We start from the raw sequence: 57,671 nt of genomic DNA on the forward strand, positions 1-57,671 counted from the left end.
AGGCTTGAACAAGAAGCAAGACATGGTCTTGTCAGCCGGAGCCAGATGCCGGTCCGTTTCGCACTCAAAACCAGCGAGCGTGAAAGAGGCGTCAAGCGTCAGAGTAGCCTTCGTACCGTCAACATATACCCAATGGGCAACATACATGCCCTTCACCGACTGGATGGAGGCCAGCGTCCAGCAGTCCTCAACCGAAGGATCATCAAGAAATACGCATTCACGAGGCTCACCCGTATACTCAGAAATGGTATGGCGCAGATCATCCGTGTGAAACCAGCCCTCCCCGTGAAAGCGGTTTGCCACCAGAGCGATTGCCAACCAGTTGATCGGCTGAAGCTCGGCGAAGGCATCAATATCCTCCCGCGAGAAATCACCGTCATACTGAAATGTTGCCACTGCGGCCTGCATCATGCCCGAGACATAACGAGGGTTGAGAGAACCCTTACGACACACCATCACAAACAGCGTCAGCCACTGCTCCTCGGTAAGCTTAGGCATATGCTGACCGACCGCCCACACGCAGGTATCCAGCAGCCCCAAAAGGCGGGTATCCCCCGTTTCAGGGGGGCTGTAGTACGGGAAATATTCATCATGATAGGCGCCCTTGGCCGACAGACCCGTAAGATTCATGATCCTGTCATGGGCTGCGGTAGAAACCTTGCAATCAAAATTGCGCGACAACGTAAGAGTGGTGTCCATAAGACGATCTCCTGGATATGCTGCCCTTTCTCAGAAGGGCATAATGAAAAGACAAAAGCCGCGCGATAAATGCTTGGCTCTCAAAGATCTCTTCTCGTTATGGCCGCATACCCGGAGAAGCGTTCGAAGCTCTTCAATGTCTGACGACACCGCTTCGGCGTATAAAGTTCACGATAACCTTGCCAGCCTGCACCTGTGTGCTTGCGCGGTGTACAGCGCCGGGAAGAGGATGCGCCCCTCCTTGGTCATTAAGAGGTTATGCGCCAAAATACCGCCTACAAGGCTGGGGCAAGGAATTTGCTGAATTTTCTTCCGGGTGAATTTATGAAGTTGCTTAAAGTCTCATCAGCCGGCCCGCCAATGAATGCGCGTGATCCCCCATACTTTATGCAGCCATTCGCTGGAGAGCGCGCGCAAAGCCGAAGGGCGGCAAAGGCAAGGGCGCTCGCAAGGCGGGCAATACAACGAGGGTGTGATTTCTTGATATCACGTCCCCTCTGGAGTTAGGATACCCTGGATAAAACCATCGAACGATGCCCCGGATCAGCACGTACCCCGTTCCCTCAGGCCTCACATTGGATGATCTTAGTTGCCGTTCAACGCCTTTTTGATCTCATCGCCTAGCGTCAAAGGATCGAACGGCTTTTTGAGAACCGCTATGGCTCCTGCCGCCAGCAGCTCGGTCTCCTTGCCGTCATGCTGAGACGCCGTCAGAAAGATCGCAGGAACATCTGCCAATCCCGGCACCTCTCGCAAAGCCGCCAATGTTTGGGGCCCGGTCATGCCGGGCATCATGACATCCAGCAAGAAGACATCTGGAGCGCCCTGCTTTGCGGCCACAAGAGCCCTCTCGCCAGAGAGACAACTCACCACTTCGACCCCCCCGGAAATCTCGAGCGCCATCCGGGCGATCTCCAGGATGTCGGCCTCATCATCGACATGTAGCAGTTTGATCATGGAGCCATCCGGGGCGTTCGTTTCATCATTCCTGCCACCCTATGCTCGGCAACCTGAAGTAGAAAGTGCATATTTGCCACAGAACAACCGAATACCTAAGATCTCAAGGCACAAACAGCGGCCGAGAAGCACGGCGCGCCAAGGCGCCAAGCCACCCGTCTTCTATCCTCCCAAAACCCCACCTATGCCCTCTTCAGGAACGCTTTGACCTGTGCCGCCAAGGTCATAGGGTCGAATGGTTTGTCGATTACCCCGTTCGCCCCCAAACCCTGCAACGCCAACTTGGAAGCCTCATCGACCTGAGCCGTCAAGAAGATGGCAGGCACCTGTTCCAGGCCTTTGATCTTGCGCAGCCTATCCAGCACCTCGGTCCCGCGCATCTGGGGCATTCTATAGTCCAGCAGCACCACCTCCGGGAGGAGATCTCGCGCACGGTCGATCGCTTCGGCGCCTGAGGCGCAGGCGATAATATCGAACTCCCCACTCATCGTCAGGGCAAGCTCGGCAACTTCCAGAATGTCGGGCTCGTCATCCACCAACAGCAACTTGATCATAATGTTCTTTCAAAAATATCCAGGGCCTACTGCCGCTACATAAGGCACGAACCAATGGCCTCCAGCACCAAAGCGGATCAGTAGAATCTCACGATGTACCAAACAGTTCTCGCGCAAAGCCCCAACGATGGAAGCCCCCGGGCATCGAACGCCCTCCGGGCGGTCGGCGCGCGCCAAGACAGGTTTGCGCAGGGGGCCGTCATCACCGTAATCGGGCCCGGACTTGGATCATATGATTTCTTGATATCAATTCGGCCAGCAGGGCGATACCAATCCCTCACGCGCGATCAGAGGAGACCCTCCCCTGCCCCCGTATCTCAAGCCCACCAAAACACCCTTGGGACATCACAAGAAAGTCGTGGACGGTTTCTTGATATCACCGCCACCTTCTGGCGCAACTCATGTGCCAGAAGGCCCGTCTCGGTTTCCAAACCATCTCCAGCCCCGCCGGGCAGCCGCCAAAATCCAGCGCGCCCCCTCACGCTGCCTCGGACATCAGGACGCGCAGAATACGCGTAAATCTTTATGCGATCTTTCGCGAGGCAGGTCCCGCCCCCCTTCCCCGGACAGAGTTTCTGGATTGCTGCAAGTTGGGCCCTCAGGCCCCTGCAAAGCCCCGCAGACCCTTGTGTCATTGGCCGCATCCCCCACTCTCTATTTGCTTCGAGAAGGCCCCAAGCCCGCGGCCCTTCGTCCAGAAGGGTTTCCAAGGCCCCCCCTTCCCCCTGATTATTCTAAAGGTGAGAGGCGCGGGCCTCGGCAGAAGAGCGAGGCCCCCGGGACGGGCCCGCGACAGGAGGACAGGATCAATGGGCCACAGGACCACGAGAGATGACAAGACCGCGCCTCGGCGCATCCACGCCACCCCTGATGAATGGGCCCGTATGCGCGCGGCAGCAGACCGTGCCGGCAAATCGATCTCAGCCTTTGCGGTCGATACCTGCCTGCGCCGCGCGGCGTCCCGACCCCGTCCGGAGACCGTAGAGGCCATTCGCCTCTTGACCGCATCACATGCCGCCCTCATGCAACTGGCCGATCTGCAGGCCAGCAGCCCCCCTGCCCTCTGCGCTTTTGGCGCATTGGCACAGCTGGCAAGGATCGAAGATCAGCTGTGTCAAGTCACGGCACTCATCGACAAAGATGCTCCCTCCGGGGCGCCCGTCGGATGATCCTGCTTTGGTCCAAACATCAGACCGGTCCTGCCACGCAGGTGATCCGCTATCTGCTGGAGACGGAGGTCACAAAGACCGCACAACGGCAGACCTGCGTGACACGACGGCACCCTGCCCCCGAAGTGCTACTCGGAGATCCCGCCCTCGTGGGGTTGATGATCGACAGCCTGCCCTTTCGATGTCGGTACCGCTGCGCCACCCTCAGCTGGGCCGAAGATGAGCTCGACGTGGCGCGTTTCAACAACCGCGAGCCCACTCTGCGTCAGGCCATCGACGGCACGGTTCGGCTGTTTCTGGAACTCGCCTGCGCCGGCATTCCCGAAGATGCCCGCCCACCGATCTTGGTCGGAACCCATACTCATCTCGGCAGGCTCGAGGTCAACATTCTGATGCCCCGCGCGGTGGGATTTCCCGGCGCGCCATTGCGCAGTTGGAACCCTCGTCCCCCCATGATCTCAAGTCGTGCGGATTGGGACGCCTATACCGATCTCATCAATGATCATTATGGTTGGTTTGACCCGCGCGATCCAAAGAGACGGCGTGCCATCACCCCACCCTCCTGGATGGCCAAAGAGGTCGCAGAAATGATGCGCCGCGCAGCCAAAGGGGCGAAGCTCGGCGTCGATCCCATGGACCCCAGGTTCCGCGCATGGGCTCTCGCGCGCCGAGCCCTGCAACAGGACACGACGGACCGCGACGCACTCCGGCAAAAGGTCCACCAAGGTCTCGCCCCCTACCGCTGGGGGGTCACCAGCGAAAGCACCACGAGCATTACCTGTGGACCCCTGCAAGAGCCAGGCCCACGCATCACGCTCAAGGGCGCCGCTCTCGGCGACGGCGCGGAAGATGCCATCGATCCTTACGACGCCCAGCTTGCCCGCTGGATCGCGATCAAGCGCGCGCCTCAGCGCCTGCAGAACGCGTTGGAACGTCGGGCAAAAAACAACTTAGGGTTGATTTATCCCATGTCTGGCTTGCCGCCCGCTAAGCCCCAAGAAACCCTCGCACGCCCCCACCCCATGGGCGGCCTCAAGACCCAGTTGATCTCTCTTCTGGCAGGTCTTGGTCAGAAGCTAACCGCCGCGCTCAACGCGGCCCTCTTGCACCGCGCCTTCCGCCGCCTCGACCTCACGGGGTTCTACCGAACGGCCCAAATTCTGGAGACCATCTATGACACAAACCACCGAAGCTCGGCTGATCCAACTGATCGATCTGCTGGAAGCGCTTCTGGCGCGCGAGGCCGCGCCCCCGATAACGGACAGGCTCGACCAGTTCGTGGAGCAGCTTACGAGGATCGACAAGAACCTGAACACCGCGGCCCTGGCCATGCGCGATATCGCGCAGCGCAGCCCTACGCACCCCACGTTGCAGGATCTGCAGCGCTTGCACATCCAAACACTCGAAGGTCTCGTCGAAATGATCGAGGAACAGTCCCAAATGCAGGCGCAGCTCCAAAATCTCGCAGACCTTCTCGGGATGCCGCCAGATGGTCACGTGCAGACTGGCTAATCCATCTCCGAACACTCTTGAGAAAAGTTACCGATTCTCCCTGTACCGTCACGCTCCAAAGAACCGGCGCAGGCGAAGCAATTGTCATCCGGCAAGAAGATAAAACCGCGGTACTACGGATCACCACAGAACCACCAGATGAAGCGTGGGATGGCAATGCAAGGAAGGTCATAACGAAAGGACTAAAACCCGAGGGACAAAGCCCCACGCCGGGGCCAGACTGACGCCTCAACGGGTCGGGTCACGGTAGAAGTTCGCCGCGAAACGCCGTAATGAGGCTTGAATGAATGTGTCCTCCGACGAGTTCCCTCCGAGCCGGAGTTTAATCTATAAAACGAATCACATATCATAGATCGTAGTGCATACTGCGGACATAAGGACGAGACGCAACCTAACGTAGGTCGCCGTTCTAGGTATTGGCCTGAATATGCCCCGCTTACTTGTTTTCACAAATAGATTTCAACCCGAGTGCCACATACTCAGGTTCTTTTCGCGATCCGGGAATGTCGTAGTGCGTACTGGCTACGCCGTTTCGACATGGCATGTTCGTATCGGTAGGCTCGGTTAGTTCCGCCCCATAACCAAGGTTCTATTGACTTTAGCGTATATCTAATTCATACAAACCACTATCTAACTGTTTTAAGAGTGAAAAAAAATTATCACCGCGGTGATAATGACAGTTCGAAGCTCGTCCAATCACAGATTGGAACTTACCTTCCTTTTCGAGGGAACCGATAAGAAGGCGAGTTAACAACTTAAAACGCTGATCTAAGTTTTCTGTGCTATCACTAATGCGCTACAGACAACACATGGCCGAGTATTTCGCCTTGCTGAAATCACCAACTGGCGGCTCAAGCCAGCGGAGACGAACCAATGGGTCATTGTGTCCTGCGTTCCACCGCAGTCGGTGTTGATTTGCGGTTCGGTGAAGTCGATATCGTCACTATCTATCCCGCGGTTTTACGCAAGCAGAGACATCAAGTCCTGAGATCACATACATTCTTCTCGGTAATCTTGGCCATCGTAGTGAAGTCTTCCCTAATAAGAATTAAGAACTTCAAACTAGTCGCTACATTCCTTAATATAGGTGTCTCAATAGTCCGGTGAAGCCATGCGGGAAAGCCCGCAAGCCCGCCAGGGGTAAGGCGGCTTCCCGCATGGCTTTGCGGAACGACATGATACTTCGTTCTGCTAAACTGGTTGGGGCCCATATCGATCTTACCTAAATTTAGGATGTACGCGTAAGTAATGACCTGTAGGCCCATTTGGCTCCACGCTACGGCGTTCTATGGCGAAGTTAACTAGGCCATCCGCGTCGGTTCTTCATCACCATGGTTCGTATTCGCACGAACCTATGTTCCGCGGTCTCCTCTTTGTGTGTGACCTGTAATATCCCACGGAACATAAGTAGGGCAGGGAGCGAGACTGACTCTAACCTCCGAATTTGCTAATGCGCTAAAGCACCTACCCGTATGCGGCCCGCGGCAACGGATTCTCCCTTCTGATAGCAGCAGATCATCGTCGTGAGATAGCCATTTGGGTATTTCAGCTTGTCTACGCGCTCAGCCAGATAATCTAGCACAAGAATCAGATTTGCCCACCCGAAGGCGGACAGAGCTTTGACCACAACTTGCTGTCCAAGTCCAAGATAGGAAGAAAATTCGAATAATATCGTTGCGAGCTCATTCGCTCGTCTAGGAGGGTCTGGGTAAAAGCACTGTAGCGTATTCGTCTGACGCCAAAAAGCCGAGACTTTAGACCCATCAATTGCTAGGGCTTCCTCTTTGTATTTTTCTTTTAGTTCTGACTCTACGTGCCGGACAGTTTGACAGGCATCGACCCCGGATTTGGTAGGTTCCGACTGGCTTCCGAGATGGCCGATTTCTGTCGTATCCTGTTCAGTCGAAACCGCGGAGTTCGGTTCAACTGCAAGGAAAGTTGAAGTTTCGTTGGCGCTAGGGCAGGGGCTCTCTTCGAGGGCACAGACTTCGGTCTCGAGAACCTCGAGTTCTTCAAAGGAGAGGCTTTTGCGGCGCAGGGTATTGCGCAGCCTATCCTTCAGCTGCGTAATATGGACCGGCAGTTCTACGCCAATCCCATAGAGTTTCCGAATTACGCATTGAAAGCGGGCCGAGACTAGGTTGCGCTTTTGGCGCAGAGCACGTTTCTCCGTTTCGATTTTTGTCCGTAATTGGCTAAGTTCTTGGAGTTGCGCCATCAAAGGGTTCAAGTCGATGCCATAGCCCCCGATGATCTTGTCAGCTGCATTGCGTTCGGGAAAGCGTCTGCCGTTTGCGCTGAGTTTACGATGGATCAGTCCGAGCTCTTCTAGCCGAACCTCTCCGCGGTTAAAACGGCGCTCGTCCATTGCGCATGCCCGTTTTAAGATCTCGCTAACCTTCATGAAGGAAAGGTTAAGCTGCCCGGGGTACAACGGGCCTGCAGGGAGAACCGATAGATGGGCGCGCAGGACCATGATATCACGATCCTTCAATCCAAGCACCTTCCTCAGGTCTTGGACTAAGTTGAGGACCTCCCAGCGGTCCCATGCCTGAGGTGAGATCGGTTCGTTAAGGCAAACGTTATCCGTTTGCCCACACGAATATACTGTGGACATTCCTGTAGTCATTAAATTTCAGACGGCAATATTTGACCATTCACCGAAATGCGGTGTTGAAAGAGATTCGGAGATAAGCTATGAAGGCTTTGCTACAAGACCTTAATGGCCTCTCCGGAATTCGCGTTTCGGGGGGCCTTTTTTATGCCACGTGTCTGCTCCTCATTTTGTATACCAGTTGGTCGAGCGCGAATTATCACCGCGGTGATAATATTTTTAATCTTTTATATCAGATACTTATCTAGTCATCATTCCTTCCTTTGAGCTTCTGATAGTTGGATATAAGGTCTGAAATATTCTCCGATATGTAATCTAAGAGATCGTCAGAGAGATCCTTCTCAGCCTTAATCACCAGTTGTCTTGGTTTCCGCACCATCGCGTAACGCCCTTCCAAGAGGGCAGTACGCCGGACCGGAACCGATTTCGCTCGGGATTTGCTGGGGGATACTGCCTTGGAAAGCTTCGCTTGAAGGTTTTCAAACCGCGCAACGCTATCTTCAAGCGTGCTGTCGACAAGTTTGACCACATCCTGCTTCGCCAGTTGCTTTGTAGAAATCAATTTAGCCAGTTTCTCCCAGTTGCGGCGTCCTACACCGCGGGCAGGGCCAATCGCGAGGACCACCTCATCCCCAATCATTTCGTAAATCCGGGACATCGTTGAAACCAGTGATTGAACAATACCAAGGAACTCTGCGATATTCTCTTGTGTGAAACCGGCTTCTTTGGCCTTTACGATTGTTCGCGCGCGCTCTATGAAGCTGGTCTCCAGCCGCGCCGAGTTCTCGATGCCTTGCGCGACAAAGGCTTCCTCATCAGACATCCGCGTGATGAAACCGCGGATTGTAGCCTTGCCAAGCCGCCGCATGGCCGCGAGGCGCCTCCGACCCGCGACGATCTCGTAAGGCCGTTCTTTGTTTACGATCCGGACAATAATCGGGATTTGTTGGCCATTTCTGGAGATCGATTCGACGAGTTCGTTGAGCCCTTCGGTGATGTCGATCCGATCTTCGATCAGACTATCTTGGATCTGATCGACTGGAATGTCTTCGTGGGTGCGTTCAGTCGCAGACTGCACCGAGCCTTCAATGTACTTTGGCGCGGCAGCACCGCCACGGATAAGTGGCGCACGCCGCTTTACAGGTTGAGCAGAGGCCTTTTCGGCCACTTCGTCTTTCTCTACGTCGTTGAAAAGTTTCCGGGCCATCAGTTATCCCTCTGAGATTTTTGCTCGCGGCCCCAGCTTTTCATAACCTCGGCCTCAACCTCATGGGCGATCTTCTGCAAGCTGTCGAAGATGCGGTCATAGGTCTTTCGCGTCACGCCCGCGGGGCCTACCTCCAGCAAAGGTTGCATGGTATTTGTACCATCCCCGATTGCAGTAGATTGAAGGAAGTCGGCTTGCAGCATCGCGTCGCCCAATTGCGCGCGCAGGAAAGAGCTCAGTTGAAGCTGCGCCTGATCATTGGGATTGTAGCGTGTCAAAACGAAGCGTATGAAATCATAGCGCTTATCTTTCTCGACACTTTCCACTACTTCAAGCGTGCCCGCACCAAGGTCGAGAAATTTTTCCAAACTCACGACATCGAGCATGCCAGCCGATACTGGCACCAGAAGCCCGGTTGCTGAGGCCACTGCGGCAATCACCGCGAAGCTCATATGGGGCGGCGTGTCGAAGAGGATAATGTCATAGTACTCTTCGACTAGCCGCAACGCGTTTGAAATCTTGCGGTGCCAAGGCTGAGATTGTTGTGTTCCATTCATGTAGGACGCCGACGTCTCATACTCGAACTCAGTCATGTTCATTGAGCCCGGAACGATATCGATGTTCGGGAAATATGTCGCTTGGATCACGTCGGTGATCGGAACAGGGTCATCGTATTTAAGGATATCATAGATGGAATGAACTGCTTCATCGCCATCGTCCAACTGAGCATCTGCGCGAACATCAAACAAATCTGACAGGCTGGCTTGGGGGTCCAAATCAATAATTAGGCAGCGAAACCCGCGCAAGCCAAGGAATTCCGCGAGATTGGCGGACAGTGAAGTTTTCGCAACACCGCCTTTCAGGTTATAGACGGCAAGCTTTGCGGTTACGTCTCCGGGCTCCTTTCTGGGATACATAGACAGCGGGATCTTTCTTGCCTGAAAAAGCAAGTCCTGTATCGCATGCACCTCTTCCCCGGAAAATGTCCGCCGGTTGCCAGCTTCTAGTTTTCCCGATGGAAACCCCTCGATAATCTTGGCGTAGTGTCGCAGGGATGAGTAGTTAACCCGTAGTGCTTCAGCGGTTTCCTTAACTGAAAAACGGCGCATCGGTTTGTCCGACTTACGGGTATCTGGCGACAGATGCTTGGCCGTATGCCGCGAGAGAGCGTCACGTATAGTGGTGCTATAAGCTCTAAGTTGGTCCGACCCGATAATGCCTGTCATACTGCCTCTCATTGTTTTTTTGAGTCTTACACCAAGATTAGGATGGAATGCTAGAAAAAGATGCGCAACGGAATAAGTTCGACAAACAACGTTTCGTTGACGAGCGCGGGAACCTATGATTTTCTTAATAGACACTGTTTATAAGAGGCTATCCGTGATCGAGATATTGAAAGTAGGGTTCTTGCAGGTAGCTCGTGATGAGAGTGATCACGTTCCAGAAGCGCATTCTGAGGCGATAGATCCATCTGAATTCTACGTGGTTGAAGCCCATTCGTGCCTTTTTATCTGTTTCAGGCGGTGAAAAGGGCGAGCACCTGCCTAAAGGGTGCCCGCGCTCGCCGGTAACGATTCGAAATCACGCGCCCGGGCAGCCCTCGCGGTTCATCAGGCCAAAAACAGAAACCGCTTAGTGATGGTGTAGATGTCCCGGCCAACAGCATAGATATGTCCCAAAGTGACAATTTCCATGTCGCCAAGTATGGAGGCGGCATCAAGAACTCGACAGGAGGCCGCGGAGCCAACTGAAATCAGTCACGTGCAAACCCAGAGCGTTACATTCTACCTGTGTGCGAAGTCAGTATCGGCTCGTTAGATCGCTTCGCTATTGCCAAACAGCATATCATAGGCTTCCGGTTCATAATGCTTCAGCAGCTTTTTCATGAACGTCTTCGGGTTCTGATCAAGGGCTTTGGCCCAGTCATTATACCGAGCACTTGGGATCTTCCCCCGGCCGGTTTCTAACTGGGAAATAAAGGTATAGTAGTCTAGTGACAGCTGTTTAGCCAAAGCGCGTTGAGAAAGACCCTGCTCTTCGCGCAAAGATTTCAACCAAACGCCGAGTTCGACACGGGGATCGACACTGTCAGAAACCACAGGCTTAGAGGTTGTCGAATTGGACATCAGAGCACACTCTCAAGTTTATACTTCACCAGCCTGCATCCGCCGGCAAGTGAAGTGGCATTCTAGCCAGAAACGAACGGGAAAAGGCACTAAGTCATGCACCCAACCACTGTCCATTCTTTGATAACACAGGATCGAAGCAGATGGTATATTTTTTACTGCACATTTTTCCTTGCGCCAATTTTCTAGGTTTGGTAGCCATGTATTAGCGGTCGTTAGGTGATCCGATTCAGCGCTCCAAAGGTTGCACTGGATCGAATCTAGAATCGCCCAAATGAGCCCTATCGTGAATGTTCACAAAGCAGGAATTAAACATGGCAACTCTTGAGCAAAAGCAAGATCTCGCAGCCCTCTACATTGGGTATTTTGATCGCGCCCCCGACCCAGATGGTCTGCAGTTTTGGATTGATCAAATCGACAACGGTCGTGAGTTCAACACTATCGCAGCTGACTTCGCTTCTTCCGACGAAGCCGAAGCACTCTACCCTTTCTTGACGACACCTGGTGTTTCTACACCTAACGCTTTCGTCACAAGCATCTACGTTAACCTTTTCGGCCGTGTTCCTGAGCAAGAAGGCCTGGATTTCTGGACCGGCGTTCTCGCAGATGGCAGCGTTTCCGCCGGCGATATGGTCGAAAAGATCATCATGGGCGCTCGTGATGATGTCGACTTGGGTACATCTGATAAATCCGTTCTCGACAACAAGATCGAAGTCGGTCTGGATTGGGCGGAATCAGTTGCTAACGTTCCTGGCTTCGAGTTTGATGCCGCAGCGAAAGCCGCAGCTGTAGCTTCCGTTAACGGCGTGACTGAAGACGAAGCAACCGTTGAAGCCGCTAAACAGGCGACTGATGATTTCGTTGGTGGGGCAGCTAACCCAGGCGACACCTTCACGCTCACTACAGGTTCTGATAATTTCGTCGGCACATCGGATAACGACAAATTCAACGCAGGCGTTGAGCAAGATGGTGCTGGGAACCTGGTTCAAACTCTTCAAGGCGTAGATCAGCTAGATGGCGGCTTGGGTATTGACACCTTGAACGTCACTTTGAATGGCACCAATGTTGCTCCTTCGCTCACAAGCATTGAAGTAGTGAACGTGCGTGCCGCAGCTGGTACAACTCTGAACTTGGGTTCTTCGACTGGCGTTACTAATGTCAATGTTGCTGGTAGTACTGCCGTAGCACGTTTGGCAAACATCGGTGCAGCAGAACTGGGCGTCTCCAACCAGACGCAATCTGTGACTGTCAGCGGCTCTACCGCAACTGAACTTAAACTGAACCTTGATACAGTTGGCACAGCAGCGACCGATATCAACTTGAACCTCGCAGCTCTCAGTGCAAACGCAGCCACGAGCTATGACATCGCAGCAAAAGACGCGCATGTTACCATCCTGGAGAGCGTAGCAAGTGCAGCGACCACTTCCGCTTCTATAGCTGCAACTGGTGCCAACGAACTGACCTTTAGTGCTGCCGACCTCGCGTCCCTGACGTCGTTGACAGTTACTGGTGACGGTTCTTTGGATCTGGGTGCTGGCGCATTCACAGCTGTAACAACAGTTGCTGCTGCTGATCATGCTGGCGGCCTGACTGTAACTGTTGATGATACTGCTACCGCAGTTAATACCGGCGCTGGCGAAGACGCCGTAACAGTTTCTGGCAATCTCGGTGCTACTCAGAAGATCAACACTGGCGCTGGCGATGACATGGTTTCCGTAACCGGCAACCTCACAGCTGGTGCTTTGATTGATGGTGGCGAGGGCGTTGATACAATCGGTTTGACTTCGACAGTCGCTTCGGGAGCTACAAACGACGTTGAAGAGAAGACCTTCAGCAACTTTGAAGCTCTTGCGATCACCGACGCTCTTGCCGGTAGCATCAACTTGGCCAACCTTGACGACCTTCAGACTGTCAACCTCCGTGCAGGTGTAAATGGTAACAACACCATTTCTGGTTTGAATACGGGTGCAACAGTTAACTTCGGCGCAGCTGCAACTGCCACAACCGATGTTACTACTATTGCGGTAACAGGTGCTGGCGTTCAAACAACCGACGTCTTGAATGTTCAATTGGCGGAAGCTGATGCGGCACAAGATTTCGGCGTTCTGTCGGCGGCTGGCGTTGAAACCCTGAACCTGGAACTTGATAACACAGGTGCAACTCCAACAGCAGCAAATGCATTCACCGTTGGTCTTGGTGCGGCTGATCATACCACTGTCAACATCTCCGGTGATGCATCTGCTGTTATCGACACAGCACTGACTTCGGTTAAGACTGTTGATGCATCTGCATCCACAGGCAACGTGACCGTTGATGTTACTGGCAACGCGAACGACGTGACCATGACTGGTGGCGCTGGCGTAAACACCTTCACTGGTGGTGCTGGCAAAGACACCATCGACGGTGGTGAAGGTAACGACGTTCTCGTTGGCGGCGCTGGTGCGGACGTTCTCATCGGCGGTGCCGGTGATGACAACCTCTCCGGCGGTGCTGGTGCAGACATGCTGACCGGTGGTGATGGTGCAGACACCTTCACGTTCGCAGTCGCGACGGACAGCAACGGCGTTAACGTAGATACCATCACTGACTTCCTGTCTGGTACAGACAAGTTGGCGATCACCACAGCCAACGGTAACGGTAAATATGTCGGCGAAGCCAATGGCTACGGCGCTGTCCTTACTGCGTTCACAGGTGTCACAGATGAAGCGGTGCTGGATACGTCCACAAACACACTTTATGTCGATGTAAATGGCGACCAGGCGCTTGATGCTGCGGATATTGCGATCAACCTGACTGGTGTAACTGATCTGTCCACTTCGGACTTCATCTTCAGCTAAGCCAACCGGCTTACAGATTACAGATTGGGGCTGCCTTTGGGTGGCCCCTTTCCACATCTAAACCTCAAGAGACTTTAGGAGTGCAGACATGGCTGAAGGCCAAACAATCGACATCGACGGTAAGTCATATGAAGTCGACAAACTGTCAGACGAAGCCAAAGCACAGCTGGGCAACATTCAGGTTGTAGATGCTGAAATCCAGCGTCTTGAGCAGCGGAAAGCAATCGCTCAGACTGCACGGAATGCATATGCCCGTGCATTGCAAGAAGAGCTGGCTAAGCTGGAGCCTGCGCAGTAAATAGCTGCTGTGAACCTAGCTGCCGGTTTACCTGCGGGAAGGCCTCTGCTGGAAACGGTTGAGGTCTTTCGGTTCTGGTAGGGCAGGGGGGCAAGTGCCACCCGGGGGTATAGGCGTTATCGTATATGGCTCCGCTCACGGATAGGGCCTGTGAGTTTGTCACCTTACTTTAGCGACATCCAACAGTGGTGGGTCCTGCGGCGCGTAGCAATATAGCCTTTGGCGGACCCAGAGTTGACTCTCAGGGGACATATGCGGGGCAACAGAGTCGGTCAGGAGAAATGGAGAGGTGAGCTACCCCCCGAAATTCGGACACTGACATAAGCTACAATATGCAGTCTGCTGATCTTCAACACGAAGGAGATTAGAGATGTCTAAACGCAAGCAGCATGCGCCGGAGTTCAAGGCGAAGGTCGCGCTGGAGGCCTTAAAGGGCGAGGAGACCGCAGCCGAACTGGCGAGCCGGTTTGGGGTGCATCCGACGATGATCCACCAATGGAAACGCGCTTTGCTCGAGGGCGCATCCGGTGTGTTCGAACGCGGCGGCCGAAAAAAGCCCGAGATCGACGAAGAGCAAGTGAAGGAGCTCCATGCCAAGATCGGGGAGCTGGCGGTAGCCAACTCTTTTTTGGAACGAAAGCTCAAGCCCTGGGGCGGGAAGTGAGGCGCGGCATGATTGAGCCTGGTCACCCCCGGCTGTCTGTCGTCCAGCAGTGCAGGCTGCTGTCGATCTCACGCTCGTCATTCTATTACACGCCGAAGGGCGAGACCGCGCAGAACCTCGATCTGATGCGGCGGATCGACGAGCAGTTCTTGGAGACCCCGTTCTTCGGTGTCCGGCAAATGACCTGGCACCTGCGCAACGACGGCCATCTGGTGAATGAGAAACGGATACGCCGACTGATGCGCCTGATGGGATTGATGCCGATCTACCAGAAGCCCAATACCAGCAGGCCAGCGAAGGGGCACAAGATCTATCCCTATCTGCTGAAGGGGTTGAGGGTCGAGCGGCCCAACCAGGTCTGGTGTTCGGACATCACCTATCTGCCGATGCGACGTGGGTTTCTCTATCTGGTGGCGATCATGGATTGGCACACCCGCAAGGTTTTGGCTTGGCGCATCTCAAACACGCTGGAGGCGGACTTCTGCGTCGAGGCGCTGAACGAAGCCATCCACAAGTTCGGCCCGCCCGAGATTATGAACACCGACCAAGGCAGCCAATTCACGTCCTTTGCATGGACCGACCGACTGCGGCGGTCCGGCATCCGCATATCTATGGACGGAAAAGGCCGGTTCCTCGACAACATCTTTATCGAGCGGCTATGGCGGACGTTGAAATACGAATGCGTCTATCTGCATGCTTGGGAGAGCGGATCAGAAGCCAAGGCGGGAATTCGAAAATGGATGGCCTTCTACAACCACCAACGCCCTCACTCAGCCCTTGGCGGCAGACCGCCCGCCATGCTTTATTGGCTGAGAAAAGACGGAACCCAACCCGATCAGCAGGTGCAACGAGTAGCTTAATTTATGCCAGATCCTGTCCAATGATCGGGGAGTAGCTCATACCTCTGGGTTGTCTTGATCTGGGTGTGTCCCAGGAGCTTCTGTACCTCGTATATGCCCCGACCCTCGTTGATGTTCAAGGAACTCTCCGGAGGCCAGATCGCGCACCAGGGTTTCGTTGACCGGCGTGTTCTCGAAGCTGAACTCATCGACCTCCTTGGCCAGTGGTAGTTTAGCAATCCTCATCTGGTATCTGATCGAACGCGCCTGCTTTTCGCTGATCTCGGCGTGCAGGAGGTCGCCGACGATCTGTTGCGGTTTGGCCTCAGATATTGTCGTCGGAACTACTAAGCAAAGAATGCTGATCCCGTCTGCGGCTAGACATGTGGATAACTCTTCGACCAGGGTTGTAACGCGCGGATTGCCGCATAGTCTGTGAGCACAACGTAAATGAGCTGGGCGATCACCGGCAGCTTAGGAGACACCTATGAGCGAAGAGCGGTCCAAGAAGAAGCGTCACTATTATGCACGGTATTGCGATTGGGGGATCAATGTCGTTTTCGAACGCGACGGCGCCATCGATCGTTTTCCGGGCGAGATTTTGCGTTTCAAGACGCGGCAGGCCCGTGATGCTTGGGTGGCTGACGAGGTCTGGGACGGGACGTGTCGGCGTGAGGGATTGAGTGCGCGCGACCTGAAGCGGGCTTGTGGCTCGGCAGAGCGGTTTTGGTATCCTTCTGTGCGGGGGGAGGGGGACGAACAGGAGACCCATTATGAGGTGCTTGGTTAGTTGCGCGCTTCTTGTGCATGTGTCGGTGCAGGCACAGCCTGCACCGGAGCCGGGTTGAGTGCTGCGATATTGCGGTTTGGGTGGAATTTATCACATAATTCACATTACCGGTGTAGGACTTTTAGCCGGGGCACATTCTAAACTGGGTTGCGACAAATCCCCTATCTTGCTGGAAAGCAAGGAGAACGGACATGGCCCACACAGAGTTAGGATTGCGTGAAAGACGCGCGATTGAAGACATGTTGAACGCGAAGATGTCAGTGGACAAGATTGCAGCTGAGATTGGGAGACATCGTTCGACCGTGTTTCGCGAGATCAAGCGAAACAGATACATTGATAATGAGCTCCCCAATCTTAGCGGTTACTACGGTGTGACTGCACAGAGGTCCGCCGTCGACCGGCGCGCGTGTCGACGCAAGCTGGTACGGTTTATTGAATTGCGAGATGCCGTGATCAAACAGCTCAAAGTTGGCTGGTCTCCGGAACAGATCGCGGGTCGACTTCAGTTGGACGGCCAGGAACTTCGTGTCAGCCACGAGACAATCTATGCCTACATTTACGGACCCGATGGCCAGTCCGAAGAATTGGCGCGGTATCTACCGCATCGCCGTAAGAAGCGGCAACCAAGACGCAGGCGAACGCCTCGAGGCCTTGCTTTCCCACCAGATCGGTCGATTCACCAGCGGCCTGACTATGTTAAAACCCGCGAAACATTTGGTGAATGGGAAGGCGACCTCATGATTTTTGAGAGAGCGCAGGGTAAAACCAATGTTGCTTCTCTGGTGGAACGCAAAACGCGCTTTGCCGTTCTGTTCCGCAACAACGACCGCAGTACGACGCACCTGATGAACAAGCTGATGAGTGTGATGGAACCCCTGCCCCAGTCGGCGCGAAAATCGATCACCTTTGATCGAGGGATCGAATTCCGCGACTGGCGCAAGCTGAAGCCCGGTATCGGAACCGAGGCGTGGTTCTGCGATCCGCAGGCTCCGTGGCAAAAGGGTGCAGTCGAGAATCTGAATAAGCGCGCACGGCGGTATCTACCACGCGATGCACCCGTGGCCGCGCTCTCAAATCGAGACATGAAATCGATTTGCGATCGCTTGAACGGCACGCCAAGAAAGTGCCTGGGCTGGCGCACGCCAACGGAAGCCTTCAGAGAAGAACTGATGAAAATGAGATAGAGGAACGCGTCGCAACGGGTCTTGAAATTCTACGGGTGAATTCACGAACGAAGTGCAAATTCTGTACGAATACAGAGCGTTGCATGGAGTATGAAGAATGGGAATCCACTACTGTCACCTGAAGCTGGTCGAACGTCGCAAGCTTGCAAAATGGCTTGAAGCCGAAATGCCGATCGCGGATCGCTTGGATCGCGACCCTTCCACGATCTACAAAGACATCAAGCGGAACCGGTACACGGACGACGAACTGCCCAAGTTGAACGGCTACTACGCCTTAAACGCTCAAGGCATGTACGAGAAGCGCCGCGCCATCCATCGAACAATGATCGTTCTCCCTGAACTCAAGGCTGCCATTGAAGGACGCCTGAAAGCTGGCTGATCGCCCGAACAGATCGCGGGCCTTCCTGCACCCTGTTCGTTTTCATCGACGATGCCATCAGCACATCGATACAGCTGCGGTTTGTCGATTCCGAGAGCACATTCAGCTACTTTGAAGCACTGGAGCTTTACTTGGGGCAACACGCTCGTCCGGTGGCGTTCTATTCTGACAAACACACGGTGTTCCGGGTTGCCAATCAACAACAGACCTTCGGTGTTGGCAGGGTCCGACTTGTTGAGCCATGCCGACAATCTTATGTGCGCCTTACGGGCATCAATGCAGGTCGCTGGCAGAACGAAACCAGCCGGCCGCGCGCTACGGTCTCGCCGTCCCTGTCTACAACGCAGATCGAAATCTCTTTCAGCGGCACGTCCAAACCGCCATAGTATTCCATAGGTCGTTCTCCTCTACAGAATGGGCGTCTGCTTTACCGCTTTGCTTGCGCTGTTTTGAGGTCAATCATACTTTGGTTCAACAAAGCCCCGGCTCTTCTAAGATCGCTGATAATAGGTCATACACTCCGGCTGAAAATGCCTCATTACGGCGATAGAATGCCACGATATAGATTTCAGTGATGTCGCGTATTGGAAGCCAATGTAGGGTTTGATCGGCGGCTCCCCGCGCGGTCATCTCGTCAACGATGCCGATGCCACCACAATCACGCACCAAAGAACAAACGTCAGCACAGAAGGGCGTGGTGCAGGCAGGTTCGTAGTCAACATTGCAAACGCGAAAAGCGCTGCGGATGTGCGCTCCCATTGGAGACCAGTCGGGATCATAGCAGACCAGAGAAAATTTCGCGATTTCCTTACACATAAGTTCGCGCGCTCGTGCGAGGGGGTGATCGGTCCGCATCACTGCAACGAGAGAGGTCTTGCCTACTATGTGGGCTTTAAATTCTGCCTTTGGCGGGACTGCCATCTGCAAGCCGATATCCGCAACTTGATTTCGCAAATCTTCTTCCGGCGCATGTATCAGCAGTTTAAGCGATTTCCTCCAGTCGCGGTAGCCGGCGCGCCTTAAGATGGGCCCTAGAAACCCGTCTACCAAAGCTGGTGTGACAGATAACACAGGAGGTTTCGTTCGCTGGTTTCGTAGGGCTGGTAGACGTCCGCGTATTTTCGCATGAGCGTCAAATATGGGCTTGGAGAGGGCGTAAATTTCTTCAGCCTCTTTGGTGGGTGTAAGCCGTTTACCGTTTCGGTGAAACAAAACGACGCCTACTCTTTCTTCGAGGCGTTTAAGTTGGGCGCTTACACCTGGCTGCGAGATACGCAATAGGTGCGCGGTTTCGGTCGTTGTACCGACGCGCATCAGCGTTCCTAAAAGTTGAATTTCGCGCAATTCCATATATCAGCCCATTAATAAGAAGCCCTCTATTTATTATTATCCTTACAGGGTTACGCTGTCTAATATGATGTTCAAGCCAAGATCTGGTTTATCGAATGCTCGCTATGGGTGCCAAAATGTTCTATACTTTCGACCCTTTATGGAGCGGCACCTGTGACAAGGCTGTTGCTCAAATTTTGGATCATCCCGGCGCATTCGGGCTGACGAAAGAAACCTTCGGGCTCGTCGCTCTGCGCGAAGATACAAAGCGACCAGCAGGATATGTACTGAATGGGAGCTGGCAGTGCTATCCGTGTAGCGTGGTAAAGGCTTTTCATCTTGTGCATGCGTTGCACCGCCTAGAAGAGGGGACGATTTGCGCCCCCGACGATTTAGATCAAGCAATCATCGATATGATCCGCTGGTCCTCTAATACCGCCACAAACTACGTTATCGATTTTCTGACGGGTACCACTGGTGACACGGTGTTAGGCCAAGCAGAATTAGAGGCTTATAGGAGGAAACGACAGGGCCTCAACCGCTATTTCGCTGCGTTAGGCTGGCCAGAATGGGATGGATGCAATATCGCAATGAAGCTGAGCGGTGACACACGTTATGGACGCGAAGCGCAGTTGGCTGGCGCGAATGGAGAGAACCTGAACAGACTAACTCCGCTGGTCGGGGCCCGACTATTTTTTGACCTTTTCGCGGGCAATCTTCCCTTAAGCCGAGCAAGCGCTAAAAAAGCAAAACAGATATTACTGCGGGATCGAACAAGCTTAGACGCTGACAATCCATTATTCCAGGTTGCAGATTTCTTGGGGGGTGGGATGCCCAGTGACGCGAAAATTTGGAGCAAAGCAGGCCATACGGGCTGGACCGGTGATCCGCGCACTTCGTATTTCCGGCATGATCTGATCCGCGTTGCTGTGCCAGATGCAAAGCCCATCATCCTATCTATGATGACCCAGGGTCCCCTGATGGCTGAATATGGTAACGAACTCTTCCCCCAAATAGGGCGCATTCTCTTGTCAAACCTTCTCGATGCTAGCGATGCGCACTGAGTTAGCGCCGCGCTCTACACCTCACAAAATAGGAGAGACCCAATGCCACTAAAAAGATATCTCAGCTCAGCCGCGTTTATAGCCGCATTTGCGACGTCCCCGCTGGCCGCTAAATCGCTGGTATTCTGTTCGGACGCTTCCCCTGAAGGGTTCGACCCGGCGCTATATACCTCGATCACGACCTTCGATGCTTCATCTCGGACCATTTTCAACCGTATTGTGGAATTTGAAACAGGCACTACTAATGTTGTGCCCGGCCTCGCGGAAAGCTGGGAAGTGTCTGACGACAAGCTGGAATATACGTTTCACCTGCGCAAAGGAGTGAAATTTCATTCCAATTCGAGCTTCACGCCAACCCGTGATTTCAATGCGGATGATATTCTCTTCAGTTTCAACCGTCAGCGTCTAGCAGATCATCCCTATCATAGCGTAGCTGAGAGCAACTGGAGCTACTTCGAAGCCATGGGGATGAGCGAACGGATCGCCGATATCATTAAGGTGGACGATTATACCGTTAAGCTGGTTCTCAATCGCCCCGAGGCACCGATGATGTCGAACCTTGCAATGGATTTTGCGTCGATCCAGTCTAAAGAATATGCTGACCAGATGCTCGCGGCCGGCACGCCGGAGAAACTGAACCAGGCGCCGATCGGGACGGGACCGTTTGTTTTTGTGAACTATCAGAAAGATGCGGTCATTCGGTACGAGGCCAACCCAGATTATTGGGAAGGCGCCTCTCCGCTAGACACGCTGATCTTCGCCATCACGCCCGACGCTTCCGTACGCTATCAGCGATTGAAAGCAGGTGAGTGTCAAATTATGCCTTATCCCAATCCTGCTGATATTCAGGCTATGCAGGATGATCCTGAGATAAAGGTTCTGACGCAGGAAGGCCTAAATGTCGGATATCTCGCTTATAATACATTGATGAAGCCCTTCGACGACCCGCGGGTACGCAAGGCGCTCAACATGGCAGTAGACAAAGCCGCGATTGTCGATGTTGTCTATCAAAGGTCCGGCCAAATCGCGAAAAATCCGCTTCCGCCGACGATCTGGTCCTATAATGATGCCGTTACAGACGAGCCTTATGATCCGGAAGCCGCCAAAGCGCTTTTGAAAGCTGCTGGTGTCGAAGATTTGACAATGAAGCTCTGGGCTATGCCTGTTTCGCGTGCGTATAACCCGAATGCGCGGCGCATGGCTGAAATGATGCAGTCTGACTTTGAAAAGGTTGGCGTTACCGCAGAAATCATTTCCTACGAATGGGGGGAGTATCTTAGTCGGTCAAAATCAAAAGACCGGGACGGCGCAGCTCTTCTTGGGTGGATAGGCGATAATGGCGATCCGGATAACTTTCTGTCAGTTTTGCTGGGTTGCGATGCAGTCGGTGGCTCGAATGCTGCAAATTGGTGCTTTGAGCCCTACGACGAGCTGATCCAAAAAGCCAAAACAACTTCCGATAAGGCAGAGCGTACAAGGCTTTATAAGGAGGCCCAGATCATTGCAAAAGAGCAGGCTCCCATGTTGAATATTGCCCATTCGGTAGACTTCATGCCAATGTCACAGAAAGTAGATGGATATAAGATCCATCCGATGGGCACACATATTTTCTACGGCGTCGACATTCAGGATTAAGCAACTTGGGCGGTGCCGCATTTTGGTGCCGCCCGCCACAAGGCAAGATACCACGCGACTTTCAAAGCCGCGTGGGAATGATCATCAGCACAAATGATTGGTTATTATTCTACGCTGTCATAAATACTTGTCTTAGGCTTTGAGCCCTTGCAAACCATCCCGCGATACATTCCCTGGGAGTTGAACGGCATTGCAATATTACCTGCCGCATCCACCGCGATGATCCCACCTGAACCGTCGTTGTCGGCGAGATCCTGCATCACCACATGATCGGCAGCAGTGGCAAGGTCTTCGCCCGCGTGTCGCATCCGCGCTGCGATTTCTCCGGCCGCGTTCCAGCGGATGAATATCTCTCCGTGCCCCGTCCCAGAGACCGCGCAGGTTGCGTTATCCGCAAAGGTGCCCGCTCCGATCATCGGCGTGTCGCCCACGCGGCCTGGCGCCTTGGCGGTCATCCCTCCGGTCGAGGTGGCGGCGGCGATATTGCCGTCCTCATCCCGCGCCACCGCGCCAACGGTGCCATGGCGGCGCGCCGGGTCGTCAGACACCTCGCCACGTGCGCGCATCTCCAGCGTCTCCTGAAGCGCGTCCCAGCGGGACTGGGTGAAAAAATAGTCCCGGTCGCCAAACTCGAGCTCTGCCTGCCGCGCGACCTCAAGCGCATTGGGGCCGATAAGGGTAACATGCTCGGTCTGATCCATCACTGCGCGGGCCAGTTTCACCGGGTTCTTCGGCCCGAATACGCCAGCGACGGAACCCGCACGACGGTCTTTGCCATCCATCACGGCAGCGTCCATCTCTTGTTTGCCCTCAGAGGTATAAACTGCCCCGCGCCCTGCGTTGAACAAGGGCTCATCCTCCAAGGCGCAGACCGAAGCGATCACCGCGTCCAAGGCACTGCCCCCGTTGCGCAGCACTCCCTCGCCCGCTTCGAGCGCGCGGGCGAGGCCAGCGTGATAGGCGGCCTCTTTCGCGGGCGTCATGTTCTCTTTCAAAATGGTTCCGGCACCGCCGTGGATAGCAAGGGAATAGGTCATTTTGGTCCTTTCAGTCCGGCCTGCTCGGCGCAATAGGCCGCGATTTCGGCATGAGTGGCGATCCAGCAGTCGCCTTTGGATTTGATGTGGTCGATCAGCTCGTCGAGGATGAAGATGCGCGAGCGGTAGCCGGTGATATGCGGGTGCATGGTCAGCAAGAACAGCGCGCCTTCGTCGTAGGCCCCGTCGAATTCGCGGCGGAAGATGTCGAGCACATCAGTAGGCGGCGTATAGGGCCGCTGCGCGCCGAAACGGTTCATCATGAAATAGACGGCATCATCGCGGATCCATTCGACGGGCAGTTCGACGATCCCGGTCGGTTCGCCTTTTTCTATGATCTCATAGGGGTCATCGTCCGAGAACAGTGAACTGTCGTACAAGAGCCCCATCTCGCGGGCGATCGACAGGGTGCTGGGGCTGTAATCCCAAGACGGGGTGCGCATGCCGACAGGGCGGGCGCCGGTGATCTTTTCCAGCGTGTCAGCAGAGCGTAGCATCAAGTCGCGTTCTGCCGCGCCCGAGACCTGTGTGTTACGTTCGTGAATCCAGCCGTGCAGGCCGATCTCATGTCCCTCGCCGGCGAGGCTACGCTGCTCTTCGGGGTGTAGGAGAGCGGAGACGGCGGGCACAAAAAAACTGGCCTTCACCCCGTGCTGGTCAAGCACCTTGCGAATGCGCGGAATGCCTCGACGGGCGCCATATTCGCCCCAGCCGAGGCGGGCGATGCTTTCGCCGCCGTCGCGCAACTCATTAGTTTCATGGTCACTGTCAAAGCTCAGCGCCACGGCACAGCGCGCGCCGCCGGGCCAGGTTTGGGGCAGAAGATTCTGCCCCGCGCGCACTTGTTCGACCAGCCCGCGCCAATGCGCTTCGTCCCATTCATGCGGCTCGCTCATACGTGACCTCCATCGACGGATAGAATTTGTCCAGTGATCCAACCCGCACGGTCGGAACAGAGGAATGTGACCGCGTCCGCGATATCCTGCGCACGTCCCAATCGGCGCATATGGATGCCGCCAATGATCTGCTTTTGCCGCTCTGTTCCAAAGGCGTCCCACTGCTTTTCAGTCGAAGGGTTCGACAGAACGAAGCCGGGAGCGACGGAATTGACGGTGATCCCCTGCGGCCCCAGTTCCAGCGCCAGTTGTTTGGTGAGACCGACGAGCGCGTGTTTGGCAGCTGCATAGGCCTGGATACCCGTAAGGCTAGGCCGCAAACCCGCGCCGGAAGAGATTGTTACAATCCGCCCACTGCCCGCTTGTTTCATCGCCGGGGCAAATCCTTGGGCGCACCATATAGCAGCATCGACGTTGGCCTGAAAAATGGCGTGCCAATCGGCTTCACTAATTTCTTCGAGCGGGCGGCCTACCTGACCACGAACGCCGCCGGCAGAGGTGATCAGCCCATCAACGCGCCCATGGTGTTCAGTGATCTCGCGACAAAGGGCCAAAGTTTGGGCCCGGTCGCCCAAATCGCCCTGATGCAGCGTGACGCCTTCTGCCTCGAGCGGGGCGAGCCCGGCTGCGTCGATGTCCATCGCTGCCACAGTAGCACCTGCGGCGTGCAGCTCAGTCAGGATCGCTGCACCGATGCCCTGAGCAGCACCGGTGACGACAAAGACCTTACCTGTCAGATCAATCTTCATGCGGGCAGCAATAGGTTGACGAGGTCGGCGGATTGTTCGCGCTTTCCGTCCTCAATGTCATGAATGAGATCAACCATCCGAGCCAAGGTCGGCACGGAAATACCCGCTGTCCGGCCCAGATCGACCATGACGCCGATTTGCGCATCCACCTCGGTCTTGCGCTTGCGCACAGCAAGATCGCGCCAGATGCCGGAATGGGTTTTGGCCGTTTTGCGGTTATGCGCGACCATCCTGTCCATCGCCACTTCGATCGCGGCAATATCATTCGCGAGGAACGCTTCGGGATCGAAGCCGTTGAACCCCAGCGGTGCGACACCTTCATGTGCTGCGAGGGTCATCACCTCATGCCCGAGCGCCCTATAAGCGGCGCGATGTTCAGGACGGGCCATGGCGTCGGACATGCTGTCCGGCGTGAGAGCAGTGCAGAAGAGCAGAGAGCCATAGCCCATTTTGCCCCAGAGATAGCCCCAAATATTATCGGTTGCTACGGCATCCGGCTCGACCAACTTTAACAGCGTGTGAACCTCGGCGACGCGGTCGGTCATGCTGCCGTCCAGCTCGCCCACCGCCACTGCCGCGCGATTGCCGAAGAGGATACGCCCTGGCTCCAGCCAATCCGCCCCATAGTTGACGAAACAGCCCACCGTGTTTTCTGCGCCGATCCGTGCCGCGATGACTTTTTCATTTAGCCCGTTCTGTGCCGAGACGACGTAACCCCCGGGGGCTAGATGAGGGACGAGCATTTCCAACGCGGCGGTGGTGTGATGCGCTTTCACGCAGAGATAGATGCGCTCGTATTGTCCGGCCAGTTCGCTCGGTGTGCTGGCTGGCAAGACCTGAGAGAACTCCTCCACCGGACCTTCGATACGCAAACCGGTGGTGCGCATGGCCTCGACGTGCTTGTCGACAACATCGACCATGTGAACAGCATGGCCAGCGCGTGCGAAGTAGGCGCCGAGAATGCCGCCGATGGCCCCGGCGCCCCAGATCAGAATGGGTGTGTCGCTCATGCCCAATCTCCTTCCAACTGCGCGCGGGTCTCGCGCACGGCGATCTCCCATAGACGGTCCGTATCGGCCTCTGGCTTTTGATAGACCCCGCCATAGTTGCCATCACCAATCAGCTCGCGCACACCCGCGGCATTCCGATCGCGGAGCTTGTCGAAGGGAACAAAAGGCTTTTGCTTATCCGGCAATTCACGGCCCGGTAGGCGGGTCCAGGGAAAGTTTTCCATCCAGGAAGCGTGGCTTGCGATTGGATCGATCTCCTGCACACAGCTCCACGTTTCGGGTGCGCGCCACCAGTCATGGAAGCGGCAGCGGGCGCCTTCGTTAGCTTCCATCCACTCCATTGTAACCGGCTGCACCGGGCTGTTGCCGCCGTGTCCGTTTACGATCAGCACGCGACGGAAACCAGTCGCATAAAGACTGTCGAGGATGTCGCGCAGGAGCGCCGCATAGGTGCTGAGTTTCAGCGATACCGAGCCAGGGAACCCCATGAAATATGGTGTGAGGCCGTATGCAACCGCTGGAAAGACCGGCACGCCGAGCGGTTCAGCAGCATCGGCCGCGACTTTCTCGGATAAGATGGAATCGACCGAAAGGCTGAGATATGCATGCTGTTCGGTGCTGCCGAGCGGTAGCACACAGCGGTCATCGGTTTTCAGGTAATCTTCGATCTCGAACCAGTTGCTTTCAGATATCTTCATTCTGTGGCGGCCTTTGTATCTTTGGTGGTGGCCCGGCATCGTTCGATGGCAGGCAGGATTTCTGTGCGAATGGCGTGAATGTCGGGGGTGTGGCGGTATTCGAATGCAGTTTGCTCCGCGCGCAGCGCACCGCGCAGATAGTCCGCCCCGGTGGCATAGATAACGACGTCTGCGTTGCGCATGGCTGCGGAAAGGCCTTCTTCGTCGCGTACCTTCATGGTCAGCTGTGTCACATGCGGCGCGAACCGCAGAATGCCTGCTTTCATGATTGTGACGAAGCCTGGGAAATAAGAATAGGCCAGCGTTATAGCGTCGGGCGGAATGGAGGCGAGCGCTACGCGGGTTGCTTCATTTGGGATTAGCGTAAGGCCGATGACTTCCACATCGGGCAGAATCTCTCGCGCTTTGGCGAGCAGGGTTTTTGGCGCGATCACCAGATCGACGTCGCTGGGTGGAGCGGCGGCGATGTCTTCCAGCACAGCGGCTTCGATCTGATCGCCTTCGGGCAAATAGGCGTGCAATTCGTCCGCATAGGCGCGGGTGGCATCGATAAAGTTGCCGACCATCAAAATGCGGATCGGACGGGGCCGCGCGGTGCTTGCCATCGATATGCGCACCGCCAGTTCCGAGGCGTTGACGCCACAGGCCCTGGCAAGAGTGAGCAACTCGGCAATTTGTTGATCAAGTTGGCGAAAGCGCCCGTCCGTCGCGCGGCTACCGCCTCCGCTGACGAAGGTGCCTGAACCGACCCGCCCTTCGACCAGCCCTGAGGCTTGTAGTGCCGCATAGACATTGCTGACGGTGACGGGCGAGATCTTCAGCCGCGCGGCCAGCGTGCGCACCGACGGTAGCCGCGCGGCGGCGGGCAGTTCACCCGAGGCGATTCCAAACTCCAGCGCGCCGCGCAATTGCACCGAAAGCGAGACTGAAGACTTGCGGTCCATCGCCTGGATAATGCGGTCCATCGCCCGTTCAAAAATATCTTGCTCTCGCATCATGGTGTTACAGTGACCGAAAACAGTTCATTCGACAAGATAATTATATACGTCATATTAAGAGGTTTTGCGGGGGTATCCCGCAATATTGTTACATTTAAATGTTGACCGCTCTAAAAATAGCGGTCTAGTGTGACTGCAAGATATAACACATGGAGGATGACCAATGACTAAACTTACCTTGAAATCAGCCGTAGCGGCCTTAGCGCTGGCGTCGGCTGCCCCGGCGGTTATGGCGGCTGACCTCGTGGTCGGGCTGCGTGCAGGTCCAGATTCCATTGATCCGCATTGGTCAACTCTGGGGTCGCAGGCAGAGGCGCTGCGCCATGTGTTTGATACGCTTGTGGACGTTGACGAAAAACTGCAGCTCAAGCCTGGCCTCGCCGTGAGCTGGGAGCCGATCGACGACACCACATGGGAATTCAAGATGCGCGAAGGCGTGAAATTTCATGACGGTACCGACTTCACAGCCGAAGATGCGAAGTTCTCGATTGAGCGTATCCCCGAGGTTACCGGCCCGATGCCAATGACCCTCTACACCAAATATGTAGACAGTGTTGAAGTGGTCGACGACTATACATTGCATGTAAAGACCAAAGGCATGGCCCCCTCGTTGCCGAATGACTTTACTCGATTGTTCGTTGTGCCTTCTGAGACCGGCATGGAGGCTGGCAACGAAGAATTCAACTCCGGCGAGAAGGCCATCGGTACCGGCCCTTACACATTCGTATCCTGGCAGCCCAAAGGCGATCTAGTCCTTAAGCGCAACGATGATTACTGGGGCGGAGAAACCGCTTGGGAAACAGTCACACGACGCGAGATCCCAGAAGATACTTCGCGTGTTGCGGCTCTGCGCTCCGGCGAAGTTGATCTGATCAACTACGTCCCCGCGTCCGATTATCTCGCGATGAAAAACGACGACGAAATTGATACTTTCGTTTCTGATTCCATTTACATTCTGAACATCGCGCCTTCTGTGAAGGACGAAGAACCTCAGCCGATCAAAGTCAACGGCGAAGAGGTTGAGGGCAACCCGCTGCAAGACCTGCGTGTGCGGAAAGCGCTCGATCTAGCGATCAACCGTGACGTGCTGGTGAACGTGGTGCTTGAAGGTCTCGGCACCCCGGCCAATCAATTGATGCCGGAAGGCTTCTTCGGCTACAGCCCGGAGCTGGGCAAGCGTGAGTATGACATTGAGAAAGCCAAGGAGCTGCTGGCCGAGGCCGGCTACCCGGACGGTTTCGAGATTGATTTCACTTGCACCAACAATCGCGTGCCTGGCGATGCCGTGGTCTGCGAGGCCCTGGCGCAGATGTGGTCGCGTCTCGGTCTGACCGTGAACGCGCAGGCGCTTAACGGTACCGTGTTCTTCCCCGCTGCCGCGCGAGAGGAATACACGATGACCATGTCCGCCTGGGGCACGCTGACCGGTGAGGCAGCCTATACCTATGGTGCGCTGGTTCACACAAAGGACGCCGAGAAAGGGTTTGGTAACTTCAACCGTTCGGGCTACTCCAACCCTGAGTTTGACAAAGTGTTTGGCGAAGGCTCTCAGACCCTCGAACCAGAAGCGCGTAAGAAGCTCTACGAAGAGGCGTCTTTCATTGCGATGGATGACCGCGCGCTGATCCCAACGGTGATCTTGCAGACTGTATGGGCGGCGAATGCCGATACCATCGACATGACCGCACGGGTGGACCAAGAAACCCGCACTTACGCGATCAAACCGGTCGAATAAGGCCTCACCAACCCGGACGCCCGCAGCTTTGCTGGCGGGCGCCTTCCCTTTTTGCTCTCATGGGCGAGGTCGAATGCTCAGCTACTTTATCACCCGAATTGCACAGGCCATTGTCGTGGTTTTTGCCATGTCGGTCATTGTCTTCGTCGGGGTCTTCGCCATCGGCAATCCGATCGACGTGATGATCGACCCTGGTGCCACGCAGGCGATCCGCGAAAAGCTGATCGCGCAATACGGCCTCGATCAGCCCTTGGTCGTGCAATACTGGACCTTCCTGCGCAATGTCTTCGCGGGCGATCTGGGCACTTCGATGGTCTATAACATACCGGTCGTCGATCTGGTCTTCTCCCGCTTTCCAGCTACGCTTGAGCTTGTCGCCGTCTCGGTCCTGATCGCCGTGGGCGTGGGCATTCCTGCTGGTCTCTGGGCCGGGTATCGCCCCGACAGCTTTGGTGCGAAACTCGTCATGGCGCTTTCGGTGCTTGGTTTTTCGGTCCCGACCTTCTGGATCGGCATGCTACTGATTATGGGCTTTGCCGTTGAGCTAGGCTGGTTGCCATCGGGAGGACGAGGAGATGAGGCGACCTTCCTTGGCGTGTCCTCCTCGCTCTTCACCCTGGATGGCTGGAGCCATGTGATCATGCCCGCGATTAACCTGTCTCTGTTCAAGATGGGCCTGATGATCCGCCTCACACGCGCTGGAATGGTTGAGGCGATGGGCACCGACTACGTCAAATTCGCCCGCGCCCAAGGACTGCCGGACCGGCAGATCGTTTTCAGCCACATTTTGCGCAACATCTCGATTCCGATCGTGACGGTGCTGGGGCTTGAGCTTGGCTCGACGCTGGCCTTCGCCGTGGTAACTGAAAGCGTGTTCAACTGGCCTGGTGTCGGCAAGCTGATCATTGATTCGATCCTGCAACTCGACCGCCCGGTGATGGTCTCTTACCTCATCATGGTCGTGATCCTCTTTGTCCTCATCAACCTTGTGGTTGATCTCGTCTATGCTCGTCTGGACCCGCGCGTCCGTCTGAAAGGAGGCGCATGATGTCCGAGATTATCGCTGAAAATATCGCCGCCGTGCCCTCGGCCCCCCCTGTGGAAACCCGCGCCAAGCGGCTGCGCAACTTTTGGTCCGACTTTCGCGAGTCTTGGGTGGCTGTGGGCGCCTTAACCGTCATCGCTGTTCTGCTATTTCTGTCTTTCGGCGCGCCGCTGGTGTCGCCACAAGATCCCTATGATATGGCGATGCTTGATTGGCTCGACGCTTTCCTGCGCCCCGGCACCGAAGGGTCGGGGGGCTATACCCATCTGCTAGGCACCGACAACGCAGGCCGCGATATGCTTTCGGCGATCTTTTACGGGCTGCGCACAAGCTTTGTGATCGGTCTCTCCGCGGGCGCCTGTGCGCTGCTGGTTGGCATCGTTGTGGGGCTGACGGCGGCCTATTTCGGAGGGCGGATCGAAGCTTTGCTAATGCGGATCGTTGATCTGCAACTCTCGATGCCCGCAATTCTGCTGGCGCTGGTTCTGGTGGCGATGCTGGGTCAGGGGATTGGCCAGATCATTCTCGCACTCGTCGTCGCCCAATATGCCTATTTCGCCCGCACCACTCATGGCGCCGCGAAGGTCGAACGCGGCAAGGACTATATTGAGGCCGCCCGCTCCACACCTTTGCCGACGCACCGTGTGCTGTTTAAACACCTCCTGCCCAATGTGCTGCCCCCGCTGATCGTTGTGGCTACGGTGCAGGTGGCAAGCGCCATCGCGCTGGAGGCAACGCTGTCCTTCCTTGGCGTGGGGCTGCCGCTGACCGAACCCTCGCTGGGATCGTTGATCTCTAACGGATTCAAATACATCCATTCGGACCGCTACTGGCTGTCTATCTATCCCGGATTGGCTCTGATGGTGACCGTAGTTGCAATCAATCTTGTGGGCGATCAAGTCCGCAAAGTACTCGATCCGAGGAACAGCCGATGAGTGCCGCACTAGAGGTCAAGGGACTGACCACGCAATTCAGCACTCGCAAGGGCGCGGTGACAGCCGTGAACGACGTGAGCTTTTCGGTCCAGCCAGGGCGGATTCTCGGCCTGGTAGGCGAAAGCGGCTCGGGTAAGAGCGTTACAGGCTTTTCCATCATGGGACTGATTGACGAGCCGGGCAGAATCATCGGCGGGCAAGTCATGGTACAGGGTGCCGACATGCGCAAGATGAGTACCGAAGAGCAGCGCAAGATGCGCGGCCGCGCCGTATCGATGGTGTTTCAAGACCCGATGATGACCCTGAACCCCGTGCTGCGCGTTGGCGATCAGATGGCGATGGCAGTGCGGGTGCATGATAAGGTCAACAAAGCCGCCGCATGGGAACGCGCCCGCGAAGCTTTGGAGATCGTCGGCATCCCAGCACCTCGGGAACGATTGCAGGCCTATCCGCATCAGCTGTCAGGCGGCATGCGCCAGCGGGTGGCGATTGCGACCGCACTGTTGCACCGACCAGCAGTGATCATCGCCGACGAGCCGACCACCGCACTTGATGTCTCGATTCAGGGCCAAATTCTTGCCGAGGTGCGACGTTTGGCCGATGACATCGGCACCGCCATTGTCTGGGTGACCCATGACCTCGCCGTGGTCTCATCGCTCGCAGACGATATCGCAGTGATGTACGCAGGCCGCATCGTCGAAAGCGGGACGGCCGAGCAAGTCATTGCTAACCCACGCCATCCCTATACGCGTGGGCTGATCGATTCGGTGCCGGGCTTACATGAGCCGGGTCAAGACCTGCCGCAGATCCCCGGCTCGACCCCGCAACTGGTGAACCTGCCGTCGGGCTGTCCGTTCCGTTCGCGCTGTCCGCGTGCGACCGACATTTGCGCGTCGTTCCCACATAATACTGGAACCGAGGCACATTCCGTTCTGTGCCACCATCCGCTTGAGGCCACATGACCGATCCCATCCTGAAAATCGACGGCGTTTCTAAGCGGTTCACCCGAAAGCCGGGGCCGATAGTTAGCGGAATCGATAAGCTCACGGGCCGAAATTCGACCCAGACTGTGCATGCGGTCAATGATGTAACACTGAGCGTGGCGCGTGGCGAGGTGCTCGGCATCGTTGGAGAATCCGGCTGTGGAAAATCTTCCATGGGCCGCGTCGTTTCTGGCATCTATGCGCCAACTGAGGGTACGGTGACGCTCGAAGGTAAGCCGGTGGCACGTGATCATCGCGGAAATGTTGAAAAACTGACGACGCGCGTTCAGATGATCCACCAAGATCCGTTTGCCAGCCTCAATCCGCGCATGAAGGTGGGCGAGATCATTGCCGAAGGTCCACGTATTCACGGGCTGATCCCGGCGCGTGAAGTGCAGGAACGGGTGCGCAGCCTACTGGAACAGGTGGGGCTTGAGGGTGCCTATGCCAACCGTCTGCCACATCAGTTCTCAGGTGGGCAACGTCAGCGGGTCGCCATTGCGCGGGCCTTGGCAATGCAGCCAGATCTACTGGTGCTGGACGAGGCCGTGGCCTCGCTCGACGTGTCCATTCAGGCGCAGGTGCTTAATCTCTTTATGAAGCTGCGGCGCGAGTTGGATCTGACGGCGCTGTTTATTAGCCATGACCTCTCGGTCGTGCGCCATGTCTGCGACCGGGTCGCGATCATGTACCTAGGCCGCGTGGTTGAGACCGCGCCAGCGGATGAACTCTACGCCAAACCATTGCACCCCTATACCGAGGCGCTGTTCGGCTCGGTCCCGACGCTCGGCACGGGGCGCGCGCGTTTTCATCCGATCAAGGGCGAGATCCCCTCCCCAATCAACCCGCCTAAGGGCTGCGCCTTTCATCCGCGCTGTCCGTTGGCCGGGCCGCGCTGCAAGGCCGAAGTGCCGCGCCTTGTGACCCCATCCGACAACCGCAGCGTCGCCTGCCACCTACAGGATGGTGGCACCGGCACGCAGACTGGAGCCACCGCATGAGCCATTCCTTGAACACCCGGGTGGCACGGTTGAACGATGTGCTGGTTTCGGTGAACCTGCTGAACTGGGATGCGCGGGTGATGATGCCCGCAGGCGGAGCCGAAACCCGCGGCCATCAGATTGCCACCTTGATGGGAATCGCGCGCGAGATGATTTTGGACCCCGGCATGGGCGAAGCTGCCGAGGCTATGCTGAATGGGAAGCCATCCGACCTCGATCGCCGCGCTGCGCTTGCGGTGCAGGATGCGCGCGCCCATCACGGCCGCATCCCCGCTGATCTGTTGCGTCGACAGGCCGAACAGTCGATCACCGCCGGGGCTGCCTGGACCGAGGCGCGACGGACCGGCGATTTCGCGCTGTTTCAACCGCATCTGCAGAGTATCGTCGATCTGGCGCGCGAGAAGGCGCAGGCGCTTGGCTATGACGATCATCCCTATGATCCTATGGCCGATGTGTTTGAACCGGGGGCAACGGCGGCAAAACTCACCAGTTTCTTCGATCAATTGCGCGATGGTATTCGCCCTATTTTGGATGCCGTCTTGGCCTGCCCTGCCCCGCGCAGTGATTTCCTGTTCCGCAATTATCCGGTAGAGGACCAGCAAGCCTTCTGTGCCTATATTGCCGAAGCACTTGGCTATGACATGGCCCGCGGGCGGCTTGATACGGCAGTGCATCCGTTTGAGATTTCCATGACGCGCAACGACGTGCGGATCACCTCGCGCTGGAACCCAAATTACCTGCCGATGTCGATCTTCGGCACGATCCACGAAGCGGGCCACGCGCTTTATGAGATGGGCGCAGCCCCGGCGCTGACACGCGGGGCGCATGCGACGGATATGATTGGGCTATACGCTGTCGCGGGCACCAGTTTTGGCATGCACGAAAGTCAGTCGCGCCTGTTGGAAAACCACATTGGCCGCACGCCGGCGTTCTGGGCGGTGCATTACGGGCGGCTGCGTGACACCTTCCCCGAACAACTCTCCGACGTTAGCGAGGACGAGTTCGTCGCCGCGATTAACCGCGTCTCGCCGGGTCTTACCCGGGTCGAGGCGGATGAGTTGACTTATGATCTGCATATCATGCTGCGGGTGAAGATCGAGATGGCACTGATGGACGGCTCGCTGGACGTTGCAGATGTGCCCGAGGCATGGAACGCGGCGATGAAGTCCGATCTGGGACTAGATGTGCCGGACGATGGCATGGGGTGCTTGCAGGACGTGCATTGGTCGCACGGCTATATCGGGTCTTTCCCGACCTATACGCTGGGAAATTCGACCGCGGCACAGATCATGGCGCATCTGGATCAGACGCGACCCGCCGTGCGCGAGGGGGTGATTTCGGGCGACTATGCGCCGGTGCAGGCCGCACTTGGCGATTTAGTTTGGCAGCACGGGCGGTCGTGCAGCCGGGCGGAGATACTCGGCGGTATCGGAGCCGAGGCTTATGACCCAACGTCCTACCTTGCTTATCTTCGGGGAAAGTTCGCCGAATAGGTTTAGCGCCCTTGCTGAGTCACGCTGGCAGAGACAGTTCGCGCGGGGCGGTGATAACGCAATCCGCGTCCGCATAGACCCAATCGCCGGGTTTTATGGTAATGTCGCCAAAGCTGACGCGCACGCCCATCCGCCCTTCGGTTGGTGTATTACCGCGCCGGGCGGTGGTGCCGAGCGCATGAACGCCTATCTCCAGCGCATCAATCCCCCGGCTGTCACGGATCACCCCGTTGATCACTACCCCACGCCAGCCGTTGCGTGCCGCGATTTCCGCCAATCGGTCCCCCATCACCCCCACGCGCATCGACCCGGCTGCATCGACGACCAGCACACGACCCGCGCCAGGCTGCTCAAGCGCGCGCAGCACCGGGCGGTGGTCCTCGAATGTTGAGAGCGTCTGGCATGGGCCAAAGTAGCTCAGCGGCCTGCCAAACTGGCGGAACTGGAGCGCGCAGACCTGTAGGTCGGTGTGGTATAGGTCATAAAGATCAGGGGTCACGATCACGGGTTGGGTCATCTGGAGGGCTCCTTATGGCCTGTCATTTGTGGCCCGCGCGGGGGCGAAGATCAAACCCCGATCGGCTTACCCACCGCTGCCACATCCTCGAGACTGGAAACGATAGCTACCGCTTCAAGGCCAGCGCTGAGGCTGCAAAGAAAACAGGAAAGGAGACCAAAACATTGACCGCGTCATAAACCACGACGCATAACTGAGGGTGGGTCAAATCTCGGTGAAAATACCGGGTCAGTTCTCAATGACAATCAACAGGCCTGGGCGCTGTTCTGTGACAAGACCTTAGTTGCTGTCGCGATATATTCTTGTACAGGTTGCAACCAGAGTGGTTAAAGGCCACTTTGCTGCAGTTTTCCAAGTTCACTATGAAAGGTCATGTCGTTTATGACGTCCCGCAAAGATCGAAGGCAGGAACTGCGTCGGCAAGCCATCCTTGAGTTGGCCGAAATTTTCTTTGCAAGACAGGGTATAGCAGCAACTACCCTAGACCAAATTGGCGCTGAACTAGGCGTTACAAGAGCAAGCCTCTACTATTATTACAAGGACAAGGACGACCTTGTTGTAGCCGTCCTTCAAAAGGCGCTCGACAAAATGAACCGCAAAGCGGCGCGGGAGATGGCAGGGCTGGATGATCCTTTGCTTAAGTTGAAGGCGAAGGCCCGCAGCTATGCCCTCGCAACGGTGAGCATGCGGCCCGGCAAGATAATCTCTTATAGCTTTGATTTTCTCATGCAAATTCCAGAGGCGGCGATACTCTTGAGGAATGACATGGATAGCATAAGGATACTTCTTGATGAAGCGCTACATCAAGGTCTCATCCGAGATGTCGATCTAACTATCTTTACTCGACTTTTATATGATGCGCTCAATCGGACCCCTATGCTGTGCGCAGTGGACGGCGCATCAGCTGAGAATGTGTTCGATAGAATTTGGGACATATTTCTTGGTGGGATTGAACAAACCTAGGAGCAATTCCCCTGAACGTACTGCGCTATCTAGTAACTTTTAACAGAAGCGCTAATTCCTGCGCCTATACCGGTGTACGAGGTTTCGAGGGCTTGAATTTACTTGAGTGAAGAAAGCCCGGACTCTCACGGTGCCGCCCCGATCAAAGAGCTTCCTCCCAGATTTTAACCCTATGATAGTATATATGGCTTTATAACCTGACGCGGGCCGACGGATATGCCCGCATCAATGTTTTGCTGTGAGGGGTAGAGAGTTGAGTGATCCAGAACGGATAGAGTTGCTTGAGAAGGTTCTTGTGAAATACATCGAGCGTTTTGGGCTCATAGATGAGGCTCGCGCGTACTTCATCCATCATGCAAGTACCAAAGATGTCCCGCCTTCAAAAATGCACTAGGCACCATGGTCTGGTGTGAGATCTATCCCACTATTCGCGGTGGGCGGGGAGTGCCAAAGTTGGTCATTGCGTCATTCGAGCGCTAAAGCCCTATTTTCGACTGCTTTCCGTCCTGTTAATGGCATATTGTGGTGGTGCCTGTAGAGGCAGCTCTGACTTTAGGTAGCTGCAAAGCGTGCTTTACGGACTGCGGTCTTTAGAGAAAAGCGCTTAGACGCATTTAAGGCTGGAGAAATTGGTGCCCCCACGAACCAAAATTGACATCGCGACAAATCGGCGAGACGCCCATGAAACTGTTTTTGGTATTCGAGAAGATACCGTATCGCGTGGCGTTGACTTGGCAGGGGCCGAAGTTACGGCCATTTTCGCGGATGGTACTTCAGAAGAGCTGATCTGGCGTGCGCTCGACCAATGGACGAGAGGTGGGGCGGCCGGTAAGAGTGTGGCGCTATCCTATAGTTTTGGTGTCCATGAATTGTCAGCCAGCAAGCGGTTGGCATCTCTTGAGATCGACCTGTCCCCGGCCAGTTCGGTGTTTGACATCTCATTGGCCAGTGAAGGCTCAGCTGGTGGTAACACACCTACATCACATGTCGGGTTTCCATTCAGACTGGCACCGGGTTTCGAAGAAATGGGTGGCCGCGTAACAGCGACGTACTCTGGTGAGGTGAATCTCGTTGAGCGGCCTGCCCAGGGGGACCTTTATACAACATTGACGATCGATTTCACCAACCTTCCGGCCGGCGGTCTATTGGGGAAGGCCGAGTGGGATTCAGATATCGATACGACGAAATATGCAGGAGATCTTGCTCCCAGCCGAGGTCAGGATTTCTCGGGCCGAAACACGCTGAGGGGAAGCGCTGAAGCGGATTTCTTGTTTGGTGGTGGTAGCAACGATACCATCGATGGGCGTGCTGGGATTGATACCGCCGCCTATTTGGGGGCCAGGGGGAGCTATACTCTTACGATCAGTAAGAGTGCGACGCGCATCACAGATCGGGAGGGCTCGGAAGGGCGAGACACCCTAATCGACATAGAACAGCTGGCGTTTTCAGATCACCTTATGGACTTGGAAGACTACTCCAGTCTGACACGGCTCAGCTCATCCAAGTTTTCTGATTTGGCGAAAGTCTATGTCGCCTACTTTGGACGTGCTGCCGATGCCGAGGGGCTATACTTCTGGGCGGATAAACTGGCGGAAGGTATGGATATGCATACCATCGCGAGCCACTTTTCCCAATCCGCAGAAGCCAAAGCGCTGTACCCCAATACAGGCGATACGTCCGGTTTTGTAAGTGCAGTCTATGCAAATGTCTTGGGCCGTACACCTGATCAGGCCGGATTTAACTTTTGGACCACTCATCTGAGTAACGGGTCCCTGTCCCCGGCAACCTTCGTGCTTAGTATCATAGGAGGCGCGCAAGGAGGCGACATTACCTATCTTTCCCACAAAGCGGATCTTGGTGTCTACTTTTCCGCCATCAAAGGCATGTCAGATGTGTCGGACGCCCAAGAAATCCTGAACATCTTTGGCGATCAAGCCACCTCAAACGTAGAGGCGGCGAAGGACAGCATTGATCGTTACTTTGATGCTGCTTCTGCAGATAATAGCGGACAGTTCATCTTCAATCTTATTGGTGTGGTGGACGATCCTTTTGCGGGAGCGCTTTGACGCCGCTCGCCTTCAGGTGGCGTAGTGAGGCGCAGGAGGGCAAAAGTTCTCCCTTGCTGCACAAGTTCACTAATTTCGGATAAATCCTTGCAAATGCGGCCTTCTGGTAGGCTTGGCGCCGGCTACGAGAGCATAAACGGTTAATCACTTTGGGCGAGACCTCGCCATAAATCTGGTGCCACATGTCTTGGGGATGTATTTTGGTCCTATTGCGCCTCATAGACGTTCTGCGCCTTTGAGCGCGCTGTAGGATAGGTGTGATCATGATCGCATTTTTTGGATCTTATTTGCTGGTGCTGGCTGTGGCGGCCTGCCTTTGCCTCGCGCTCGCGTTAGCCTTGGGAGCTGGCCGGTAACGCGTTAGGTTTGGACAGATACACCTGTGGTCTGAGCAGTGCCCCGACAGTTGGTGTAACTCCCGCTGGTAGCGCGGGCTGAGCGGAGCCTTCGCATAGCGAAGCGAGGCCCGTGCAAGTCGCTTGGCGGCCATGGTTGTTCTTCCGCTAAGGTTTGGTGTGCGACTTTTGTCCGAGGAGAGCAACCATGACCAAAAACGGTCTATCAGATATCACCGCGCTGCGTGCGCAGCTTCCAGTCAGCGCTCTATAGACCAAGAGGTTGAAGCGCTCAGGAATTCTCGGTTGAGTGTCACACCAATTCCAGGGCCTGACGGCACGGGCATCACGCCATTTTCAGTTTCTAACGGCTCGTTAACGATGTCCGTCTTGAAATAGCGGCTCGAGCTGGAAGTATCGCCAGGAAGAGAGAAATTTGGGAGGCTTGCCAAATGAATGTTGTGGGCGCGGCCCACACCCGCCTCTAACATGCCGCCACACCAGACCGGTACGTCAAACGCAGCGGCAATATCATGTATCCGTAGGGCCTCACTGAAGCCTCCAACACGTCCTACCTTGATGTTGATAACCCTCGCTGCGTCTGTTTCGAGGGCCTTCCGTGCATCCTTTGCCGATCGGATGCTTTCATCTAGGCAGATAGCGGTTCTCAATCTGGCTTGTAGGGCGGCATGATCGTGCAGATCATCATATGCGAGCGGCTGCTCGATGTAGTCTAAGTTCAGTTCATCAAGGGCATACATCAGGTTCATGTCGGAGAGAGAATAGGCAGTATTTGCGTCAACCGTCAGGGGGGTATCGGGTAGCGCTTTCCTTACAGCACGAACGAGACCCAAGTCATGGCCCGGCTTAATTTTTAGTTTGATACGCTGATACCCTTGAGCGACATGCGCTTTCGCCTTTTCAACAGTCGCATTGATTTCATCAATCCCAAGAGACACTCCCACTGGCACAGACCGCCTGAGCCCTCCTAGAAGTGTGCTCAAAGGTAGCTGCAGGGATTTCGCCCAAAGATCCCAAAAAGCCGTTTCGAACATGGCTTTTGTCATCCAATGCCCGCGCCAGGGTTCTAGCATCTCCGCAAACATTGCTGGATTGTCGAAGCTCTTTCCCATAGCTTTCGGAAGAATTGCTTTCTCAGCCAAATCTAAAGCGCCGGGGATAGTGTCTTCCAAATAATTCGGAAGAAGGTCCATGACCCCTTCACCGTAGCCTTCGAGATGGCCACTGCGTAGTGTAAGTAACGGAAAAACTTTATTATACATTGTTCCGCTTGAGATCGTGAACGGATTGAGCAGTGGTAGCTCAATCAGTCGAATCTCTGCACTATCTATAGTAAGGGAAGAAGACATCGATACCTCAATAGTCGGTTTATTTTCTTATTTCTTGATCAGGGATCATATAAGATTGCCGCATGCGTATCAGGCCGTTGATCAAACATGAAAACCTTGGTCATGCAGTGATATTAATGCCTTAAGGAGACAGGTATCTCCTTAAGGCGCAAAGATGAATTAATTCCAGCTAACCTCGTTGAAGCGCAAGACTTCGTCAGGCGTCGGTGTGTATGAAACTTCTTCTGTCATGATATAGTTCGTATTGTACGAGAATAGCGGAGCCCAGTAGGCTTTCTCCGCAATAATCTTGAGCGCTTCTGTATAATTCTTTTCGCGTTCTGCGGGGTCTGTTGAACTGTCTGCGACTTCCAAAGCGGCTAGAACAGCACCATCTCGTGCATCATCTTGCCCTCCATGCTTGAAGAAATGGCTCACCATCGCAGAGGCGTCATTGATTGATGACGAACCCCACGTAAGCGAGCCGATCGGAACCTCTCCCGAACTATTCAAATCCCTAAGGGCGGAGTACTGCAGCATTCGGAAATTCGTCTTGATACCCACAGCATTCAAATAACTGGTTATCGCTTCAGCATATTCACGGTCGCGATAAGCGTAGAAGTCTGTAGTAAAACCGTCCGGATAGCCCGCTTCGGCCAGCAGCTCCTTGGCTTTGTCTGGGTCGTAGGGGTAGGTTTTTACATCCTCTGTGCAGCCGAACTGGCTCGGGAAGCAGGCTGTCCAAATGACTTTGGATTCGCCCTTAAGTAAATTATCCACAATTGCTTGCCTGTCGATGGCGTGATTTACGGCCTGGCGCACCTTGAGCTTTGTAAACGGGTTATCAGCACCTGTTCTCCCAGCTGCATCCATGGGAAGATAGGCTACTCTCATAGTGCTTTCATTTTTCACCACGAACCCATCTCGACCAGACATCTGCTCTGCCATATCGGTGGGGATCTGCCACGCAAGATCGAGTTTTCCTGTAAACAACTCGGCAAGCTGGCCGTTCACATCAGGTATCACCCTAACGTCTATTGTCTGGATCTGAGCGTTTCTTTTTGGACTTTCAAAGCGTTCTTCGAAGGCCTCCAGTACAAACCTTTTTCCTGGGTCCGACATTTTTACTCGGTATGGCCCGGTTCCTACGGGCTCGGCATTCATCCCCTCAGAGCCAACTCGTGAATAATACTCATTTGGGTAGATGGCGACTGCGCCGGAAAGATACTCAAGGGCCGCGGGGAAGGTTTTGTTTAGATTGATACGTACAGTATACTGATCAAGTTTCTCCGCGCCCTCCATCCAGTTCACGTTGCTTTGCGACAAAACACCGTTTTCAGGGTTCGTAACGTAATTGATCGTAAACACGACATCGTCGGCGTCGAATGTCTCACCATTGTGGAACACAACGCCCTCACGGAGGTCGATCTCTAGTGTTTTTTCATCGATCCACCGCCAGTCTGTCGCAAGGTTTCCTGTATACTCGTTTGTGACTGGATCGCGGTACAACAGATTGTCCCAAATCGCGCGGCTCATGACCATGCCTTCGCGAGAGTTGCTGTAGTAACTGTCTAGGCTTTCCAAAGACTTAGCAATTGAGACATTCAGAGTGTCCGTAGCTTTTTCGGCATAGGCCATATGGGTGAAGCCGGCGCACATCGCTAACGTCAAGGGAAAGCAAGACAGCTTATTCATTTATTGTACTCCTTCGTTTTAGCTCTTTAGATCGACAAAGATGCGGTGCGCTCATTTGGCGGTAACGGACAAACACCATTTGCAGAGCCTCAATCTCATGCCTTGTCGATCGTATTAAACTTCGATACAATGTATTTAACTTTAAGCAACCATGCTTGTTCTTTTCTGTCAAGAACAGTCTTTCGACTGCTTGGTTCGTAAATGTTAGGAATGCGCATGCCCAACCCCCCAAGCTCACTCTTCGTTGGGTCTCTCGCTAAGGGCCTCAAGATCTTGCGCGCGTTCGATTCGAGTGAAACTGAATTGGCGCTTAGTGAACTTGTCCGTAAAACTGGTCTCGATAAGAACTCTGTCCAGCGATTGGCAAACACACTCTACCTTGAGGGCTTTTTGTATAAGGATGAGTTAAGCCGACGCTTTAGACCGTCCCTCGCCTGGCTTGAGCTCGCAAACGCCTATTACTGGTCTGATCCCCTTGTCGCTCTGGCAATGCCTAAACTTATCGATTTGTCGAGAGAATTAGGCGAAACGGTCAATCTGGCTCGCCTAACGCAGGCTCATGTTATTTACGTATTTCGCCTGCCGACGACGAAGTCCAGATTTCCTGCAACTATTGCTGGAAGTAAGCTGCCCGCGCTCGGGACAGCGTCTGGCCGAGCGATGTTGGCTACGTGGGAGAAAGATGCTCGTGACAGCGCTCTGCAAGATTGGCCTTTACGCGCAGCCACTCCGGCCACGATCCTGGATCGTACCCGGATCGCTGAAGACGTCGCTTCGGCTGCCCGCGATGGATATTCGATTACCTATGATCAAGCTATGGTAAATGAAATCAGTATTGCGGCCCCGATACGCAACCAAGCTGGATACGCAGTAGCTGCGGTCCAGTGTTCGGTTTCGAGACTCAATTGGCAGCCAGACCAGATAGCCACAAAAATTGTTCCCGCTTTGACAACTACTGCCAATAGCATCTTGGATCCCTTGCGTGCTGAGTGACAACTTTCAAGGATCTTCGTGGATGCTGGAAGAACCTCTTGGAGGTAGAGCAAGATCCAAAGCGGAGGCCCCATCGCGCCCAGACCACATGGATTTAAGGATGGCCTCAAAGTCCCGACAACGAAAATAACATTGTATTCACTCTACTCGGCATCGAAAACTTGCGAGAACCCATCGAAATGTACCGGTGCCATGCCGCTGACCACGCCGAATACTTACGCAGATAGCTCCCCACAACGCTTTAGGCCGCCAGCATGAGGCCATCCCGCTCGCGATCTGCTCTGCTACACCCCGTACTAAACGTAAAAAGGCTACGCTAACCGAATAGCGTAGCCTTTCAGGGCACGGGACGCTCCTTGGAGGGAATTGCGTCCTAGTATGAGAGAAACATGCCCTGATCCTTACGAGAGTAGTACAAGACCTACTTAGTATCTTTTTTCACACTATTGAGGTCCGATACGATTTGTTCTTTCAACGCTGTAGCAGAGGTGTCGATGGAGGAAAATACTGCAACTGCCAGGCCGACCACTGCGGCTGTCAGCACAACCCAATCAACTGTAACCGCACCGTCTTCGTCGCGGGCAAACCGCTTTAGTTTTAGAGCAAACTTCATTGGCCTATTCCTTTCGTTATGACCGTCTGAAGCTATTGATACTTTCCGTCTATGGCCTGAATACGGCTAGAGCGGCTGGAAGCTTGGTGATTTCGAGGCATAAATAAGGCGGTGCGCACCTGTAGGTTGATCCATGGCACTTCAAGATGATCTGGCTCTCGTTATGAGGGTGCTTTCGGACAAAGACCCGTTCGAGGGCGCTCAATTTCAAATGCCAAAAGAGTGAGTGTCTCGCCAACATCCGGCGATTGCCTTCAGCCTCGATTCGATGGTCCGTCCGACTACATAAGCCCCCCTCAAGGCGAAGTCACTTCTGCCGCCGATACTGGTCGTCGCCGGCATTGGCCCGATGGTGCAAACTGTGCAATGTGAAGGAAAGCTTAATGCCCACCGTCAAGTGATAGCCATGGCGCGGCGGCATGGTGTTTCCGGGTCACTACTGACTACTTGGCGGCAGTATAGTAACGGCAAGTGACGAAGGAACCTTTCACATCGCAGGCTAATCCGATCAAGGCCAGACTGCTTCCGGACTGTCGGGTTGAGGCGGCCCTTCCGAACGGACAGTGCGTCGTCTCGCCAACCACATTTGATGCCGGAGAGCTTGCCCGGTTTCGGGTAGTGGTGGATTGGCGATGATTCCGTTTCCGGCGGGTGTGGAGGTGGGGATTACAGGCGGCGTCACCGATATGCACGGGACATGAGAAGAATAGAACCCTTACTTCACAAATGGCATCAATCCGGCCTGCCCGCCTTTGTCGGCCACAAACTCTACACCCCATTGTGTGAAGTGGGTCTCGTCCCAGAGCAAGGGGCGGCCCTTATCGTTCAGCATATGACACGCATTTTGAGCGCAAAGCATAGACAGAATATCAATCATCTCGACTTCAGGTTCTGCAGCGATCACAGCATTGGTTGGCGGTGTCCACGAACGGATATTCTTATAGGCATAACCACTCAAGCCTTGGGTAGTGCCCAACTGGTTTGCGAGTTGCACGGGGCTACGCTTGAACGTCTTGTTGCTGACCGCGTAAATCTGCGCATCGGTGCGGGCGGCCAACTGTTGAAACGAGGCAGACATCACCGCTAGTGATACATCACGCCATGCAAAGGCCAACACAATCGCATCCGCCTTCTCAAATGCAGGGCCGGACGTGGCAAGATCCATCATCTCGGGGCACTTTGTTAGCAAATTGGGGTCTTTGATTGAATAAGGATTATCCTCCTCCAGGAAGGTCTTCAACATACCCCCTGCCAGATATGGGATGTTGCAAGTGGTCCAAACAGAACGTGTAATCAGGTCAACGGTCTTTTCAGCATCCAGCGCGGCCAGAACATTTACGTAATCGGCGGCTTGGGAGTCTCCGATTATCAACACGTTAGGCCGTATGTTCTGTGGATCATCCGCATAGTCCTGTTGGCGTTGTAAATTTAGGAAATACGGCCACAAGAATTTCTCCATAGCTTCCATGTCCAGTGTATTCAACGAATAGAGTGCATCAGGCCCGCGTCCGGGCCACCCACCGGTGCCCCAGGCATGCAAAGGCAGAGCAAAGGCGACCATAACCACCGCAATTGAAGCCCGCCATGCGGTCAAAAAGACATGTGTACCGCGTCGCAAAGGTTGTTCTACGATGAAGAATAGCGCGGCGGTCCCAAGAGCGACCAGTGCCAGTAATCCTGCCGTTTCCGCAGGTTCAGGCGGGCGTTGAAGAATGTAAAAACCAAAGACAACAATCGGCCAATGCACCAGATATGCAGAATAACTGACATCGCCCAAGGCACAGAGCACCCGGTTGGAAACGGCCTTAGACAGAAAAGACGCGGTACCTACCCAGAGCAATACCCCTGTTGCCAGCACAACGGGCAAGGCAGCAACGCCAGGGAAAGGCGTCAGCTTATTATAGGCAACAAAGCAGACCACCACCACCGCCAAGGCTAGCGCGTATAAGCTGTGCTTGAGCAAAGCTGATCTGGGCACATAGGGTTGCCCCAGAAAGGCCATGCCCCCTAAGCAGAATTCATACCCGCGCAGCGGCATCAGGAAGAACGCCGATACCGGGGAGACACCCATGAACCAAAGACTTGCAAAGCACGACAATATGGCAACCGCGACAATCAAAAGAACGGGACCCAGACGGCCAAGGCGCGCCCCCAACACCATCAAGACAGGCCAGATCAGGTAAAACTGGATCTCTACAGCTAAAGACCATGTGTGCAGCAACGGCTTGCGAATGGCGTCCGCGTCAAAATATCCTGCTTCAGCCCAAAAATAGAAGTTTGAAAGCCCCAAGGGGGCAAGGATGCTCACCGCTGAAAGCCGCTCAAAATCAAACGCTGCGAATAGAGTAAGCCCGGCAAGGAACACTCCGACAGCTGTGGCAAAAAGCGCCGGAAACAACCGCTTGATGCGCCGAATGCAGAAATCCCTATAGGCGAATCTACCGTCTTGTATTTGACCTAAAATGATCCCGGTCATCAGGTAACCGCTGATCACAAAGAAAATATCAACCCCAATGAAGCCACCTGAGATGGGCGGAATATCGAAGTGGAACAAGATCACCGCAATTACGGCAATGCCACGTAGGCCTTGAATGTCCAAACGACGATCCATGATGGGGCTCCATAAGCAGTATTAGGCCTTTTTCCCGAAGGACCTCGACAGAAACTTCCAAACAGGTGCGGCAGGATGGCCTGCCCCGCTGGCGTCGTGTTTGGCCTTGAGATGGCCTAGAGGCGCGCTCGGCGTCATGCCCTTCCAACGATTTTTGCTTTTGCGGGCTATAGTCTTGATGTCGACCTGCTCTCAACCTTTAATGTGTGGCGTAATATTGTGAGCAGTGTCCCAACAGTTGGCGTCACTCCGCGGGTGGCGCAGGCTAAGCGGAGCCTTCGCATAGCGAAGCGAGATCCGTGCGGGACAGTCGGACACTGTTCAGCAGGCCGCTGAAGGAACACAGTATGCGAATTTTGATGGTTCAGCTTGCAGCAGTTTTGTTTCGGTGTTCGGGTCAGGCCTCGGCCTTCAGCATCGCTGCGATGGATTGAAGGATGATGGCATTGGTGTTGATATCGCTATATGTCTTGCTGGCAGCCCCTGTTCTTTGATTGATGCTGGAAGCAAAGCCATAAGGCGTTTTGGACTTATCGCGCACCAAGGATAGCAACTTGTCGCAGAATGGGTGGTCCCTGTAAGATGCCCACAGATAGGCTGCTTTAGAGCTGATCGAAAGGTGCTCTTCTCGAAATTCTTCGGTTCGATGTGCATCCAAACCGGCTACGGTGTCGGTGGCCCAAACCCTTTCGGCGACATCGAATTGAAGACCTTGATAGACAAACCAGGGGTCACTGTTGATCGGTGTCTCAGACACAGCGATCATCCGTCCGGTTTCTCTATACTCGTCGAGCTGAGCGGCAAAGAGCACATCCGCGAGATAAGCCGACTCCGGCGACATACCGAACTCAAGCGCTTCCGTTAGAAGGGGCTCCGCGCCAAGGGGGCCAATATGCCCACAAACTTCGAGCAGTGCCATCTGACCATCGGAGGGGCTTCGGCCCTGAAAAACCTCATAGGGTGATTTTACTTCGATGCCCCAGGTTCGAAACGCCCAAGCGGCATAATGCGCGCAATGTGATCGGAAGGTGGTTTCCAATTGGCCGTTTTCGACGGAGTAGACAATGCCATCTTTTACGATGTCCCGTAGGTCCCATCTCTCCACCGTCGATGCTGCGCGATCCTTCACTAGGGGATGGATCTCGAGGTTGTACAAAGCGGATAAGAGACGGCCTGCATCACAGCCATCAAAGTTGCGATTTCCCCATTTGATCTTATCTGTGGCGATCCAGCCTTGGGGTAAAAGTCGGCCTTGGGAGCGGCGCCCCGCCAGATTGGGCAGGATACGCCTGATAGATCTTTGGAACTTCTTGGGCGTGATCAGGCCCAAGTCGACGGCAGCCATCAACGCGAAGATGTGGCTTCCTACATCCCACATCGTGACCGCCTCATGGAGCCTGCGCTGACCAGGGGCAAAACTCGCTGTGGCAGGGCAAAGACCAGTTTGGGGGTTGGTCCATTTCTCGAAATAAGACCAGGCCACCTTGGCATCCGCCAGCAATTGTGCGCGTGCTTCCTCACTTCGCTGTCCCGAAGCTTCAGTGACTTGCAGATTGAAGGACTGGGTTCTGCGGTGATGGGTGATGTAAGGGCCGGTTGGCACGATACGCCTGACATAGGCCGGAAGCGCCACAAAATTGGAGATCCCATCCGTCTCAATCTCACCAAGGGCATTTTTCAGCGCAATCCGATGGGCTCGGTTTTGCACAAGATCTGCTGAAATGACGAGAACGCAGTCCCCTGTACCGGCCGCTGCTCCTAAGGGGGTTCTTAGGTCGCGGGCATCTTGGATGGGGATTGCTGGTAAGTTCAGGATGTTCTGCGCAGTCAATCCGGCTTCACGAGCGGTCCCAAGTTTTATGCCAATCCCGTAGCCCCCCTCAGGAGCGGAGCTTGGGGGAGTGGGTGGTGTTTTCTGCGTATGTCTGAAGATGTCGATAGGGTCGCTTGAAGAGGAGGTTTCTTGCAAAGTGATCCAGTAGCCGGCGGCAGGACTTGAAGAGGTCTCAAAGCCAAAGCTCGAGGGCTTTCCTTCAGCCATGAGCTCTTGTCGAAAGGTCGCTAGGACTTTGCGGTCTGGGTCGCGGATATTTTGGGGCAGGACAAAATGCAGCCCGACGTTTCGTCGGTAGGCGTAGGCGTCGCGGAACTGGATGTCGGAGGCAAGGATTGGGCTGACCCAGTGATCTCCCGTTTGGCTGAGCGCTTGTGATGCGAATGCTGTGGCGGCCGCCTCAAGGGCCGCCATGGGAATTGCCGAGAAGTCCCGTGCAGACAAATAGTATACGCGTTCCACAGATTGAGGCTGAGAAAGACTGTAGAGGTTAGACGCCTGCTGTAGCTGCACTCTTTGGCCGCCCACCATTCTGGCCACGCCGTCTTTCCAAGCCTCAGGTCTGACCTCCGTGCTCCTGGGAGGGCGCATTAGGACATTTCGGATGCCCGCCGCCCGCACGCCCGATGGCGCAAGGGGGCTATCGACCAGGTTGCAGGCAATGGTTTGACTAGCCGCCCCAAAGGGTTCCCCTGCTAGGCTACCACCTAGAGCCTCCTGCAACGAGCGCCCCGCCTCATAGGCTGCACGGGCCTGAAAATACGGCGTCATGCGTCCAAGGTTTGGGACAAGCGGTACAACTTCGATCAGACCAGGAGTGCGTTCAAGGTGCCCCCGAAGCGCGGCTGATAGCGTGCTGTTGGCGGTCTCCAGCGCGCTCTGCCCCAAAAGTGTCGGATCGACCACACAGGTCACTGGCAGGCCTTTGCGCATCAGTGCGTCGAGAACAATGGCGGTTCGGGCGAGATCAGTGCCCGGGGACAGGTCATCTAGCACGACAAGTGTATTTTGAACCGTCGTACTGGATGCGACTCCAGTTGTTGGGAAAGCCAAAGCGATGGGAGCGGCTGTGCCCCACTTGAGGAATGTTCGTCGCGCGATCACGTCAGCTTCGCCTGCTCAAATCTGTATCCCACACGGGTCATGCGGCCCCAAGAGGCCAAGGATCCTGTTGCCGCCCGCCAGACGGCTTGGATCACGCAAATATAGAGAACCTGACGATAATAAACGCGTTGCAAGGGGAGCAAAAGCAGCAAGCTTCGGTCTTCCTTGGGGTCGAACCGAAACGCGATAACGGCGCTCAAAATTTCCAGCGCTGGCAAAGCAAGATATGCAATCAGCAATGGGTTGGTCAGAAGATCTGCGTAATCCTGTTCTGTGGCTCCAAAGGTCATGAAAAACTCTACAAGGAGAAGTATGAGAAACAGGTCTGCCAGAGGTGCGATGAAGGGCATCAGGTAGCCGAAGATCGCCAAATCCGGAAGCGCCACGAGACCCAAGCTGCGGCGTTCTCCTATGGCACCTAGGTGTTTCCAACCCGCCTGCATCATGCCCAGGGACCAACGCAGACGTTGGGTCATCAAAGCCCTGAGGGGTGTGGGGGCTTCCGTAAGGGCCACAGCGCGGTCTTCATAAATGACCTGATAATCTGATCGCAGCATTGCCATTGTCATATCGGCATCTTCGGTCAGCGTTTCGGTAGAAAAAATGCCAGCTTCCATAAGTGCCGTGGCGCGCCATGCACCAATCGCTCCGGGCACAACCGTGATGGCATTGAGATATTCCTTGGCGCGGCGCTCGACAGCTTGCGCCGTGATATACTCCAGTGCCTGCAGGCGCGTGAGGAGATTGCCGCGGTTGCCGACCACGACCCGTCCGGCCACAGCGCCCACTTGAGGGTCATCGAAATGGGTTGCCAACAGCCCGACGGCATCAGGTGCGATCTGTGAATCCGCGTCAATGCAGATCAAAACCTCGCATTGGGATTCATTGAGTGCTGCGTTGAGCGCGGCGGCTTTGCCCCGATTGGGCTGTCTCAGAACGGTCACGAGCGGATGATGCGCGAAACTGATCGCCTTCTCGTAAGTGTTGTCGGTCGAACCATCATCTACAACGATAATGTCGAAGTCGGGGTAGTCGGAGTAGAGGGCCTCCCGGATACATTTTTCGATGACCTTCCCTTCGTTGTATGCAGGTATGACAATCGTGACGGAAGGCGTGTCTTTTGTCGGAGACGTAACATGGCGTTTGCGCTTTGTGGCCAGCAGCAAAAGACCCACCGAGCGGAAAATCCCGATGGCGAAGACAGACCAGAACGCGATTTTTAGAAGAGACCAACTGCTTCCGATCGCCAGAAAAGACATGTTGCCGAAGGTCGATGTTACGCGACTCCCTTCGGGCATGAGCAGGTCCGGCGGCGCACCCAAGAGCTCTCCCAAAGTGGTGAATGTATATCCCTGTTCGCGGAGTTCGGAGATCACCCGCGGTAGGGCCGCCACGGTCTGGCTTTGGTCCCCTCCTCCGTCATGCAACAGAACAACACCGCCGGCATTGATCTCCACCTGTCGGATGATCTCATCGGCAAGCTCATCGGCAGTTTGCGTGATCCAATCGCGGGGGACGATATCCATGCCCGCGATAATGTATCCTGCTTTCTCCAAAGGCATGAGAGAAGCGACTTCTTTGGAGGTTATCGGCCCTCCGCTGCGCATGTAAGGCTCACGGTAAAGCCGCATGTTTTTGCCTGTTATGCCGTTGAGCAGCAGCTGTGTAGAGTTGATCTCTACCTTCGCGCGGGCTGCCGAGACCTTTCCCATGTTCGGGTGTGAGTAAGTGTGAGAGCCCAGTTCATGCCCCTCTGTCAGAATGCGCGTAACCAAATCCGGCGCAGCTACTGCGCTGTTGCCCAGAACGAAGAAAGATCCCGGCGTCTGGGTCTCTTTCAAAATGTCCAGGGCGGCGGGTGTATGCTTTGGATGCGGCCCATCATCAAAAGTCAGAACAACTTGGTTGGGCGCCCCTCCCCCATAGAGTTGAACGATACTGGCTCGCGGAAGCGCCTCATAGGAGACCGCCGAAATCTTGCCGGTATCGGTGAATTCTATCAGGCGCTTTCCCACTTGGGGCATCGAGACCGGTGCCACAAAGGGCCCGTCCCCCAGAAGCTCCACGTAGTTCGACAAAACGATATTTTGGAGGCTCTCGCGCTCAAGGCCGCGCCCTCGTGTGGTTTGGTCGATGACCGCCCATATTCCCGGATCTTCATAGCCTAGCCCGCTAAGACCAAATGCGGTTACCCCACGGTCCTGCAAGTTCAGAATTTGGTTATGCGCAGAAGCGGCCTCCAGCATCCACGTCCGGTGCTGGCGGCCTTGGCCGTCTACATAGCTCGCGCGCGTATTACCTACTGCAGCGGCAAACTCCGGCTGCTTCTCTTGATCAGCAAGCGCAGTCATTATCTTGGCGAAGGATTGGATCTCTGGGCGCGGGCGCCCAGAGATCCAATCGACAGCATGCGTGCCAAGCTCAATAACAAGCTTGCCGGGCGCGACGTGTCTTTGAAGCGATGCGATATGGCGATCAAACCAATGTTTGTCGGCAAGGGGCTGGGGCGCAGATCCGAGCCAATACTCCTGATAGCCATTAACGATCACGGTATCAAAAAAGCGGTTGGCAATGACCAGCAGGCTATCGGACGCACTACTGGGCAGCTTCACGCAGGATGCCAGCTCTCGTTCGTTCAAGTCTGTGGTGACTTGGCGGCTGAGCGTGCTGAATACATTCTCTCGCAGAGAGGTAAGCGGCCTTGCATCTAGGCAGAAACCCTCCACAGGGTTTTCTGCTGGCTGTAGGCTGAAAAAATTCCCAAGCGCTGTTGTGACCGTCTCAGGTCCACCCTCAGTGGTCAGAAGCCGCGAAGTCGCCGGATCGATCTGAAGTATGGGCATCACTTTCAGGGACGGGTTCTGAGCCGCATATTCCCACAGAGAATCGCGGGTTTCTTCAGTGACGCCGCGCACTTCGACCCTGCCCTTTGTGGTTGTCAGATGAAACCATGTGGGCAGAACCACATGGAGAGTACCACAGCTTTCGTCGAGGGACTTGGCTGCCCAAGGAAGGTCGGCAGGTACAACTGCAAATACTTTCTGCGTTTGATTGGGCGCTGAAGGTGACCCTTCTTCCTTACCAGTTGTAGAGCACTGGTACTTCTGCGCTTCCTGCTGAGCGTGAAGATCGATCGGCGCAAGATTGGGGTTCTGATCTGTTTGGCGCAAGGAAAAGGCACGGGGGTCTGATGCCGTGGTGCGTCCTTTCAACGCGCCGATGGGTTCGGGCAAAGCGGCTTCCAGCCCCCCATCCGAGCCCACGGTCATGGCAAAGAGCATCAGCCAAGCAACTACCCCAATCGCAACTGTGCTGGCGGATAGGAGAACGCGAGATTTTCTCTTGCGGCTGGGATCCAGAAAAACGCGGTCAGCCAGACCTCGGTTGATGCGAGGCTCATGGTATCCACGCTGCCTCTTTGCGCTCTTCTTGGCTGGTTCTTTCCAATGGCTTGATTTGAACATTCGCATCTTCCGCTCCCCCGCATAGAAGCGCGTGAGGCAAAGAACCGAATGAAGCCTTCCAATGAGGAGCGACCTGCCTAAGGAGCTGATCCCGCTCCTGTTGGAATGGGGCCGTCGGGCCTGGATGGATCACTCAAATATCACTGGTAGGCGACTGGGGGTTCCGGACCGAATGGCCCGCGTAGCCGCAACATCTATGCAGCTACCAGTATAAATTGAGGCAGGAACAAGTCACCCAATTGCACAATTTAGGCCCAATTTGCAATCTAAGATTGTGCTACTGTTTCTTCTCGGAAAACGTTGGCTCACTTTGGAGTGGACTGGTGATGAAGGAGAGAGGCGCCAGCCAAGTTGATTCGCGGAAGATGGAGAATCATTGACAAGTTCCCTGCCGCCGAACATTTTGAAACGCGGCCTTGGATCCTACAGCCCTTGGCCGTCCCAGTAACGGCTACAGCTTCGGCTGTAGCCGTTCATATATTAGCTTCAATCAGATCATTCTAATGCGCGGTCTTTCCCCCCCCAAGCGTTTTCCACGCGCATAAGGGCGGATGAAAATCCGTGCCTCATGCCCAATTTTCGATATGGACGCTTTGAAGGAATGGAAGCTTGCATGATGCCAGCAGGGTCATCAGCTTTTTGCCGGGTCATCTTATCCAAGTTGGCATTTGACCCGAAGTATACGAGAGAGCTTCATATGCCGAGCTTTCTCTGCGTTGCACTGATCTCGTCTCTGAACGTATAGCCGCGGACCAAGTTCGGATCGCCTTTGACAGGCCACCAATCGGTTTGCCCAGGATAGTTGCGCCAAACACGGTCAAAGCGGTCTACGACATGCTGAATACAGCTGCTTTCGCCGGCGGAGCGGCCCGCTCGCCCGTTGTTCGGCCAGTACCATGTGAGTTCGTGACACATGCGTCCATAGGCATCGACGCTCCACTTTCCCGCCCCTAAGCTTGTGTTGTTTTGAGCGCACCAAGCCCGCGCTTGATTATTGGGGCCAAAATAGATGCCCCCTTCGCAATTTTCCGTCCATATCGCCGTTTTTCCCATATAGGCGGCCATGATTTGCTGAGGCGCGGGGGTTCTGGCGCCCGGCGGCAAAGGGTCAGCCATAGCGCTGACTGGCAAAGCGGCTAGGAAAATACGAGCAAGCCATGCATTCTGGCGGAACATAAAAAAGACTCCTTCGACCAAGGTGAGCTGTAAATATCAGAGTCATCTGTCTCATTTTCCAAGTCAATATATATCTACTATGGCCCTTATAGAGCAGAATAATACCGCCTCTAAGATACGCCCAAGCTACATATTGATATTAGTCATCTCTTTGGCGTTTAGGTAATTCACAACCACAAGATGTTATGGGCGCTCTAAGCCTTTATCATTACACGGTGTTGCTGGGTTGGATAGAATGTTTGACAAGCGCTCTGACTGATCGCGCCAGCACACCGAAAATGGGGAAACTTACATGTTTGCAAAAGATGAACTGAAAACAATGTCACGCAAGGAGCTGGAAAAGCTCTTGAAAGACGTAAAAAAGGCTTTGGCCGCGGCTACGGCGCGAGATCATCGAGAAGCGAAAAAAGCAGCTGCTCGAGCTGTTGCTGAGTATGGGTTCTCTTTGGACGACATATCTGAAGCGGAAGGTGCAAAACCGAAACAGAAGAAAAAGACGGCAAGAAAGCCTTCAAAGCCGGTTTTTGCCAACCCGGAAAATACCAGACAGACATGGACCGGTAAGGGGCGGCAGCCCAACTGGTATCGCGATCAGATCGCTAGGGGAACAGAGCGGGACGCAATGCGCATTGCACGCTGAGGGGCGTGCTGTTGCGGGTCGGTGGGGGGGGGGCTGAGGATTGTCAGACCGGGGACGATTTCCCTTGGCGCTCATCTTTTTGGTAGGCGCCCCGTCAAGGCCATGCAGTCCACTTTTGGCACATCGGGTGTCAAGGGAGTGGTGCGCCATGATCAGAACGACGCCTCTGCCTTGGTTCCAAACACCTCTGGTCGCCAGCTGATAGACTAACCTACCGTCGGGGCGCATCTTCGAGCGGCTCAGAGCAGTTTTCTAAAAAAAATCGTGGCGGCTCTTGAAGCGTGAGATCCTAAGACGTAGTTTCTTATCGACTGGAGCGGCAACAGGTTGTGAAGGTCAAATTCGTGACTTCGGGCACGTGGATTAAAATGCGCTTGAACGACGAACTTTCGTGCCTTCGGGCACGTGGATTGAAATAATGGTGGTAGAGTTTACCTAAATAGCCATCGAAAATGGCAATGGAAGAAACCGGTAGACAATCGGTAGGGCTGCTTCGAGAAATCGAAGCAGCCCTTTTTCCATAGGGCGTTCAAAGCTGGAAAACAGTAGCTAAAAGTACCTTCAGCGATGAGGGTTTTCTTTGAGGTGAGTAGTGGAAAGCGATTGTGCAACCGGTGGTCTGGAAATTCTCATGACACCATGTCCGAAGTTAAGAGCAACTGGCCACACCTAGGAATTATGACATAGCATCGTGTGAACATCTCTGGTCAAATGTCTTCCGATGGTTCCGCTCCTTAAAAGTAGCACTAACTTGCGAGTATGAAAAATTTAATTTCACGAGGTATATCGAAAGCCTTTGCCCGTGCTCGGCCACAGCGGCCTGAGGCATCAAAGGCTGATGCGGGGGGCGATATCGGTATTCACACGCCGCAGGACCCTTTCGAGATCTTGTCGCACTGCTTGTCGATTGACTTGGAGGTCGATCCTAAAGGAGCCCGAATATTCGCCTTCGCTGCCGTGCCGGAAGGTGGAGGAGAGGGGATTGTCCATCGGAAAGGTGATTTGAAGGCCGCGCTTAAAAAGCTTGACTTATACTGCGCGGGTTTCGCGCGTGTCATTGGCCATAATATTCTGCGCCACGACCTGCCGCATCTTATGGCGGTGTCGCCGCGCTTTGCGAAGTACGCGGAAGGCCCGATCGATACCCTATGGCTTAACCCCTTGGCTTTCCCGAACAACCCTTATCACAAGCTGGTCAAACACTACCACGATGGGCGGCTTCAAAGTGGACACGTCAACGACCCTGAGTTCGATGCGCGTCTTGTGTTTGCGGTCTTACGCAACCAAATTGAGGCCTTCGTATCGCTGAACGCGTCGTCGCCAGAGACGATGATAGCCTATCATTGGCTTTGCTGTCGGGGTCCTGGTAGCAGCGGGTTCGATCGATTGTTCAGCGATCTGCGCGGAGCATCCATCCCTACTGAGGCGGAAGCGCACAGAGCTATTCAGATGTTGTTGCAAGAGGCAGCATGCGGTGCGCAGGTGGACGCTGTGCTCGACCGGCTCTCGGACACTGGGCTGGGCTGGCCGATGGCATATGCCCTTGCTTGGATTTCGGTCGCGGGTGGGGATTCTGTTATGCCGCCTTGGGTGCGGGCGCAATTCCGCGACGCAGCACGGCTCGTCAGAGACTTGAGAGACACGAATTGTCGTGATCCGCACTGTGCCTATTGCGCAGAGCATAATGATCCCACCCGGGCCCTCGAACGATGGTTTGGCTTTGCAAGTTTCCGTCCTGAACCAGCTGATGAAAACGGACGTCCCCTTCAGGAAAAAATCGTTGCCACGGCTATGGAGGGCGACCATCTGTTGGGCATATTGCCGACGGGCACGGGCAAATCCATCTGTTATCAGATCCCCGCGCTGTCTCGGTTCGACAAGACCGGGGCTTTGACAGTGGTCATATCGCCGCTTGTGGCCCTGATGGCAGACCAGGTCCAGGGTTTGGTACGGGCAGGAATTTCTTCGGCGGTCACCATCAATGGCCTTTTGTCGTTGCCGGAGCGTCAGGCTGCGCTCGATAAGGTGCGGCTTGGTGACGCTGCCATCTTGCTCATTTCGCCCGAACAATTGCGCAGCACAACGGTTCGGTCGGTTCTGTCGCAGCGCGAGGTGGGCCTGTGGGTGCTGGACGAGGCGCATTGCGTGTCTAAATGGGGGCACGATTTCCGGCCTGACTATCGTTACGTTTCGCGCTTTATTAAGGAAAGCTCCGGCGACGAACCGGCTCCTGTGCTTTGTTTGACTGCGACAGCAAAACCAGACGTGGTAGAGGATATTTGCAGTCATTTCGAGGAGCGATTGGGCGCTGAATTGACGTTGATAGACGGTGGCGCCTCTCGTTCAAATCTGAGCTTCGCGGTGCTGCCAACCCAGCGGGCAACCAAGATGGCGGATATCCTCGATACGATCGAGTCCAAACTTCCGCGCGAGGGAGCCTCAGGTGCAGTGGTCTATTGCGCGACTCGAAGCGCCACAGAGCGTGTGGCAGAGTTTCTAAAGCAACAGGGCATTGCAGCTGAGCGATATCATGCAGGCCTGAGCGCTGAGGACAAACAAGAAATTCAAGAGAACTTTCGCGTGGGCAATCTGCGCGTGATTGCCGCCACCAATGCTTTTGGCATGGGGGTGGATAAGCCGGACATCCGTTTGGTGGTTCACGGCGACGTGCCGGGATCGCTAGAAAATTATCTGCAAGAAGCGGGGCGCGCCGGTCGGGATCGTGAACCGGCAAATTGCATTCTCTTGTTCGACACCAAAGACGTTGATCGGCAGTTTAGCTTAAGTGCGCGGTCGCGCCTTGCACGGCATGAGATCGCCGCGATCCTAAAGGCGCTGCGACGCCTTGATTCTCGGACTGGCAAAGGCGGTGAGATCGTTGCGACGCCTGGGGAAATTGTTCACGAAGAAAAAGATCGCGATTTCCAGCGGGACAGCAATACCGACGATACGCGTGTGAAGACTGCGGTCTCTTGGTTGGAAGAAGCGCACCTTCTGAACCGCGAAGAAAACCGGGTGCAGGTGTTCCCCGCGTCGCTGCGGGTGAAAAGCATGAAGGAGGTCCGCGAAATTCTTGCAGCCGCCGAACTTACCGAACGGCGCCGCACGGATCTGGCGGCCATTGTGCAACACATCATCAACGCGCCGCAGGAAGATGGCATCACCACGGACGAGCTGTGCGGCGTGAGTGGCCTCACGGTGTCGGGCGTGCGCAAGGCTTTGGCAGATCTTGAAGCTCTGGGGATCGCAAAGGATGATACGAACATCACCATCTTCGTCCATGTTCGTATTGAGAATGCGTCACCGAAACGGTTCGAAGCGGCGTCCCGCCTAGAAGCCGACCTGATTGCGATCCTGCGAGAGCAAGCCCCGGACGCGGAGATCAACGAGGCTTGGCCTTGCCATCTGGCCTCGGTGGCGCAGGCTTTACGAGAAGAGGGACACGCCTCTGTTCGGCCCGACATCGTTGAGGGCCTACTCCGTGGGATTGCGCAGGATGGGCGCGACATGGATGGCGGCAGGGGCAATATCGGGTTGCGCAAGGTATCCAAGGGCAGCCTTCTGGTTCGAATGCAGCGGTCGTGGTCCGTGATCGAGCAGACCGCCCAACTTCGCCGACAGGCCGCGGAAAGGTTGGTTTCATACCTGATCGACAAGGTTCAGGCGGGCGTAAAAGGTAAAGATATCGCCGTTGAGACTACGCTTGGTGATTTCCTTGCGGCGATCAACAGCGACGCGCTGTTGCGCGCGTCTGTCAATGATCCGTCGAAGCTTATGGATCGGGCGCTGTTGTGGCTGCACGAGCAGCAAGTCGTCACACTGGGCAAGGGGCTGTCGGTGTTCCGTTCGGCCATGACGCTGCACATCAATTCGA

42 protein-coding genes and 4 pseudogenes (1 of these 46 running past the window's edge) are annotated in these 57,671 nt (G+C 55.1%); 23 read left to right on the forward strand and 23 right to left on the reverse strand.

Going from position 1 to position 57,671, the window contains the following annotated elements; all coding sequences use genetic code 11:
• The 3 genes from HTT03_RS00350 to HTT03_RS00360 form a co-directional block, all read right to left on the reverse strand.
• Nucleotides 1-699, reverse strand: a 699-nt coding sequence (locus HTT03_RS00350) for a hypothetical protein (protein WP_174857937.1), incomplete at its 3' end; no start/stop codon positions are given.
• Nucleotides 700-1,284: 585 nt separating this feature from the next.
• The gene (locus HTT03_RS00355) at nucleotides 1,285-1,656 is read right to left on the reverse strand and encodes a response regulator (RefSeq protein ID WP_174857936.1); all 372 of its coding nucleotides are present in this window, start codon (nucleotides 1,654-1,656) and stop codon (nucleotides 1,285-1,287) included.
• A 182-nt stretch (nucleotides 1,657-1,838) separates the two neighbouring features.
• A complete protein-coding gene (locus HTT03_RS00360; RefSeq protein WP_174857935.1) occupies nucleotides 1,839-2,210 on the reverse strand; it encodes a response regulator in 372 nt (123 codons plus the stop codon).
• Nucleotides 2,211-3,019: 809 nt separating this feature from the next.
• Here HTT03_RS00360 and HTT03_RS00365 point away from each other — a divergent pair.
• Complete coding sequence (locus tag HTT03_RS00365) at nucleotides 3,020-3,379, forward strand: plasmid mobilization protein (protein ID WP_174857934.1); 360 nt, start codon at nucleotides 3,020-3,022, stop codon at nucleotides 3,377-3,379.
• 1,173 nt (nucleotides 3,380-4,552) lie between these two features.
• Nucleotides 4,553-4,891, forward strand: a complete 339-nt coding sequence (locus HTT03_RS00370) for a hypothetical protein (protein ID WP_174857933.1) — start codon at nucleotides 4,553-4,555, stop codon at nucleotides 4,889-4,891.
• A gap of 1,447 nt (nucleotides 4,892-6,338) precedes the next feature.
• On the opposite strand, the gene HTT03_RS00375 is transcribed toward HTT03_RS00370, so the two are convergent.
• The 4 genes from HTT03_RS00375 to HTT03_RS00390 all read right to left on the reverse strand — a co-directional run bounded on the left by HTT03_RS00375 (nucleotide 6,339) and on the right by HTT03_RS00390 (nucleotide 10,838).
• Nucleotides 6,339-7,520 (reverse strand): helix-turn-helix domain-containing protein, encoded by a 1,182-nt coding sequence (locus HTT03_RS00375; RefSeq protein WP_343035584.1) that lies wholly within the window; start codon nucleotides 7,518-7,520, stop codon nucleotides 6,339-6,341.
• 229 nt (nucleotides 7,521-7,749) lie between these two features.
• Nucleotides 7,750-8,712: a ParB/RepB/Spo0J family partition protein gene (locus HTT03_RS00380; RefSeq protein ID WP_174857942.1), complete on the reverse strand. Its 963-nt coding sequence runs from the start codon at nucleotides 8,710-8,712 to the stop codon at nucleotides 7,750-7,752.
• Nucleotides 8,712-9,938: an AAA family ATPase gene (locus tag HTT03_RS00385; RefSeq protein ID WP_174857943.1), complete on the reverse strand. Its 1,227-nt coding sequence runs from the start codon at nucleotides 9,936-9,938 to the stop codon at nucleotides 8,712-8,714. Before HTT03_RS00385 ends, HTT03_RS00380 begins: the two co-directional genes overlap by 1 nt.
• Nucleotides 9,939-10,526: 588 nt before the next feature.
• Nucleotides 10,527-10,838: a helix-turn-helix domain-containing protein gene (locus HTT03_RS00390; protein ID WP_174857944.1), complete on the reverse strand. Its 312-nt coding sequence runs from the start codon at nucleotides 10,836-10,838 to the stop codon at nucleotides 10,527-10,529.
• 290 nt (nucleotides 10,839-11,128) lie between these two features.
• On the opposite strand from HTT03_RS00390, the gene HTT03_RS00395 reads away from it, so the two are divergent.
• From HTT03_RS00395 to HTT03_RS00405, 3 genes are all read left to right on the forward strand, one after another.
• Complete coding sequence (locus tag HTT03_RS00395) at nucleotides 11,129-13,675, forward strand: DUF4214 domain-containing protein (RefSeq protein WP_174857945.1); 2,547 nt, start codon at nucleotides 11,129-11,131, stop codon at nucleotides 13,673-13,675.
• 88 nt (nucleotides 13,676-13,763) lie between these two features.
• A complete protein-coding gene (locus HTT03_RS00400) occupies nucleotides 13,764-13,973 on the forward strand; it encodes a DUF6447 family protein (protein ID WP_174857946.1) in 210 nt (69 codons plus the stop codon).
• A 370-nt stretch (nucleotides 13,974-14,343) separates the two neighbouring features.
• Nucleotides 14,344-15,497 (forward strand): IS3 family transposase gene (locus HTT03_RS00405; RefSeq protein ID WP_246253309.1). Its coding sequence is split into 2 segments (ribosomal slippage): nucleotides 14,344-14,596 and nucleotides 14,596-15,497, totalling 1,155 coding nucleotides; the frame shifts between segments, so codons are not numbered across the junction.
• Nucleotides 15,498-15,560: 63 nt separating this feature from the next.
• On the opposite strand, the pseudogene HTT03_RS18535 reads toward HTT03_RS00405, so the two are convergent.
• A pseudogene (locus HTT03_RS18535) lies at nucleotides 15,561-15,797 on the reverse strand (ATP-binding protein); the annotation flags it as partial.
• Nucleotides 15,798-15,963: 166 nt separating this feature from the next.
• On the opposite strand from HTT03_RS18535, the gene HTT03_RS00410 reads away from it, so the two are divergent.
• From HTT03_RS00410 to HTT03_RS18605, 4 genes and pseudogenes are all read left to right on the forward strand, one after another.
• Nucleotides 15,964-16,266, forward strand: a complete 303-nt coding sequence (locus HTT03_RS00410) for a hypothetical protein (RefSeq protein WP_174857929.1) — start codon at nucleotides 15,964-15,966, stop codon at nucleotides 16,264-16,266.
• 191 nt (nucleotides 16,267-16,457) lie between these two features.
• Nucleotides 16,458-17,450 carry an IS30 family transposase gene (locus HTT03_RS00415; protein ID WP_174857928.1) on the forward strand — a complete coding sequence of 331 codons (993 nt, stop codon included), beginning with the start codon at nucleotides 16,458-16,460 and terminating at the stop codon, nucleotides 17,448-17,450.
• A 97-nt stretch (nucleotides 17,451-17,547) separates the two neighbouring features.
• Nucleotides 17,548-17,826, forward strand: a pseudogene (locus tag HTT03_RS00420) (helix-turn-helix domain-containing protein); the annotation flags it as partial.
• A gap of 14 nt (nucleotides 17,827-17,840) precedes the next feature.
• Nucleotides 17,841-18,027, forward strand: a pseudogene (locus tag HTT03_RS18605) (ISNCY family transposase); the annotation flags it as partial.
• A 273-nt stretch (nucleotides 18,028-18,300) separates the two neighbouring features.
• Here HTT03_RS18605 and HTT03_RS00425 read toward each other — a convergent pair.
• Nucleotides 18,301-19,179, reverse strand: a complete 879-nt coding sequence (locus HTT03_RS00425; RefSeq protein ID WP_174857927.1) for a LysR family transcriptional regulator — start codon at nucleotides 19,177-19,179, stop codon at nucleotides 18,301-18,303.
• A 116-nt stretch (nucleotides 19,180-19,295) separates the two neighbouring features.
• On the opposite strand from HTT03_RS00425, the gene HTT03_RS00430 reads away from it, so the two are divergent.
• Nucleotides 19,296-20,222 carry a serine hydrolase gene (locus HTT03_RS00430; RefSeq protein WP_174857926.1) on the forward strand — a complete coding sequence of 309 codons (927 nt, stop codon included), beginning with the start codon at nucleotides 19,296-19,298 and terminating at the stop codon, nucleotides 20,220-20,222.
• Nucleotides 20,223-20,264: 42 nt separating this feature from the next.
• On the forward strand, nucleotides 20,265-21,857 hold the full coding sequence (locus tag HTT03_RS00435) for an ABC transporter substrate-binding protein (protein ID WP_174857925.1): 1,593 nt from the start codon (nucleotides 20,265-20,267) through the stop codon (nucleotides 21,855-21,857).
• Between the two features lie 104 nt (nucleotides 21,858-21,961).
• On the opposite strand, the gene HTT03_RS00440 is transcribed toward HTT03_RS00435, so the two are convergent.
• Genes HTT03_RS00440 through HTT03_RS00465 form a run of 6 tightly spaced genes read right to left on the reverse strand, consistent with a single transcriptional unit; the run spans nucleotide 21,962 to nucleotide 27,245 of the window.
• Nucleotides 21,962-22,894: an isoaspartyl peptidase/L-asparaginase family protein gene (locus tag HTT03_RS00440; protein WP_174857924.1), complete on the reverse strand. Its 933-nt coding sequence runs from the start codon at nucleotides 22,892-22,894 to the stop codon at nucleotides 21,962-21,964.
• On the reverse strand, nucleotides 22,891-23,790 hold the full coding sequence (locus HTT03_RS00445; protein ID WP_174857923.1) for a polysaccharide deacetylase family protein: 900 nt from the start codon (nucleotides 23,788-23,790) through the stop codon (nucleotides 22,891-22,893). Before HTT03_RS00445 ends, HTT03_RS00440 begins: the two co-directional genes overlap by 4 nt.
• Entirely contained in the window at nucleotides 23,787-24,539 is a 753-nt protein-coding gene (locus HTT03_RS00450) for an SDR family NAD(P)-dependent oxidoreductase (RefSeq protein ID WP_174857922.1), read from the reverse strand. The genes HTT03_RS00445 and HTT03_RS00450 overlap by 4 nt, the downstream gene beginning before the upstream one ends.
• The gene (locus HTT03_RS00455; protein WP_174857921.1) at nucleotides 24,536-25,549 is read right to left on the reverse strand and encodes a ketopantoate reductase family protein; all 1,014 of its coding nucleotides are present in this window, start codon (nucleotides 25,547-25,549) and stop codon (nucleotides 24,536-24,538) included. Before HTT03_RS00455 ends, HTT03_RS00450 begins: the two co-directional genes overlap by 4 nt.
• Complete coding sequence (locus tag HTT03_RS00460; protein WP_174857920.1) at nucleotides 25,546-26,247, reverse strand: creatininase family protein; 702 nt, start codon at nucleotides 26,245-26,247, stop codon at nucleotides 25,546-25,548. The genes HTT03_RS00455 and HTT03_RS00460 overlap by 4 nt, the downstream gene beginning before the upstream one ends.
• A complete protein-coding gene (locus HTT03_RS00465) occupies nucleotides 26,244-27,245 on the reverse strand; it encodes a GntR family transcriptional regulator (RefSeq protein ID WP_246253306.1) in 1,002 nt (333 codons plus the stop codon). Before HTT03_RS00465 ends, HTT03_RS00460 begins: the two co-directional genes overlap by 4 nt.
• A 163-nt stretch (nucleotides 27,246-27,408) precedes the next feature.
• Here HTT03_RS00465 and HTT03_RS00470 point away from each other — a divergent pair, with 163 nt between their 5' ends.
• From HTT03_RS00470 to HTT03_RS00495, 6 genes are all read left to right on the forward strand, one after another.
• Nucleotides 27,409-28,980: an ABC transporter substrate-binding protein gene (locus tag HTT03_RS00470; RefSeq protein WP_174857919.1), complete on the forward strand. Its 1,572-nt coding sequence runs from the start codon at nucleotides 27,409-27,411 to the stop codon at nucleotides 28,978-28,980.
• Nucleotides 28,981-29,053: 73 nt separating this feature from the next.
• The gene (locus tag HTT03_RS00475; protein WP_174857918.1) at nucleotides 29,054-30,028 is read left to right on the forward strand and encodes an ABC transporter permease; all 975 of its coding nucleotides are present in this window, start codon (nucleotides 29,054-29,056) and stop codon (nucleotides 30,026-30,028) included.
• Nucleotides 30,028-30,960 carry an ABC transporter permease gene (locus HTT03_RS00480; RefSeq protein ID WP_174857917.1) on the forward strand — a complete coding sequence of 311 codons (933 nt, stop codon included), beginning with the start codon at nucleotides 30,028-30,030 and terminating at the stop codon, nucleotides 30,958-30,960. Before HTT03_RS00475 ends, HTT03_RS00480 begins: the two co-directional genes overlap by 1 nt.
• Entirely contained in the window at nucleotides 30,957-31,922 is a 966-nt protein-coding gene (locus HTT03_RS00485; protein ID WP_174857916.1) for an ABC transporter ATP-binding protein, read from the forward strand. Before HTT03_RS00480 ends, HTT03_RS00485 begins: the two co-directional genes overlap by 4 nt.
• Entirely contained in the window at nucleotides 31,919-32,944 is a 1,026-nt protein-coding gene (locus tag HTT03_RS00490) for an ABC transporter ATP-binding protein (protein ID WP_174857915.1), read from the forward strand. The genes HTT03_RS00485 and HTT03_RS00490 overlap by 4 nt, the downstream gene beginning before the upstream one ends.
• Nucleotides 32,941-34,437 (forward strand): carboxypeptidase M32, encoded by a 1,497-nt coding sequence (locus HTT03_RS00495; protein WP_174857914.1) that lies wholly within the window; start codon nucleotides 32,941-32,943, stop codon nucleotides 34,435-34,437. The genes HTT03_RS00490 and HTT03_RS00495 overlap by 4 nt, the downstream gene beginning before the upstream one ends.
• A gap of 19 nt (nucleotides 34,438-34,456) precedes the next feature.
• Here the strand turns inward: HTT03_RS00495 and rraA are convergent, their stop codons facing one another.
• Nucleotides 34,457-34,954 carry a ribonuclease E activity regulator RraA gene (gene rraA, locus HTT03_RS00500; RefSeq protein ID WP_217482685.1) on the reverse strand — a complete coding sequence of 166 codons (498 nt, stop codon included), beginning with the start codon at nucleotides 34,952-34,954 and terminating at the stop codon, nucleotides 34,457-34,459.
• A gap of 59 nt (nucleotides 34,955-35,013) precedes the next feature.
• Here rraA and HTT03_RS18540 point away from each other — a divergent pair.
• The 3 genes and pseudogenes from HTT03_RS18540 to HTT03_RS00510 all read left to right on the forward strand — a co-directional run.
• A pseudogene (locus tag HTT03_RS18540) lies at nucleotides 35,014-35,133 on the forward strand (ATP-binding protein); the annotation flags it as partial.
• A gap of 193 nt (nucleotides 35,134-35,326) precedes the next feature.
• Entirely contained in the window at nucleotides 35,327-35,917 is a 591-nt protein-coding gene (locus tag HTT03_RS00505; protein ID WP_174857913.1) for a TetR/AcrR family transcriptional regulator, read from the forward strand.
• 632 nt (nucleotides 35,918-36,549) lie between these two features.
• A complete protein-coding gene (locus HTT03_RS00510; RefSeq protein ID WP_174857912.1) occupies nucleotides 36,550-37,983 on the forward strand; it encodes a DUF4214 domain-containing protein in 1,434 nt (477 codons plus the stop codon).
• 595 nt (nucleotides 37,984-38,578) lie between these two features.
• On the opposite strand, the gene menC is transcribed toward HTT03_RS00510, so the two are convergent.
• Together menC and HTT03_RS00520 are read right to left on the reverse strand one after the other, a co-directional pair.
• Nucleotides 38,579-39,688, reverse strand: a complete 1,110-nt coding sequence (menC, locus tag HTT03_RS00515; RefSeq protein ID WP_174857911.1) for an o-succinylbenzoate synthase — start codon at nucleotides 39,686-39,688, stop codon at nucleotides 38,579-38,581.
• 159 nt (nucleotides 39,689-39,847) lie between these two features.
• Nucleotides 39,848-41,362, reverse strand: a complete 1,515-nt coding sequence (locus HTT03_RS00520) for an ABC transporter substrate-binding protein (RefSeq protein ID WP_174857910.1) — start codon at nucleotides 41,360-41,362, stop codon at nucleotides 39,848-39,850.
• Nucleotides 41,363-41,578: 216 nt separating this feature from the next.
• Here HTT03_RS00520 and HTT03_RS00525 point away from each other — a divergent pair, with 216 nt between their 5' ends.
• Nucleotides 41,579-42,355: an IclR family transcriptional regulator gene (locus tag HTT03_RS00525; protein ID WP_174857909.1), complete on the forward strand. Its 777-nt coding sequence runs from the start codon at nucleotides 41,579-41,581 to the stop codon at nucleotides 42,353-42,355.
• 421 nt (nucleotides 42,356-42,776) lie between these two features.
• On the opposite strand, the gene HTT03_RS00530 is transcribed toward HTT03_RS00525, so the two are convergent.
• From HTT03_RS00530 to HTT03_RS00550, 5 genes are all read right to left on the reverse strand, one after another.
• On the reverse strand, nucleotides 42,777-42,968 hold the full coding sequence (locus HTT03_RS00530) for a hypothetical protein (protein WP_174857908.1): 192 nt from the start codon (nucleotides 42,966-42,968) through the stop codon (nucleotides 42,777-42,779).
• A 715-nt stretch (nucleotides 42,969-43,683) separates the two neighbouring features.
• The gene (locus tag HTT03_RS00535; protein ID WP_174857907.1) at nucleotides 43,684-45,579 is read right to left on the reverse strand and encodes an acyltransferase family protein; all 1,896 of its coding nucleotides are present in this window, start codon (nucleotides 45,577-45,579) and stop codon (nucleotides 43,684-43,686) included.
• Between the two features lie 397 nt (nucleotides 45,580-45,976).
• Nucleotides 45,977-47,944: a DUF3131 domain-containing protein gene (locus tag HTT03_RS00540; protein WP_246253307.1), complete on the reverse strand. Its 1,968-nt coding sequence runs from the start codon at nucleotides 47,942-47,944 to the stop codon at nucleotides 45,977-45,979.
• A 569-nt stretch (nucleotides 47,945-48,513) separates the two neighbouring features.
• The gene (locus tag HTT03_RS00545; RefSeq protein WP_174857905.1) at nucleotides 48,514-51,786 is read right to left on the reverse strand and encodes a trifunctional glycoside hydrolase family 18/polysaccharide deacetylase/glycosyltransferase family 2 protein; all 3,273 of its coding nucleotides are present in this window, start codon (nucleotides 51,784-51,786) and stop codon (nucleotides 48,514-48,516) included.
• 888 nt (nucleotides 51,787-52,674) lie between these two features.
• Nucleotides 52,675-53,157, reverse strand: coding sequence for a DUF995 domain-containing protein (locus tag HTT03_RS00550; RefSeq protein WP_174857904.1), 483 nt, complete (start codon nucleotides 53,155-53,157; stop codon nucleotides 52,675-52,677).
• Between the two features lie 292 nt (nucleotides 53,158-53,449).
• Between HTT03_RS00550 and HTT03_RS00555 the strand changes: the two genes are divergently transcribed.
• Both HTT03_RS00555 and HTT03_RS00560 read left to right on the forward strand, forming a co-directional pair.
• Nucleotides 53,450-53,797 (forward strand): H-NS histone family protein, encoded by a 348-nt coding sequence (locus tag HTT03_RS00555; protein ID WP_174857903.1) that lies wholly within the window; start codon nucleotides 53,450-53,452, stop codon nucleotides 53,795-53,797.
• Nucleotides 53,798-54,556: 759 nt separating this feature from the next.
• On the forward strand, nucleotides 54,557-57,671 hold the 5' portion of the coding sequence (locus tag HTT03_RS00560; protein ID WP_246253304.1) for a RecQ family ATP-dependent DNA helicase. It continues 2,102 nt past the right edge of the window; the window shows 3,115 of its 5,217 coding nt (coding positions 1-3,115); its start codon is at nucleotides 54,557-54,559; its stop codon lies off the right edge, out of view.

Source organism: Sulfitobacter maritimus, from assembly GCF_013346665.1.
GTDB classification, from domain to species: Bacteria; Pseudomonadota; Alphaproteobacteria; order Rhodobacterales; family Rhodobacteraceae; genus Sulfitobacter; species Sulfitobacter maritimus.

Bases quoted from the DNA above. Each gene is read 5' to 3' on its own strand.
- HTT03_RS00530 (WP_174857908.1), bottom strand. From the start codon at position 42,968: ATGAAGTTTGCTCTAAAACTAAAGCGGTTTGCCCGCGACGAAGACGGT.
- HTT03_RS00550 (WP_174857904.1), bottom strand. From the start codon at position 53,157: ATGTTCCGCCAGAATGCATGGCTTGCTCGTATTTTCCTAGCCGCTTTG.
- HTT03_RS00410 (WP_174857929.1), top strand. From the start codon at position 15,964: ATGAGCGAAGAGCGGTCCAAGAAGAAGCGTCACTATTATGCACGGTAT.
- HTT03_RS00450 (WP_174857922.1), bottom strand. From the start codon at position 24,539: ATGAAGATTGATCTGACAGGTAAGGTCTTTGTCGTCACCGGTGCTGCT.
- HTT03_RS00490 (WP_174857915.1), top strand. From the start codon at position 31,919: ATGACCGATCCCATCCTGAAAATCGACGGCGTTTCTAAGCGGTTCACC.
- HTT03_RS00465 (WP_246253306.1), bottom strand. From the start codon at position 27,245: ATGATGCGAGAGCAAGATATTTTTGAACGGGCGATGGACCGCATTATC.
- HTT03_RS00430 (WP_174857926.1), top strand. From the start codon at position 19,296: ATGTTCTATACTTTCGACCCTTTATGGAGCGGCACCTGTGACAAGGCT.
- HTT03_RS00360 (WP_174857935.1), bottom strand. From the start codon at position 2,210: ATGATCAAGTTGCTGTTGGTGGATGACGAGCCCGACATTCTGGAAGTT.
- HTT03_RS00370 (WP_174857933.1), top strand. From the start codon at position 4,553: ATGACACAAACCACCGAAGCTCGGCTGATCCAACTGATCGATCTGCTG.
- HTT03_RS00535 (WP_174857907.1), bottom strand. From the start codon at position 45,579: ATGGATCGTCGTTTGGACATTCAAGGCCTACGTGGCATTGCCGTAATT.
- HTT03_RS00455 (WP_174857921.1), bottom strand. From the start codon at position 25,549: ATGAGCGACACACCCATTCTGATCTGGGGCGCCGGGGCCATCGGCGGC.
- HTT03_RS00395 (WP_174857945.1), top strand. From the start codon at position 11,129: ATGTTCACAAAGCAGGAATTAAACATGGCAACTCTTGAGCAAAAGCAA.
- HTT03_RS00445 (WP_174857923.1), bottom strand. From the start codon at position 23,790: ATGAGCGAGCCGCATGAATGGGACGAAGCGCATTGGCGCGGGCTGGTC.
- HTT03_RS00555 (WP_174857903.1), top strand. From the start codon at position 53,450: ATGTTTGCAAAAGATGAACTGAAAACAATGTCACGCAAGGAGCTGGAA.
- HTT03_RS00400 (WP_174857946.1), top strand. From the start codon at position 13,764: ATGGCTGAAGGCCAAACAATCGACATCGACGGTAAGTCATATGAAGTC.
- HTT03_RS00525 (WP_174857909.1), top strand. From the start codon at position 41,579: ATGCCCAACCCCCCAAGCTCACTCTTCGTTGGGTCTCTCGCTAAGGGC.
- HTT03_RS00475 (WP_174857918.1), top strand. From the start codon at position 29,054: ATGCTCAGCTACTTTATCACCCGAATTGCACAGGCCATTGTCGTGGTT.
- HTT03_RS00540 (WP_246253307.1), bottom strand. From the start codon at position 47,944: ATGGTGGGCGGCCAAAGAGTGCAGCTACAGCAGGCGTCTAACCTCTAC.
- HTT03_RS00495 (WP_174857914.1), top strand. From the start codon at position 32,941: ATGAGCCATTCCTTGAACACCCGGGTGGCACGGTTGAACGATGTGCTG.
- menC (WP_174857911.1), bottom strand. From the start codon at position 39,688: ATGTCTTCTTCCCTTACTATAGATAGTGCAGAGATTCGACTGATTGAG.
- HTT03_RS00480 (WP_174857917.1), top strand. From the start codon at position 30,028: ATGTCCGAGATTATCGCTGAAAATATCGCCGCCGTGCCCTCGGCCCCC.
- HTT03_RS00355 (WP_174857936.1), bottom strand. From the start codon at position 1,656: ATGATCAAACTGCTACATGTCGATGATGAGGCCGACATCCTGGAGATC.
- HTT03_RS00485 (WP_174857916.1), top strand. From the start codon at position 30,957: ATGAGTGCCGCACTAGAGGTCAAGGGACTGACCACGCAATTCAGCACT.
- HTT03_RS00470 (WP_174857919.1), top strand. From the start codon at position 27,409: ATGACTAAACTTACCTTGAAATCAGCCGTAGCGGCCTTAGCGCTGGCG.
- HTT03_RS00505 (WP_174857913.1), top strand. From the start codon at position 35,327: ATGTCGTTTATGACGTCCCGCAAAGATCGAAGGCAGGAACTGCGTCGG.
- HTT03_RS00375 (WP_343035584.1), bottom strand. From the start codon at position 7,520: ATGACTACAGGAATGTCCACAGTATATTCGTGTGGGCAAACGGATAAC.
- HTT03_RS00435 (WP_174857925.1), top strand. From the start codon at position 20,265: ATGCCACTAAAAAGATATCTCAGCTCAGCCGCGTTTATAGCCGCATTT.
- HTT03_RS00440 (WP_174857924.1), bottom strand. From the start codon at position 22,894: ATGACCTATTCCCTTGCTATCCACGGCGGTGCCGGAACCATTTTGAAA.
- HTT03_RS00545 (WP_174857905.1), bottom strand. From the start codon at position 51,786: ATGACCGTGGGCTCGGATGGGGGGCTGGAAGCCGCTTTGCCCGAACCC.
- HTT03_RS00460 (WP_174857920.1), bottom strand. From the start codon at position 26,247: ATGAAGATATCTGAAAGCAACTGGTTCGAGATCGAAGATTACCTGAAA.
- HTT03_RS00390 (WP_174857944.1), bottom strand. From the start codon at position 10,838: ATGTCCAATTCGACAACCTCTAAGCCTGTGGTTTCTGACAGTGTCGAT.
- rraA (WP_217482685.1), bottom strand. From the start codon at position 34,954: ATGACCCAACCCGTGATCGTGACCCCTGATCTTTATGACCTATACCAC.
- HTT03_RS00520 (WP_174857910.1), bottom strand. From the start codon at position 41,362: ATGAATAAGCTGTCTTGCTTTCCCTTGACGTTAGCGATGTGCGCCGGC.
- HTT03_RS00385 (WP_174857943.1), bottom strand. From the start codon at position 9,938: ATGACAGGCATTATCGGGTCGGACCAACTTAGAGCTTATAGCACCACT.
- HTT03_RS00365 (WP_174857934.1), top strand. From the start codon at position 3,020: ATGGGCCACAGGACCACGAGAGATGACAAGACCGCGCCTCGGCGCATC.
- HTT03_RS00425 (WP_174857927.1), bottom strand. From the start codon at position 19,179: ATGGAATTGCGCGAAATTCAACTTTTAGGAACGCTGATGCGCGTCGGT.
- HTT03_RS00380 (WP_174857942.1), bottom strand. From the start codon at position 8,712: ATGGCCCGGAAACTTTTCAACGACGTAGAGAAAGACGAAGTGGCCGAA.
- HTT03_RS00415 (WP_174857928.1), top strand. From the start codon at position 16,458: ATGGCCCACACAGAGTTAGGATTGCGTGAAAGACGCGCGATTGAAGAC.